Origin of the sequence: Streptomyces sp. NRRL WC-3618 (assembly GCF_001280005.1) — a bacterium.
Classification (GTDB): domain Bacteria; phylum Actinomycetota; class Actinomycetes; order Streptomycetales; family Streptomycetaceae; genus Streptomyces.
In genome coordinates this window covers 1-47,685 of the sequence record NZ_LGDW01000453.1, presented here as the reverse complement: position 1 = coordinate 47,685, position 47,685 = coordinate 1, and the positions used below count along the sequence as shown (strand labels likewise).

Here is a 47,685-nt window from a genome sequence, read left to right as displayed (position 1 = left end):
ATTGCGGTAGAGCGGATACGCGTAGAAGAGGGCGAGGTAGAGGACCACCGGGGCGAGGAACGCCCAGGCCGTCCACTGCTGGGATCTGGGGCGGCGGCGCGGCACTTGCGTCGTGTTGCTCATCAACAGGCCTTGACTGCCGTCACTTGACGGCGGACTGAGCCGAAGTCAGCGCGTCCTTGGGGGACTTGGAGCCGCTGAGGGCGGACTGCACGGCCTTCCACAACTGCTCGGAGATCTTGGGGTACTTGGTGCCCAGGTCGTCACTGGTACGGCCCTTCGCCGCCTTCACGGCGTCCACCCACGGCTTGAGCTTCGGGTTGGTCGCGGCCTGCTTGTCCTGGACCTCGGTGGTGGGGGCGACGTAGGACAGGGTGGTGTCGGTGTCGTACAGGTTCTGGGTGCTGGTCAGGCAGGTCGCGATCTTCTGCGTGGTGGCGTAGCGGCCGGTGTCGTCCTGGACCGGGATCGTGACGAACTCGCCGCCGGTCGGGGCCGCCGCGTTGCCTCCCGAGGCGCCGGGGACGGGGATGACGCCGTAGTCGAAGCCGGCCTTGTCGGCGTTCGCGAGCTGCCAGGTGCCGTTCTCGCTGAACGCGTAGTCGCCGGTCGCGAACTCCTGCCAGCTGGTGGTCTGGGTGTTGTTGAGCACCGAGTTGGGGGCGTAGCCCTTGGCCAGCCACTCCTTCCAGAGGGTCAGCGCGGAGACGCCCGCCGCCGAGTCGAGTTCGGTCAGTTTGGCGCCCGAGCCCCAGAACCAGGGCAGGAACTGGAAGCTGCCCTCCTCCGTGCCGATCGCGGAGAACGTGATGCCCTTCTTGCCCGCCGCCTTGACCTTCCCGAGCGCCGCCGTCAGCGACGTCCAGTCCTTGATCGAGGAGATGTCCACCCCGGCCCCCGTCAGGACCTTCTTGTTGTAGTAGAGGGCGAGGGTGTTGGCGCCGATCGGCGTGCCGTACGTCTTGCCGCCCGACTGGCCGGCGGCGAGGAGGTTGGGGTCGGCCTTGGACGTGTCGAGCTTGTTGTCGTCGGTGGTGGTGAGCACGCCCGCCTCGGCCAGCGTCGACACCACCGGGTTGTCGACGATGAGGACGTCCGGGGAGTTGCCCTGCTGCGCGGCCAGCAGCGTCTTGTTCGCCAGGTCGCCGGTGTCGAAGGCGGTCCGCTTGATCTTCACCCCGGCGCTCGTGCCGCAGGCGTCGAGCAGCTTCGTCCAGGCCGAGCCCTTGGCGAACTGCGGGTAGGGGTCCCAGACGGTGAAGGTGCCGCCGCCAGAGCCCTTGGAGTCGGTGCTGCCCGAGCCGGAGGAGCAGGCGGTGGCGCCGACGGCGAGGGCCAGGGCGGTCACGGCGGCGGCGGCGGTCAGACGACGCTGTCTGAAGGTGCTGTTCATCGCGGGGTTCCTTTGTTCTGGGCATACGGGTGCCGAGGCAAGGGGTGGCAAAGGAAAGCGGTCAGGTTGTCGTAGCGGGTCCGGCGTCCGTGGTGGGCGTGGCTCGGGCGGGGCCGGTGCTGGCCCGTAGGGAGATGGGCGGGGTGAGGAGATGGTGGCGGGGCGGCGCGTCGGGGTGGTTGAGCCGCTCCACGAGCAGGTCGACGGCGAGTTGGCCCATCTGCTCCGCCGGTACGTCGGCCGCGGTGAGCTGCGGGGTCACCGTCTCCGCCCAGCGGCCGGCCACGACTCCGGTGAGGGAGAAGTCGCGCGGCACATGGCGGCCGGCCTCGGCGAGGCCCCGGTAGAGGCCGCCGAGCGCTGCCTCGTTCAGGGTGACCAGCGCCGTGGTGTCCGGGTCGTCGTGCAGGATCCGCTCCAGACAGGTCTGGCCCGAGGCCGCGTCGTCGCCACAGCAGTACGTGCGGACCGTCAGCCCGCGCTCGGCGGCGGCCTTCGTGAAGCCGTCCAGGCCTCGGTGCGCGGACTCGTACCCGGTGCGCAGCAGTTGCTCGGGACGGTTGACGAAGGCGACCCGGCGGTGGCCCAGATCCGCGAGGTGATGGACGCAGCGCTCCACGAGGGTGGTGTGGTCGAGCCCGACCCACCAGCCACCCTCGGGGCGAGCGGTACGGCCGATGGCGACGGAGGGGAAGCCGAGGGCCGCCAGGTGGTCGACCCGGTCGTCCGCCAGCCTGATCTCCATCAGGATCGCGCCGTCGACCCGCCGCTCCCCGAGCAGCCGTTGGAAGGACCGGTCGCTGTCCACGCCGCTCGGCGACAGCAGTACGTCGTAGTCGTGGGCCGCGGCGGCCTCCACCACGCTGCCGATGAAATCCAGCTGCATGCCGGTGTAGTGGTTCCCGGCCGGCGGGAAGACCAGGCCGAGGGTGCTGGTCCGTCCGTTGGCCAGGGCGCGGGCACTGGCGCTGGGCTGGTACCCCAGCTCGTCGACCACCTGCTGGATCTTGCGGCGCGTGTCGTCCGAGACCGGGCGCTTGCCGCTCAGCGCATAGGACACGGTGCTCCGCGAGACACCGGCCCGCCGGGCGATCTCACCGATGTTCACGGCGACTCCTTGGTCTAACCGGTTGGATACCTCGGAGAGGAAACCGTCTCCCGGTCGCGTGGCGCTGGGAAGGGTGGAGCGGCGACTGTCGGCTGTCGAACCGGTTCGCGTGAAGTGAAACTAGAAACTGGCCAGTCACCTGTCAACACTTCGGACAGCGCTTTCCGCGAAGACCATGAATCCGTCGCGAATGGCACGGATTTCGTGCGTCGGGGGGATTGCTGGCCGCTTTTCCCGGTGCTAGCTTCGCCGAACCGGTTCGACCGCTCTCCCCCATCGCCCGGGCGCCACCGCGCTCGCCCCACCGGCCCGGCCGGGCTGAAAGAGATGGCCCGGCGCCGGTCGTCCGAAGTGAGCGGGCCGGACCCTCCCCCCAAGGATTAAGGACGCGAATCCATGCCCCCTGCTGACAGATCCGCCCGGCGCCGAGGTCCGGCCGCTGTGGCCCTGACTCTCGGTGCGGGCCTGCTGGCCGCGCCGGCGTTCCCCGCGCAGGCGGCCACCCCCCAGCCCGCCGCCCGCTACACCTTCGACCAGGACGACCTCGCGTCGGGCAGGATCACGGACAGTTCCGGAAACGGTCTGACGGCGAGTCTGGTGAACGGTGACACAGCCAGGTCCGTCGCGGGCGCCGACGGCGGCAAGGCACTCGCCCTGCCCGGCGGGGCGCCCACCTCGAACGGCGCGTACGTCCGACTTCCCCGCGAAGTGGTCGGCGACGCGACGGACTTGACGGTCTCGGCCCGGGTGAAGTGGGACGGCGACAAGAACCCCTGGCAGCGGATCTTCGATCTCGGCACCAACACCACCCAGTATTTCTTCAGCACCCCGTACAACGGCGACGGACTGTTCCAGACCTCGGTGACCACCGGCGGAGGCGGCGGGGAGGCGCAGGCGCTCGGCTATGCGACGCTGCCCGCGAACGTCTGGCGGACCGTCACCGTCACCCTCGACTCCGGCGCGGGACGCCTCACCACCTACCTCGACGGCGCGGCGGTGTCGTCGACCCCGACCGCCATCAAGGCCAAGGAACTGCTGGACCGTTCGGCCACGGCCGCCGGGTACATCGGCAAGTCCTTCTATCCGGACCCCCTGCTCAAGGGCTCGATCGACGACTTCGCCGTGTGGCACTCGGCGCTCAGCGCCGAACAGGTGGCCGGCCTGGTCGGGGCCGCGCCGACCATCCAGGATCTGTCGAAGACGTCCTTCGAGGTCCGCACCTCCACCGGGACCGCCCCGTCCCTGCCCGTGTCCGTCCGCGCGTCGTTCTCCGACGGCTACGACCGGAACGTGCCGGTCACCTGGGACTCCGTGCCGTCCGACAAGTATGCCCGGCCCGGGACCTTCACCGTCGCCGGAACCGGCGCCGGGCGAGCGGTCCAGGCGAGCGTCACCGTCGTCCGCGAGGGGCAGCTGACCGTCGGCCTCGGCTCGGACACCGGCGCGTTCCACGGCGGCGCCTCCGGCACCCTCTACGGGGTGTACGGGCCGGACGTCCCCACCAACAACCTCATCGAGGGCATGGGCCTGCGCACGGTCTCCACCAAGGCGCAGGACGGCCCGCAACACCCCGGCGCCGACGCGCTGGAGGTGGTCAAACCGCTGGCCGACTCCACCAACGGTGATGTGTACATCTACATGACCGACATCCACCGCGGCTTCCCGTACGAGTGGCCGGGCAGCACCCCGCAGGAGAAGGTCAAGCTCTACAAGGAGAAGGTCGCGAAGCAGGTCGACCAGGTTCTGAAACTGCCGGAGCGGTACCAGGACAACATCGTCTTCGTACCGTTCAACGAGCCCGAGGGCAACATGTTCGGCACCGGCGAGTGGAGCTACGACAAGGTCAGCTGGCTGAGCGATCCCGACGACTACTTCGCGGCCTGGGACGACACGTACAGGCTCATCAAGGGCAGGATGCCGGGCGCCCGGATCGCCGGCCCCAACACCAGCGTGCTCTACGACCAGGTGAAGGGGTTCCTCACTCACGCCCTGGCCGCCGGCACCCTCCCGGAGGTGATCACCTGGCACGAGCTGAGCCACCCGGAGGCGGTGCGTGCGAGCGTCGCCAAGTACCGGGTGTGGGAGAAGGAACTGTTCAGGGGCACCGCCCGGGAGGGCACTCAACTGCCGGTCAACATCAATGAGTACGCCTTCAATTACCACACCTCGGTGCCGGGCCAGATGATCCAGTGGGTGTCCGCGATCGAGGAGTCCAAGGTCGACGCCGACATGGCCTACTGGAACATCGACGGGAACCTGTCCGACTCCGCGGTGCAGTCCAACCGGGGCAACGGCCAGTGGTGGCTGCTGCACTCGTACGCCTCGATGAGCGGGCACACCGTGGAGGTGACCCCGCCGTTCCCCGGCGAGAACTACCGTATGCAGGGCGTCGCCACGCTGGACGAGAAGAAGAAGCAGGCGCGGCTGATCTTCGGCGGGTCCACCGGGAAGGGCCACATCACCTTCGCGGACGTACCGAAGAAGCTCTTCGGCAAGCGTGTGCACGCCTGGGTGCGGGAGATCGCGTGGAGCGGACAGATCGGCGACAGCTCCGGTCCGAAGCTGCTCGCCGAGCAGAACCTGAAGGTCGGTGAGGACGGCACGGTCGTCGTCGACTTCGGCGACGGCGCGCTGCCGACGCTGAAGGAGTCCTCGGCGTACGAGATCGTCCTCAGTCCGGCGGGGAAGGCGAAGGGCACGCAGTCGCCGCCGGTGCGCTGGCAGGCTTCGTACGAGGCGGAGGACGCCGCCCACACCGGGGCCGGCTACTCCAGGAACGGCCCGGAGGGCTCGACGAGCAACGTGTCGAAGTTCTACACCTCCGGCGGCTACGACGTGGGGGGACTGCGTACCGGCTCGGACGTCACGCTCGACCTGACCGTGGAGGTTCCGCAGGACGGCACCTACGACCTGAGCGTCTTCGCCAACTCCCTGAACACCTTCGACAAGGTGAAGGAGCAGGGCCCCACCAACGTGTTCCTCCGGGTGGACGGCAAGGCCGACAGCGAGCAGGAGCTGTACCTGCCGCTGGGCTACAAGTGGGTGGTCTGGGACCACACCGACACCAAGGTCCGGCTCACCAAGGGCACGCACACCCTGACGCTCGCCGCGAAGAGCCTCGACGGCAGGCGCGCCACCAAGGGGGACGCCATCGTCGACCGCCTCACCCTCTCCCTCCCCGAGGCGTCGGCCGCGCGCCAGGTGTACGAGGGCGAGCTGGCCTGGCTGGGCGGCGGGGCGCGGCCCGTCTACGACCTGCCGAAGGGGGCCCGCGTCCCCGCCACCGGCTCTGGCGCGGTCCAGCTCGGCAAGGACCGGACCGCCACGTTCTGGGTCTACTCCCCCGCCGACCGCGAGGCCACCCTCACGGTCGACACCCTCGAGGGCACCGGCGCCCGGCTCTCCGTCAACGGGCACGACGTCCTGCGTCTGGCCAAGGGCAGGAGCACGGTCGCGGTCTCCCTCTCGGGCGGCGTCAACAAGGTGACGGTGACCGGAGGTTCACCGACCACCCTCGTCGACCGCCTCACCGTCACTGCCACCGAGGGCACGCTCCCGACGCGTACGTACGAGGCGGGCGACGCCACTCTCGCGGGCTCGGCCACCCTCACCCCGCTCTCCCTGGCCACCGCCGGCACGGCGATCACCGGGATCGGCGGCGCGCCGGGCAACGGCAACACCGCGACGTTCACCGTGGCCGCCGACCGGACCGGCCTGTACGCGCTGCGCGTCCGCTACTCCAACCCCGAGCAGGCCGAGGCCACGCACTACAACCCGGATCCGCTCGCCCGCCACGCGGACATCAGCGTCAACGGAGGCGGGACACACCGCGTCGGCTTCCCGCACAGCTTCCATGAGAACAACTTCTGGGAGCTGACCGTCCCCGTCCAGCTGAAGAAGGGTCAGAACACGGTCACCTTCCGCTCCGAGGAGCTGCCCAACTTCGACGGCACCACCTACGCATCGGACACCTTCCCCGGCGTACCGCTCCGCTCGCGCTACGCCCCGCTGATCGACCGGATCACCGTGGCGCCGTACGCACGGGAAACACGATGAGGTAAACGCCGCTGAGGCGGCGAACGCCCGGGCCCGGCAAGACCGCCGGTCCCGGGCACCGCGTTGCCCGCAGGACCGGGATCCCGCCGGAGTGAGCCTGGAGGGCCACTCAGTGTTCGGTCTTCTGGAGGGTGGGCCCGGGGGTGCGGTCGGCCACCTGGTCGGCCGTGTCGCCGCTGTGGTGTTTCGCCCGCTGGATCTGTTCGTAGACGTGGGCGCGCAGTTCGGCGAAGCGGGGGCTGGAGCGGGTGTGCAGCTGGTCGCGTTCGTCGGGGAGGTCGATGGTGACGTCCTCCTGTACGACGGTCGGTGAGGTGGACAGGATGATGGTGCGCTGGCCGAGGTACACGGCCTCGTCGATGTCGTGGGTGACGAACAGGACGGTGACGCCGAGTTCGCGCCACAGGCGCCGGATGAGGTCCTCGAGTTCGGCGCGGGTCTGGGCGTCGACGGCCGCGAAGGGCTCGTCCATGAGCAGGACCTTCGGTTCGAAGGCGACGGCGCGGGCGATGGCGACGCGCTGCTGCATACCGCCCGACAGCTGCCAGGGGTAGGCCTGGTGGGCGTCGGCCAGGCCGACCACCTCCAGCGCGTGGTCCACGAGATCCCGGGTCCGGGCCTTGCCGAGCTTCTTGCGGCGCAGGGGCAGGGCGACATTGTCGCGGACGTTCATCCAGGCGAACAGCGAGCGGCCGTACTCCTGGAAGACGACCGCCATCCCGGGCGGGGGCCCGGCGACCGGGCATCCGTCCAGGAGCACTTCGCCGTCGGTGGGGTCGAGCAGTCCCGCCATGCACTTCAGCAGCGTGGTCTTCCCGCATCCCGAGGGGCCGACGAGGCAGACGAGTTCACCGGCACCGATGTGGAACGTCAGGTTCCGCAGGGCTTCGACGTTGCGGTTCCGTCCGGTGTAGATCTTCCGCAGGTTGCGTACGTCGAGCATCGGGTCTCCGTTTCAGGGGGCGCGCCGGGCGCGGCGCTGGCCGTGGTACCAGGCCAGGGCCCGGTTCTCGGCGAACCGGAAGAGCAGGGCCAGGAGGAAGCCGAGGATGCCGAGCAGCAGGACTCCGCTCCACATCTCGGGGATGGCGAACGAGCGTTGGAACTGCACGATCGTGAAGCCCAGGCCGTTGCTGGCGGCGAACATCTCGCTGATGACCATGAGGATGATCCCGATCGACAGCGACTGGCGCATGCCGGTGACGATCTGCGGGCTCGCCGCGCGCAGTACGAGATGCCGCAGCCGGGCGGTGCCGGTGATGCCGTAGGACCGGCAGGTGTCGCTGAGCACCTCGTCCACGGCGCGGACGCCTTCGACGGTGTTGAGCAGGATCGGCCACACGCAGCCGCTGACGATGACGATCACCTTCATGGTGTCGCCGATGCCCGCGAACAGCATGATCACCGGCACGAGGACGGGTGGCGGGATGGCGCGGAAGAGTTCGAGGACCGGTTCGAGGACGTCCCGTACGGCCCGTCGCAGCCCGACCAGCAGGCCGAGGCCCACTCCGGCCACCACGGCGAGGAGGTAGCCGGCGGCGAGGCGCAGGAGGCTCGGGACCACGTCGGACAGCAGCCGCTCCCCCGTCCAGACCTTCCCGAAGGCTTCCAGGATGGTGGACAGCGGCGGGACGTAGAAGTCGGTGCTGTCGGCGGTGGCGTACCACCACACGGCGAAGAGGACGGCGGGCAGGCCCAGGGCCAGCAGGACGCGTCGCAGGACGGCGAGGACGGTCATGAGGCAGCCGCATCTGTGCGTACGGACTGGTGCCAGTGCAGTGCCCGTCGCTCGACCGCGCGCGCCACCAGGTTGACGGCGACGCCGAGCAGCCCGGTGACCAGGACCAGGGCGTAGACCTGCGGTACGGCTCCGGACGTCTGTGCGACGGCGATCTCGTGGCCGACACCGGGTGCGCCGATGACGAGTTCGGTGGTGACGGCGAGGATGAGCGCGACGGTGGCGGCCAGCCGTACGCCCGTCATCACGTACGGCAGGGCGGTGGGCCACATGACGTGGCGCAGCCGTCCCCAGGTGCCGAGCCGGTAGCTGCGGGCGGTGTCGTCCGCGACCGGGTCGACGTCCTGGATGCCGGCCAGGACCTGGACGAGGACCTGCCAGAAGGCGGCGTACACCACGAGCAGCAGCTTCGACCTGAGGTCGGCGCCGTAGAGCAGGACGGCGACGGGGATCAGGGCGACGGACGGGATGGGGCGCAGGAACTCGATGGTGGAGGCGGTGACCGCGCGCAGGAGCGGTACCGAGCCGATGACCAGTCCGACGGCCACGCCCGCCACGACGGAGATGCCCAGGCCCAGGCCCCAGCCGGTGAGGGTGTCGCCGAGCGCGGTCCAGAAGGTGTTTTCGGCGAGCAGTTGCCACAGCGCGCGGAGAGTCTTCGAGGCCGGCGGCAGGTAGTCGGCCGACACCAGGCCGGTGTGCGGCAGCACTTCGAGTACGGCGACGAGGCCGGCGAGTCCGGCCAGGCCGCGCAGTGGGGTGACGGCCCGCTCCGGCAGCCGCCGGACGGGGGCCTCTCCGGTACCGGCCGGGCCCGCCTCCTCGGTGGTGAGCGCGGCGGGGGTCACGAGAACAGGGCGTTCAGGTCGGGCTTCTTGCCGTCGAAGAGGCCGTCCGCCTCACCGAGTGAGGCGAGCTTCCGCAGCGAGGCCATGTCGATCTCCGCGGGCCAGTTGGGCAGCGTGAGCTTGTTCAGGACATCGCCGCCGATCTTCGTGTAGGTCGTGAGGGTCTGGCGGGCCTCGTCGGGGTGATCGGTGGCGTACTGGAGCGACTCGCTCATGGCCGCGGCGAACTTCTTCACCAGGTCGGGCTTCTGCTTCACGAGCTTGGTGGAGGTGAAGTAGGTAGCCACGGTGAGCTTGGGGTCCGTCTCGGCGAACGGCGAGGCGACCACGCGGGCACCCTGCGCCTTGGCGATCGTCATCGCGGGATCACCCATCCAGGCGGCGTCCACCCGTCCGCCGTCCAGTGCGGCCGGCATCTGGTCGAACGGCATCTCGACGAACTTGACCTTCGACGGGTCGCCGCCGGCCAGCCGCACCGACTCGCGCACCGTGGTGGACCCGATGTTCTGCAAGGTGTTGACGGCGACCGTGCGCCCGGCGAGGTCCTTGGCCGACTTGATCGAGCTGTCCTTCTTGACGGCCACCCCGGTGACGTCCGCCCCGACCTTGCCGTTGGAGGCCGCGCCGTTGACCACGGACTTGATCGGTACGCCCTTGACCTGGGCGATCATCAGTGACGTGGTGTTGCTGAACCCGAACTGGAACTGGTCGCTCACCACACCGGGGATGATCGCCGCGCCGCCCTGGGCGCTGACCATCTCCAGTTCGATGCCTCTGCTGCTGAAGAACCCCTTCTTCTGGCCCAGATAGAGGGGGGCGACATCGATGATGGGGATGATGCCGATCTTGACCTGCGTGGTCCTGCCCCCGTCGGAGGACGACGGGCCACTGTCCGCCGGGTCCGACGACCCGCATCCGGCCACGCCGACGACCGTGATCACTGCTGCGGCAACCCCGAGAACACGCCTTTGCATGGGCCCCTCCTGGCGGAAGCAACGCTGAATGTGTGTACGCCCCAAGGTCACGGAGCGAGTAGAGCGGACCTGCGACCCTGATGTTGTGCACTTTCTTGACGGCCGCAATGTACACACCTACATTCACGCTGTCAGTACTCCGGACAAGACCGGCTCCGAGAACTTCGACGAGCCCGGCCATGGCCCAACGAGGCCCAGCCACAAGGGAGTTACGTCCATGCAGCTCCGCATGAGAATCCGTGGCCCCGTCCGCCCGACGTCCCGGTGACCTCGCCCGCCCCCTCTGACGCCGGGGGCCCGCTGGGCGGCAGCCGTACCCTTTCCGACGTGCACGACGAGAACCAGCGGGCCGCCGAAGAAACCTCCGCCGCACCCCAGCTGCGCCCCCAGTCGCTCCTGTTCGCCTTCTTCGGCAGCTACGTACTGGAGGAGGGGCTCGAGCACGTGTACTCGGGCAGCATCATCGAGGTCCTCGCCCGCGCCGGAGTGGGGGAACACGCCGTCCGGTCCACCCTCACCCGCATGGTCAACCGGGGCCTGCTGCGGCGTCAGCGTCAGGGACGCAGGATGCACTTCGGGCTGACCGCGCAGACGGAACAGATCCTCTGGGACGGCAAGCGGCGCCTGTGGCAGACCAGCGCCGTCAACGACGACTGGGACGGCACCTGGACGCTCCTCGGCTTCTCGCTGCCCGAGTCCTGGCAGCGCCAGCGTCACGATCTGCGCTCGCGGCTCACCTGGTCGGGCTTCGGCGCCCTGTACAGCGGGCTGTGGATCGCGCCCGGCGACGTCGACGCCTCCGCACTCGTCTCCGAGCTCGGCCTCGCCGCCCACGTCAAGATCTTCCACGCCACGGCCGACGACGCCACCGACATCGGCCTGATGATCCGTGACACCTGGGACCTGGGCGGCGTCGGCGCCCGGTACGCCGACTTCGACAAGCGCTGGTCCGCCTGGTCCGGCACCGATTCCGGCGACCCGCTCGGCATCCGGCTGCGGGTGATCAGCGAATGGCTGGACACGATCCGCGCGGACCCCCGGCTGCCCGCCCGCCACCTGCCCCCCGACTGGCCGGCCCGCGCGGCCCATGAGACCTTCCACCGCGTCGCGCGCCAGACCGAGGCCCCCGCCCACCGGATGGTCACCGACCTCCTGTCGACGCAAACCTGACACTCACCGGACGGGAGGCCCTCTCCCCGCACCGCACAATGGTCACGTGTCGGCAAAATCGCCCACCTGTCACCCATATGAAGTCACGATGACCCATTCGGTCGAATCACGATCAGGGGAGTCATCAAGTGCCCATCAGACAGGTCAAGTTGGCGGCGTTCCTCTTCACAGCGGTGCTCGTGGCCGGATGCGGTGGCGGCGGCAGCGACGGAGGTTCCGACGCGTCGGCCTCTCCGTCCGCGTCACCGTCCCCGTCCGTTTCGGCATCCGACTCGACGCCGTCCTCCGCGCCGACGTCCGAGGCACCGGCCGACCCGCTGGACTCCGCTCAGTTGAAGTCGGCGGCGCTGTCCAGCACCGAGGTGAGCGGCTTCCAGATCGCCGACTTCCCCGCGAAGCCGGCTGGCGGCGGCACCGCCCGCCCCGCGGCCTGCCAGCCCCTCGAGAACATGCGCACCGCCTCTCCGAAGCCGGCACCCAAGCAGTTCCTCGGCCTTCTCGCCTACGCCACCTCCGGCTCGCAGGCCGGCTCCGCCACCACCATCGGCCTGATGGCCTACGACCAGCCTGCCGCAGAGGGCGTCCTCGACGGCCTGCGCGCCGCTCTGAAGAAGTGCACCGCCTACGAGGGCGGCGTCCCCGCCCGCACCACCGCCAAGGCGGCCACCGCACCAGACACGGGCGACGACGCCGTCGCCTTCGACCTGCAGACCCGGGGCGACTCCTCGGACGCCTTCGTGGTCGTGCGCTGCGGCGCCACGGTCGTCCTGTTCTACACGGCGAACGGCACCGGATCGTCCGCCGAGGTACCGGGTGAACTGGTTTCCGCGCAGATCACGAAGCTTGCGCAGTCCTAGCGCTCCCTCACGCGCTGTCCGGGTCGCGGGCCGCAACCAGTGGGTGCGGCTCGTGCCGTCCGGGTTGGCGTCGACGGCGGCCGGCGTGACAGGGTCGCCCAAGTCGTGAATGTGCTGTTGGTGAGAGGAAGTTCGTGGACACGCAGACCTGGGACGCACTGGCCGCCTCGATGAAGAACGCGTACACCGCGGGGCTGGCCGAAGGGGCGGTGCCCCGTCCGGTCATCATGCCGCTGGTCCGTGGGGAACTGGTCGGCCTGATCTGGCTGCGTGACGTCGAGACCGGCGAGGACGCGCTCACCGGCATCGCCCAGCTGTCGAACATCGCCGCCGCGGCCGGAGCCGACGAGGTCGTCCTCGCCTGGGAGACACGGGACGTCTCCGCCGTCTGCGAGGTGCCGTCAGCCGACCCGGCGCCGTGTCTGAACATGGTGCACGCCACGCGGGACGGCCACACCCTGCACCGGTTCCCCTACGCCGAGCAGGCCGCCGGCGACTCCCCCGAGGGCCCGACCGCCGTCGTACCGCAGTGGCTCCCCGCGCCCGAACCGCAGCCGGGCGGCGAACTGATCCCCCCGGTCCGGGCCGCCGTCGACTACTCCTTCGTGCCGCTCGACATCGACCACCCCTCCCCCTTCGGCGTCACCGTCGTCCTCATGGAGGAGGACGGCTACAACGTGCGCCTGACCGAGGCCTTCGCCCTCTGACGAGCGGCGTCGGTCGTCGGCGCTTCGCGACGCGCCCGGCGGTACCGGCGTGCCAGGCCTTCGGATCCGCGCCGGTTTCAATACACCCGGCGCGATCTGCCGCCCGAGCCGCTCACACCCCCCGACCCGACCGGAAGTGATGTCAGCCATGACCGAACTGCCCACCGAACCGTCGACATCCACGGTCGTGGTCACCGGAGCCACGGGCCGCCTCGGCGGACGCGTCGCCCGCCGTCTGGCCCAACGGGGCGTCGCCCAGCGGCTGCTGGTGCGCGACCTCGACCGGGCGCCCGACCTGCCCGGCGCCACGGCGGTCCGCGGCGGTTTCCGCGACCACGACGCCGTCGTCCGTGGCATCGGCGGCGCGAAGACCGTGTTCATGGTGTCCGCCTCCGAGAGCGCCGACCGGCTCGACCAGCACAAGGCGTTCGTGGACAGCGTGGCCGCGGCGGGTGTCGAGCACCTGGTGTACCTGTCCTTCTTCGGCGCCGCGCCCTACGCGACCTTCACGCTGGCCCGCGACCACTTCCACACCGAGGAACACATCCGCACCAGCGGGATGGCGTACACCTTCCTGCGCGACAACATGTACGCGGAGTTCGTCCCGTTGCTGGCCGGTGCGGACGGTGTCATCCGTGGTCCGGCCGGGCAGGGGCGGGCCGCCTTCGTCTCCCAGGAGGACATCGCCGACGCGGCGACCGCGGTCCTGACCCGTCCCGGCGACCACACCGGTGCCGTCTACGACCTGACCGGTCCCGAGTCCCTGACGCTGGACGACGCCGCGGCCATCGTGTCCGAGGTGCTCGGCCGCAGCGTCACCTACCGGCCCGAGACCGTCGAGGAGGCCTACGCCTCTCGCGCCTCCTACGGCGCGCCGCCATGGCAGCTCGACGCCTGGGTGTCCACCTACACGGCCATCGCGGCCGGCCAACTCGACGGTGTCAGCGACGCGGTGCCCTTCCTCACCGGCCGCCCCGCGACGCCGCTGGCGGACGCCATTCGCGCGTCTGCCTCGTAGCGCCGGCGTCGGACACCGCGAGACGTCCTCGACGTCCGCGACGTCCGCGAGGGACGAGAGAGGCGACCGGCCTCCCGCGCAGGGGCCTCAGCGGCCCTTGCGGACCCGGGCCGCCGCACGGGCTTCCGCGGTCTTGCGGGCCTCGGCCGCTTTACGGGACTCCTTGGCGGGGCGCCCCGGACGGGTGCCGATGCCACGGAAGGGGGCGTTGCCGGTGGCGGCCTTCGTCTCGGTCGGCGGGCGCTTCGCACCGGTGATGGCGGTCAGCTTCTCCTCGCCGGAGCGCACCTGGGCGACCGTCGGCCGGATCCCGGCGTCGGACATCATCCGGTTCACGTCGCGCCGCTGGTTGGGGGTGACCAGGGTGACGACCTTGCCGGACTCCCCCGCACGCGCCGTGCGCCCGCCACGGTGCAGGTAGTCCTTGGCGTCGGCCGGCGGGTCGACGTTGACGACGAGGTCGAGGGCGTCGATGTGGATACCCCGGGCGGCGACGTTGGTGGCCACCAGCACGGTGATCTCACCGTCCTTGAACTGGCCGAGCGTGTGCGTGCGTTGGGGCTGCGACTTCCCGCTGTGCAGGGCGCCGGCCCGCACACCGCTGGCCCGCAGGTGCCGGGTGAACTGGTCCACGCCGGTCTTGGTGTCCAGGAACATCAGCACCCGGCCGTCCCGTGCCGCGATCTCGGTCGCGGTCGCGTACTTGTCGGCGGCGTGGATGTTCAGCACGTGATGCTCCATCGTGGCGACCGAGCCCGCCAGCCGGTCGACCGTGGCGAGCACCGGGTCGTGCAGGTAGTCGCGTACCAGCTGGTCGACGTTGCGGTCGAGGGTGGCCGAGAACAGCAGCCGCTGTCCGTCGGCGGGGAGCTGGTCCATGAGCTCCGACACCTGGGGCAGGAACCCCAGGTCGCACATCTGGTCCGCCTCGTCCAGCACCGTGATCCGCACGTGGTTCAGGACGCAGTCCCGGCGCGACACCAGGTCGGTCAGCCGCCCCGGGGTCGCGATGAGCACCTCCGCGCCGGCCCGCAGCTCCGCCTGCTGCCGGTTGATCGACAGCCCGCCGACCACCGTCGCCAGTCGTACGTCGAGTTTCCGCGCGTACGGTGCCAGGGCGTCACCCACCTGCTGGGCGAGTTCCCGGGTCGGCACCAGCACCAGTGCGAGCGGCCGCTTGGAGTCCGCGCGCTTGCCCGCCGTCCGGACGAGCAGCGCGAGTCCGAAGGCGAGCGTCTTTCCGGAGCCGGTTCGCGCGCGGCCCAGGACGTCCCGGCCGGCCAGTGCGTCGGGCAGGGTCGCGGCCTGGATCGGGAAGGGCTCCGTCACCCCGAGGCCCGCCATGGTCTCCATGAGCGCCGACGGCAGCCCGAGGGCGTCGAAGGACTCGGCCGGCGGCAGGCCCGGGACAACCGTCTGCGGGATGGCGAACTCGCCCTGCGGCACTGCGGAAGCCGGCGGTCTGGCGTTCATGAGGAACCTTCCTGGTCTGACGCCCGCAACGCGCCGGGGCCCGTACCCCTTGGTACGGGCCCCGGCGGCGTCGAAGCGTGACCCCATTTTATCAGCGGCGGGATTCAGCTGCCCGGGTGCTGAATGCGTTCGTATTCCTCTATTGGACCTCTGCGCGTCGGCAGGCAAGGCTGGACCTTGATCCTTGCTGCGATTCCTGCTTCGCGAACTCCGAAAGAGGCCACGAGCACATGCACACTCGACGCATCGGCGATGTTGAGGTCAGCGCGATCGGTCTGGGCGGGATGCCCATGTCGATCGAGGGACGGCCGGACGAGGCCCGGTCCCTCGCCACCATCCACGCCGCACTCGACGCGGGCCTGACACTGATCGACACGGCCGACGCCTACCATCTGCACGCCGACGAGGTCGGTCACAACGAGGCCCTCATCGCCAAGGCGCTCGCCTCCCACGAAGGCGGTGCGGACGTCTTGGTGGCCACCAAGGGCGGTCACCTGCGTCCCGGTGACGGCAGTTGGACCCTGGACGGCTCCCCCGCCCACATCAAGGAGGCCTGCGAGTCCTCGCTCCGCCGCCTGGGCGTGGAGGCCATCGGGCTGTACCAGTTCCACCGCCCCGACCCCAAGGTCCCGTACGCGGAGTCGGTCGGCGCGGTCCGCGACCTGCTGGACGAGGGCAAGATCCGCATGGCGGGAATCTCCAACGCCGACCCGGCGCAGATCCGGCTGGCGAACGAGATCCTGGGCGGGCGTCTGGTCTCCGTGCAGAACCAGTTTTCCCCGGCGTTCCGCTCCAGCGAACCGGAACTTCGGCTGTGCGACGAGCTGGGCGTCGCGTTCCTGCCCTGGAGTCCGCTCGGCGGCATCTCCCGGGCCGGCGGGCTCGGTTCGGCGTACGCGCCCTTCGCCCGTATCGCGGAAGCGCACGGCGTCAGTCCGCAGCGGGTGTGCCTGGCCTGGATGCTCGCCAAGTCACCCGTGGTCGTCCCGATCCCCGGCTCCAGCCGCCCGGAGACCATCCGCGACTCCGCGGCCGCCGTGGACCTGGTGCTCTCCGCCGAGGAGTCGGCCGAGCTGGACGCCGCCTGAGCCCCTGGACGCCCGGCCCGGACCGGGCGTCCAGGACGCGGCCACCGCACAAGCCCAGCCGTGCGCTACGCCGACGAGGAGGCCGCGCGGCTCGGGGTCAGCATGCCGGTACTACGGAAGCAGGGCCGCCCGGCGGGCGGCGGTGACGGCTTCGAGCCGGGTTCTGGTGCCGAGTTTGCGCATCGCCGAGCGCAGGTGGCCCTTCACGGTCTCCAGGCCGATGCCGAGCCGATCGCAGATGTCCAGGTTGGTGCAGCCTGCGGCGACCGCGGCCAGGACGTCCAGTTCGCGCGGTGACAGCCGCGTCGCCGACTCGGGCTTCGTCCGCCCGGAGCAGCAGCCCGACTCCAGCAGGGAACACACTTCACCGAAGTGTTCCTTGAGGCGGGTCTCGCCGAGCGTCGCCGCCAGCGCCAGCAGCTCCAGGTGGATTGCGTGCACCTGTTCCAGGGCCGCCGTGTCGTGGGGCGAGGCGGTGTTCCGTCCGCACCTGGCCTCGGTCAGGAGCCGGTGCGCGTGCTCGCGGGACGCGAGGAACTGCTCCAGGTCGCGTGCCGCCTCCGCCACCGCGGTCAGTACACGGTCGCCCAGCCGTACCGCGTCGCGCGACCCCACGAAGAGCGCGGCCCGCACCGTGGTTCCCACGATCACGGGCGCCGCCGCCATCGCCCGCACTTCCTCCGCCGCGATGAAGGCGTCGTACTCATGGGTGATCTGCTGGGACGACCCGTAGTCGCTCACCGCTGTCAGCCGGCGGGTCGTCAGCACCTCGCCGATCAGTCCAGTGCCCGCCGGCACGGGGAACCCCCGGCGTCGCTGCGACTTCGCACCGCTGGTCTCACCGATCCGCAGCAACTGCGGGTCGACGACCCAGGCCACACCCGCGACGGGCAGACCGCTGTCCCTGCGCAGCGCCAGCACCGCGGCCCGGGCGGCGGCGGCCTCTTCGCTGTCTTCCGCCGGCAACATGACGGGGCTGACTCCCTACGTGGCCGAACCCGGCCGACACTTGGCTGCCCCCGTCGCCAGGAAAACAGTTCTGCAAACTCTTCATGGCGTCAAGAAGCTTGCACACAAAGGTAATTGACGGGTCGTCACAGTCCGGCGACACGCTCGCGATCGGGTCGAGCAGGCATCATCCTTGCAGGGAAGCCGCTCTCCGCTCCACCCCTCATCCGGGGGTAGCTGGGGCGGCACGGTTTACCTCATGGTGGTGCCAACAGAAGGCCGCTTCCAGGCCCGGAAAACGGGATGTACGACCGTATTACCGCCGAACCGACGGGCACTGAAGGCTCATGACCCGCCTCTTGCGACGCCCTCGGGCTCACCTCACAACGGACAGCGGGAGCGGACTGAGCCCCGCGCAAACCGAGGAAGCATATGACAGTGAAACCACCCCCCACTTCGGACGACGACCGCCAACTCAAACGCGCTATCGATGTGCTACGCCACACAACGGGCGTGGATCTCACTTTCGGCGGCGTCGTCGCCAGAGGGCGACACGCCCAGCTCACCGAGTTCGTCGGCAACTCGACGAGAGCCCTCATCGGGTTGACTCTCGGATTCGGCATGGGACTCGGCGGCAAGGCGGTGGCTCTGCACCGGCCCATCGCGGTCAACGACTACGCGAACTCCCGGCGGATCAGCCATCACTACGATCTTATGGTCGCCGAGGAGGGCATTCGCGCCATGGTGGCGGCCCCCGTCGTGGTGAACCGGACGGTGCGGGCGGTGATGTACGGCGCCGTCCGCCAGTCCGTCGGGCTGGGTGACCGGACGGTCGACGCCGTCATGGACTCTGCCCGCGCCCTGGAACAGAACCTGGCGGTGCGCGACGAGGTGCGGCGCCGCCTCGCCGAACTCGACGGACCCCCGGCGGGGGACGACCGGCCGCCGGGGGCGGCGTCCCCCCGATGGGAGACAGTCCGCGAGGCATACGCCGAACTGCGGGTCCTCGCCCAGCACCTCACCGACACCGACCTGCGGGACCGGGTCGCCGCGCTGAGCGACAGACTGGCCGACGCGGGCGCCCCCACGGCCCGCCGCTCCTCGGCCCCGGTCCTGTCGGCGCGAGAACTCGACGTGCTGTCGTGCGTCGCGCTGGGGCGGACCAACTCTGACGTGGCGGATGAACTCGGCCTTCGGACCGAGACGGTGAAGAGCTATCTGCGCAGCGCGATGCGCAGGCTCGGATGCCACTCCCGGCTGGAGACGGTCATGACGGCCCGCCGCCTGGGCCTGCTGCCCTGAGACCGGCCAAGGCCGGGTCGAGCGTTCGTCACCGGCGCGCTCTGAAGCCGCCCAGCAGTCGCTGGGCGGCTTCAGAGCGCGCCGGTGACCTCAGTGGTCCGCGGCAGGCACCGTTCAAGAGGTGAGGGCCTCCTTGCGGAGACGCTCGAGGACGACCAGCCGGTCCTCCTGCTCGATCCGCGCGGTGGTGGAACGCTCGGGGTAGCAGCGCATGAACATATTGGTGAAGTGAGTCCCGTAGTGGATGAACTCGTCCGTCTCGGGGGCGTCCAGGGGTCGGGCCACGGCCTGGAACGACGGCTCGTGGAAGTACGCCATGGTGAACCGCTCACGGTCGGCCAGACGCACCTTGTGCGGGGTGGAGAGGAGCGCCCCGCCGGTGATGAACTGCATGATGTCGCCGGGGAAGACGGTGAAGACGGAGGGGGCCGGGGTGACGAAGGTCCAGGGGTCCTCGTTCTCGTAGCGGCCCGCCATGGACTCCTCGGGCAGCCAGTTGCGTCCGCGGGTCTCGCCCGGGACGGGTGGCCGTATGTAGAGGCCGCCGACGTCGTCCTGGGCCGCGATGACGAGGAGACCGTAGTCGGTGTGGGAGCCGATTCCGCGCTCTGAAGTGGCGTCCGCCGCCGGGAAGCGCAGCACCCTCATGTGGTGCCAGCCGTCTTCGGTGAGCCGCGTGAAGTACTCCATGTCGTCCAGGCCGAGGCCCAGCGCGGTCAGTTGGAGCAGACGGTGGCCGATGTCGCCGACGATGGCCATGTAGCTCTTCATGGCCGCCGCGTAGTCCTCGGACGGCCAGGGCGCGGGGCCGTGGCAGGGCCACCTGTCGAGGACGCGGGGGTCGTCGCCGGGGATGTCGGGGCAGACGGTGAAGATCTCCGAGCCGTCCTTCTCCCCGGCCGTCTCCTCCTCACCGGAGGCGACGTATCCGCTGTAGGTGAGGTCGGAGACGTGCTGGGCCTTCTCCTTCAGCGGGCGGCCGACGAAGGCCCGGGACGCGTCGAGGGCTCGTCCGGTGGCGGCGTCCTGTTCAGGAGTGGCCTGGATCTGGAAGATGCCGTCGGCCTGCCAGGCGGCGACGAGTGCCTGGCCGAGTACGCGGTCGGCGTCGCTGCCCTCGACGGCCTGGGGCAGTTGGAAGGTCTGCAGTTCGGTCATGCCACCAAGATGAACCGGACGCACACGATCCACTACCCCCTTCTGAGGGGCCCGGCACGGCGGGCGGCCCGCGGATCCGCGCTCACGAGGGCATCTTGACCCGCTCAGTATCATCAGCAGCCCCGCGCCGGCGGGGCTGACCTGGGAGGAACCTGAACATGATCGTCTTCGGCACCAAGGGATACCTGTTCCAGCTCGCGATACTCACGCTGGTGTGCGGGCAGTGCGCGAACCCCTCCGCGCACGCGCTCAGGAAGCGCGTCACGAAGTTCACCCTGTTCTTCGTGCCCCTGTTCCCCTTCTCCACGAAGTACACGACGCAGTGCACGTTCTGCGGTGCCGAGCAGAAGGTGACCAAGGAGCAGGCGGAGCACCTGCGGAGCGGCGAGGCCGGGGGCCGGACCCACCCGCAGCAGCAGTCCTACCGGCCCTGAACAGGTGCCCCCGGTGCCCTACGCGGATCGCACGGATCGCCCGTGCACACATAAGTCCGCTTTATGAGCTCATAACCCCGACCCCCGTACCAGCTTAGGCTTGCCTTAACTTAGGCTTCGCTTCGAAGATCTTGTCATCGCTCGAAGGGAACCTGATCATGCCTCGCCCACTGCGGGTGGCCATTGTCGGAGCCGGCCCCGCCGGGATCTACGCCGCCGACGCGTTGCTCAAATCCGCAGTGGCCGCGGAACCCGGCGTTTCCATCGACCTGTTCGAGCGGATGCCGGCCCCGTTCGGGCTGATCCGGTACGGCGTCGCCCCCGACCACCCCCGCATCAAGGGCATCATCACGGCCCTGCACCAGGTGCTCGACAAGCCGCAGATCCGCCTCTTCGGCAACGTCGACTACCCGGCCGACATCAACCTGGACGATCTGCGCGCCTTCTACGACGCGGTGATCTTCTCCACGGGAGCCACCGCCGACCGGGCGCTCGACATACCCGGCATCGAGCTGGACGGCTCCTACGGCGCCGCGGACTTCGTCTCCTGGTACGACGGACACCCGGACGTGCCGCGCACCTGGCCGCTCGGCGCGGAGAAGGTCGCGGTCCTCGGAGTCGGCAACGTCGCACTCGACGTGGCGCGCGTTCTGGCCAAGACGGCGGACGAGCTGCTGCCCACCGAGATCCCGCCGAACGTCCACGAGGGGCTCAAGGCCAACAAGGCGCTCGAGGTCCACGTCTTCGGCCGCCGCGGCCCGGCGCAGGCCAAGTTCAGCCCGATGGAGCTGCGCGAGCTGGACCACTCCCCCAACATCGAGGTCATCGTCGACCCCGAGGACATCGACTACGACGACGGCTCGATCGCGACCCGGCGCGGCAACAAGCAGGCCGACATGGTCGCGAAGACGCTGGAGAACTGGGCGATCCGCGACATCGGCGACCGCCCGCACAAGCTGTTCCTGCACTTCTTCGAGTCACCGACCGAGATCCTCGGCGAGGACGGAAAGGTCGTCGGCCTGCGGACGGAACGCACCGCTCTCGACGGCACCGGCAACGTCAAGGGCACCGGCGAGTTCAAGGACTGGGACCTCGGAGCGGTCTACCGCGCGGTGGGCTACCTCTCCGACAAGCTGCCCAAGCTGCCCTGGGACGTCGAGTCCGGCACCGTCCCCGACAAGGGCGGCCGGGTGATCGACGACACCGGCACCCACCTCCCCTCGATGTACGTCACCGGCTGGATCCGGCGCGGCCCCGTCGGGCTGATCGGGCACACCAAGGGCGACGCCAACGAGACCGTCGCCAATCTGCTGGACGACTACACGAACGGCCGTCTGCCCGCGCCCCCTTCGCCCGCGCCGGAGGCCGTCGACGCGTTCCTCGGCGAGCGGAACGTCCGCTTCACCACCTGGGAGGGCTGGCACCGGCTGGACGCCGCGGAGAAGGCTCTGGGTGAGCCCCAGGGTCGCGAGCGCGTGAAGATCGTGGAGCGCGAGGACATGCTCCGGGCCAGCGAGGCGTAAGCAGCACCGCAGTAAACAGCACGAGCGACGATTTGGCTCGGCTCGCGGGAGACCGCGGGCCGAGCCTTCGCCGTTCCTCAGAGATATCAGAGATATCAGAGATATTTGTCGCGGTATTTGTCGCGGTATTCGTCGCCGTATTCCTTCGGGCGGCCGGCCGGAGCGGGTTCGGGCGGTCCTCCGGCGCCGAGCTCCCGGCTCTGCGCGCGCAGGCTGCGCAGAGCGAGCAGGAGGACGCCGATGTCGTCCAGATAGACGGGGTCGGGCACGAGGTCGGTCGGAAGCACCAGGTAGATGACCGCGCCCCAGAAGACCCAACGCCCGCTCGTCGGCAGGCCCGCGCGCCGCAGATCCCGGCGGGCGCGCACCAGCCGTATCAGCAGCACGGCGGCCACGGCCAGCGCGGCCACCGCCAGGACCGCGACGATCACAATCACTGTCGTGGTGGAATCCATCACCCCTCCGCCGTTGCGCACTTCTCCTTCCCCAGCTTCCCCTTCACCATGTCTCCACACCCACTCCCGGGACGCCTGCTCAACGCCGTGGCAGCGGGCGGCTCCTGGCCCAGTGCAGCAGGACCAGGGAGCAGAGCGAGGCGAGGGCGCACCAGGTCGACACGAACTCCAGTCGCCACAGGACCCAGCACACCGGCGCGCCCACACCGGCCAGGATCCCGAACAGCAGCAGCCGCCGGTCTCCGGAGAGGAGGAGGGAGCCGACCGTGGCGAGCAGATAGCCGACGAGGACCAGTCCGGAGTGGGACAGGTGGACGGCGTACCCGACGGTGTGGCCCCGGATGTCCGCTGCCACCTGGTGAGTCGCCAGGTTGTACGCGAGTGCCGTGCTCGTCGCGACGCCCGCGGCCAGCGGCAGCAGGAGGCGGCCTCGCGCGGTCCTGGGTGCCGCGCACAGGACGGCCGCCGGCACCCACAGGGCCAGCAGCGGAAGGGCGATGGCGGCCCAGGCCACGGTCGCCGGACCGGTTCCGCCGTCCGCCCGCCAGACCAGCGACTCGACGATCTGGTGGGCCCCCAGGAGCAGGGGCAGCGCGGCCAGCGGCAGATCACGGCTGCGGCCGGCTCGGAGCACCGTGCTCACGGCGGCCATGCCCACGGCGGCGACACCCACGCCCGCCACCAGATCCGCCGTCGCACTCCAGCACATCGCGCCGCCACCGGGTCAGTCGTCGGATGCCTCGGCCACCCAGCGGATCACGGCGTGCCCCCGGCCGCACGCCGGAGACGTCGACGCCTCGGGGGCAGGTCAGGCGGGGCGGTGCGCCACGACGGCGAACATCGTCACCGACATGTGCAGTGCGCCCCGCTGCGCGGCGTCGGCCAGTTCCTCGTAGAGGCGCTCGCGCTGTGCCTCGGTCAGTCGGCCGCGCCGCACGGCGGACTCGCCCATCATCCGGACCAGCGGCCACTGCACCGTCGAGTTGTCCTGGAGCAGGGCCTGCGATCCCTGGTCGTCGATCACCAGCCCCGCCGCGGACAACTGGCCGAGGAGCCGGCGTCCGGAGTACGGGTTGGCCGCCGCGGTCAGGGCGCCGGACATGAGCGCGGCCACCGCTTCGGGGTCGCCGGGGTGCAGCAGGGCGGTCGCCCAGTCCGAGTCGATGAGCGCCACCCGTCCGCCGGGGCGCAGGACCCGCGCCATTTCGCCGACGGCCCTGTCCGGTTCGGAGAGGTGCTGCAGGACCCGCTCGCACCAGACCACGTCCGCGGTGGCGTCCGGGAGCGGGAGGGCGAGCGCGTCGCCGTCCCGGAAGCGGGCCGGGCTGCCGGCCGCCTCCGCCCGCTGCTCGGCGACCTCGCGCAGCGCCGGGCTCGCCTCGATGCCCAGCGCGTCGCCGGACGGTTCGACGGCCGCCGCCAGGACCTGCGTCTGCGATCCCGTGCCGCATCCCACGTCGATCACGCGTTCGCCCGGCCGGAGGGCCAGTGCGCTCTGGGTCCAGGCGCGCAGCCGACGCACCCCGTCGGCCTGGTCCTGCGCGTCCAGGGCCGCCACGCGCCGTCCGACGTCCGGCGAGAAGTTGCGCGCGTGGAACTCCGAAGTGGGCCGTGTGTCCTGTGTTTCCCCCATACGGCCCACCCTATGAGTCACTTACGGCCCGAGCCACCACTACCGAAGGATCCGCTGTTGCCCGGCGACCAGCGTGGTCGGGTCTGGTCGTCGCCGCGTTTGGTGCCGGCGGAATGGAGGTTGTGCGGGGTGAGCCGCTCGCTCTCGTCCACGGTGTGCGGCACCTCGTTGGGGGCACGCTGCTCCCGCTCCTCGTGCACGGGCCCCGTCTCCGGCAGCCTGGGATGCTCCTCTGGCCCGGGCGGGGGCGACTCCGCCTCCTTGGTCCTCACTCCCAGGCGGACGGCCCAGATCAGCAGGGCCACCACGATCAGGCCACCGGCAAAGGCGGCGATCACGTTGAGTACGTTGCTCGATGCGGCGAGTACCTGTCCCGCGTCTGCTGCTTCAGCCGTTGTCATGGCTGCCGAGTGCCCCGAACGGGGTGGGCTACTCGCGGGTGCCCTCTCTCGCGCGCGCCGAGGACTCACTAGTGCACCGTCACGTCCGCATCTCGGTCCGGAACCTACCTCACGGAGGGCATAGGCTCGACGGATGGCAAGGTACTTCGACGTCCATCCCGACAACCCGCAGCCCCGCACGATCAGTCAGGTCGCCGACAGCATCCGCTCGGGTGCGCTGATCGCGTATCCGACGGACTCCTGCTTCGCGCTGGGGTGCCAGCTCGGCAGCCGTGACGGTATCGACCGCATCCGGTCGATCCGGCAGCTCGACGACCGTCACCACTTCACTCTCGTGTGCCAGAACTTCGCGCAGCTCGGCCAGTTCGTACAGGTCGACAACGACGTGTTCCGGGCCGTGAAGGCGTCCACGCCGGGCAGTTACACGTTCATCCTCCCCGCGACCCGCGAGGTGCCGCGCAAGCTGCTGCACCCGAAGAAGAAGACCGTGGGTGTGCGCATCCCCGATCACACGGTCGTGCAGGCCCTGCTGGCCGAGCTGGGCGAGCCGCTGCTGTCCAGCACGCTGCTGCTGCCCGACGAGAAGGAGCCGCTGACGCAGGGCTGGGAGATCAAGGAGCGGCTCGACCATGTCGTGGACGCGGTCGTCGACTCCGGGGACTGCGGTACGGAGCCGACGACGGTCATCGACTTCTCCAGCGGCGAGGCCGAGATCGTGCGCCGGGGCGCGGGAGACACGTCACGGTTCGAGTGACGGCTCCCTGACCTCGTACGGACCTGGTACGCCGGAACCGTGCGGGGTGCGCTCGGGGCGTGGGCTGTGCATGGTGGAAGGAGGTCCGGTCGAGCAAGGAGACGTCATGCCGATCCAGCACTCCGATTCGCCCTCTCCGTCCGACGACACCACGACCCCCGACGCCCTGCTGCACACCGGTGCGGAGCATGGCGCGTCGGCGGAGGATCTGGTGTTGGCCACGGGCCGTGACCTCACTCCGCGCACCCTTGCTTGGGCGGAGCGGAAGCTGGCGAAGGAGGGGCCTGCGGCGCTGGACAAGTTGTTGCCGTGAGGTCGCTTGTCGGGTGCGGGCCGGTGGGGGCTTGTCGCGCAGTTCCCCGCGCCCCGGTCGGGGCGCTGCCGAACCGCGCGACATCGCCGGCACCCTCAGTCCTGCGAGCCGTGCTGAACCGCAACCGGCTCGAAGGTGATCCGGGTACATGCTCCGTCCTCGGCCCACCGCACCTCGACCGCCGTGTCCGTCGCCTCGACACCGGAGATGACGCTCTCGGGCACGAAGGGTTGCGGGTCTGCCGTGAGGGTCGCCAGGGCAACGTGGAGTGAGGTGCCGGAGGTCTCGCCGGCCAGGCGGGGGACCACGGCCCAGCGGGTGTAGGCGGTGCCCTGCGGGGCCCGCGCCTCCTCCGCTTCCGGGTTCCAGCCGTACAGGCCGTACAACGCCGACGTCACCTCCTGCTCGGGGCCCGTCGCCCAGCCCGTGTGGGTGACGCGGGCGCCCGCCGGAGCGCCGGTCACGCGGTGGACGCGCAGTTCGTGGCGGCCTCGAACCACCGTCACGCTCTCCACCCGCAGTCCCGGCACCATGGGCGGCCCGGCGGTGAAGACGGGCCGGTGCCAGGACGCGGCCCAGCCCCAGCCGTCCCCGTGGCCCGCGCCCAGCGGGTGGATACGGCGGCGCACACTGCCCCGGCCGCCGACCTCCACGCAGAGGTGGTTGTCCGCGAGGTTGGCGGGGGCGGTCGGGCCGGAGTGCGTCGAATAGGCCTGACGGCCGTAGTGCGGGTCGTCCTGCGCCCCCGTCTCGCCCTCGTGCGGGCGGACGTGGTCGCTGCCGTGGTTGTGCAGCCGTACGATGCCGTCCGCGCGGGTCGACTGCACCAGCAGCCCCGGCGCGGGCAGCGCGAGCACCCGGTCGCCCTCCTCGACCGGCGCGGGCTCCTCCCGGGCCGTCCACAGCGGGGCGTCGGCGGGGGCGAGCAGGGAGACGAACGCCTTGGAGGCCCAGTACGGGGACGCGGGACCCGAGTAGTTCTGGAGGGTCGCCGGGTGGGGGCCGTGCCAGCCGAGGGTCAGCAGGCCGTCGTCGGTCAGGGCGCCCCGGTCCAGGAAGTGGCGGAGGCTGCCGCTGATCAGACGGCGGCTCGTCCCCGGGGTGAGCGGGGTGTGGCCGGTGAGGGCGCCCAGGCCGACGGCGGAGGAGGCGGCGAAGCGGTACGACAGGGAGCGGCCGAAGTGGATCGGCGCGCCGTCCCCGGCGAACATCAGCGCGAAGCCGGCGAGGTGTTCGCGCAGGCGGGGGCCGTAGTGGGCGGACAGTTCCCGGTCGTCGCCCAGGTGGGCGTCGAGGACCGGATACAGGTGCAGGGCCCAGCCGTTGTAGTGGTCGAAGGCCCGGCCGTCGCCGTCCGCGTACCAGCCGTCGCCCCGGTACCAGGTCTCCATCAGCTCCAGGGCCCGCTCGCGTGCCCTGGCCGTCTCCGCGTCGCCGCGCCCGACGGACTCCAGGAAACCGGCGACCGTGTAGGGGAACAGGTACCAGTTGTTGGGCGCCGGCGAGTGCCGCAGCGAGCCGCGCAGCCATTCCTCCGCACGGTCCTGCACGGCGGAGTCGAGCCGTTTCCACAGCCAGGGCGCCGTCAGCCTGAGGCCGAGGGCCACGGAGGCCGACTCGACCATCGGCTGGCCCTGCACGTCATGGTCGAGGATGAGCGGCCACGACTCGGTGTCGTCGCGGCCCGGGGTGCGGGTGCCCGCCGCGAGCCCCTGGGCGTACCGGTCGAGCCAGCCGTGCGGGTCGTCGCCGCCCGCGCCCGCGACGCGGAAGGCCGCGGCGAGGAAGGTGCGGGCGTAGCCTTCGAGCCCGTCGGAGCGCACGCCCGAGTACGAGGGGGCGCCGGGCAGGTCGAGCAGAGCGCCGCCGGGGGTGCTCCAGCGCCACGCGGCAGCCAGCAGCCCGTCCGCCACGGCCTCCCAGTGAGCCCGCGTGTACCCGGTGTACGGGCTCGACTCGCGGTCCTCGGGCGGGAATTCGAAGGGGATGCCCCTGCTGCTGGTAGGAGTTGTGCTGCTCATACGTGGAAGGCCGGCCTTTCGCGTCGTACGGGATGACGGAATCCCGCGCCGGATGCCCAGTGTTCCGTCTCGACCACGGCGTGAGAAGCGCGTCGGGACAAGTTCCACAACGGGTGCTCGGGGCTCTTCGGGCTGCGGTATCACAATCGGAATGAGGGACTCCGGCCGAATCCCGCCCCTTTTCGACCGATCTTGACCTTAGTTCAAACACAATTCACCGAGTACTCGCGGTAACCGCTTGCTTTACTCGCATTTGAGGCGAGAATTCACCCCTCAACATGTTGCGCCTCGGGGGGATTTGTCATATGCAAGGAACGATCGACGGATTCAGTTACGGGTTCGTCACCCCGGTGTCGGCCTACGTCATGGCCTGTCTGGGAAGCGCCCTGGGGTTGCGCTGCGTGGTCAGGACGCTGCTCAACAAGGACTCGTGGAAGCCGGGTTGGCTGGCGCTGGGGGCGGCGGCCATCGGGTGCGGAATCTGGACCATGCACTTCATCGCGATGATCGGATTCCAGGTCGAGGAGACGGCGGTCCGCTACAACACCGGGCTGACAGTCATCAGCCTCGCCGTGGCGATCGTCGTCGTCGGTGTCGGAGTGTTCGTCGTGGGGTATCGCGGCGCCACGCCAGCGGCGCTCTCCGTCGCGGGCATCGTGACCGGCCTCGGTGTCGCCGCGATGCACTACCTCGGTATGGCGGCGCTCCATCTGAACGGCACGATCGACTACGACGCCGTGACCGTGGCGCTCTCCGTGGTGATCGCCATCGTCGCCGCGACCGCCGCCCTGTGGGCGGTCGTCTCCATCCGGGGGTTCCTGACCAGCCTCGGCGCCAGCCTGGTGATGGGCGTGGCCGTCACCGGAATGCACTACACGGGCATGGCCGCCGTCAGCGTGCATGTGCACGAATCGGGAGACACCACCTGGACCGGCGACTCACCGACCTCGCTCCTACTGCCGATGCTGATCGGCCCGGTCATCTTCCTGCTGCTGGCCGGGGTCGTCGTGATGTTCGACCCGCTGCTCGGGCTGGGCGACAGCGAGAAGGGCGGCAAGACCTCCCGTCAGCAGCCCGCGCCGCACCAGTTGCCGCACATACCGAAGCAGCCGTCGGCGGGAAACACCGGACAGCCCTCCTCCCGTCGGCAGCGAACCCCGACCCGGAGTGATCTTCGGCTTTAGGACATTGCTACGGTGCCCCGATGGTCGACTCCGCACGGTCCCCCTCCTCCCGCGACACCCCGGAGGGCGCCGGCTGGGGCCTCGAAACCCCGGGCGCCTACCAGGAGTTGATGCCGCGTCGGGTCGAGAAGCTCTCGTGGGTGAACCCCCGGACCCTGTGGCCCGCCCGCAACGGCGTGCTGGCCTCCTGGCTCGGGGACCCGACGGGCCGCACCCGCAGCCGTCTGGCAGCACAAGTGACGGCTGCGGGCGCACCCGAGGACAAGGTGGTCCGGCGCAGCGATCCGGACCGCTTCTCCTTCATGGTCATCGGCGACACCGGCGAGGGCGCCGCACCCCAATACGCCGTCCTCCCGGGCTTCCTGAAGGTCGGTCAGGACACGGCGTTCACCGTGCTCGCCAGTGACGTGATCTACCCGGTCGGGGCGACCGACGACTACGGCACCAAGTTCTTCCGTCCCTACCAGGACTACCAGGCGCCCATATACGCGATACCGGGCAACCACGACTGGTACGAGGACCTGCACGGATTCATGCGCGTGTTCTGCGACGCCCCGCCCCTCCCCGCAGACCCCGAGCCCCGTTCCCTCACCCGGGCCTGGCTGCGCTCGCTCCTGTGGCACAGGCCGAGCGCCGTCGACGAGCAACGCCTCGCCGAGGGGGCCAAGTTGCGTTCGGCGCCCGCCCAACAGGCCCTCCAGCCGGGCCCGTACTGGGCGATCGACGCCGGACCCGTGCGTGTCATCGGCATCGACACCGGACTGCTGGGCACGCTCGACGCCGAACAGGGCCGCTGGCTTCGGGAGGTGTCCCAGGGACCGGTCCCGAAGATCCTCATCACCGGGTCGCCCCTGTACGTCGACGGCGAGCACCATCCGTGCCCCATCGAGGGCGGCGGCACGGTCGACGACCTCGTCCGCGACCCGAAGCGCAACTTCGTGGCCGCGATCGGCGGCGACATCCACAACTACCAGCGCTATCCGGTGAACGTGCACGGCCGCACCGTCCACTATGTGGTGTCGGGCGGGGGCGGTGCGTTCACGCACGCCACCCACACCATCAAGCGCGTCTCGGTCGCCGGCGTCACGGAGGACGACTTCCGCTGCTATCCGCTGCGCGGCGACTCGCTGGCCTTCTACAGCGGCGTCTACGGCCGACGGCTGCGGCTGCGCCGCTTCTTCGCCCTCTCCGAGGCAGAGGCGACAGCGGTGATCGCCGAGCGCCTCGGCATCCGTCCGGCGCGCGCACCGGGCGGGCCCGTCCGGCTGACCTGGCGCATCCGGCTTGTCGCGGGGCTGCTGGGCACGGCCCGCCGTCCCGACCGCACCCGGCGCCTGCGGCTCCCGGTCCGGGAGGCGTTCACGCCGTTGCTCTCGCCCGGCTCGGCGACGTACAGCCCGCCGTTCTTCAAGAGCTTCCTGCGTCTCGACGTTTCACCGGAGGCGATCCGGCTGCGGTGTTTCTCCGCGACCGGCATGCTCAGGCAGGAACTGGATCCGCCGGTCGAGGACGAAGTGGTGATCCCGTTGACCCGGCCGCCTGGCACAATTGACGCATTCTGAACGTCCGTACGACGATCGTTGGAGGAGTCCGTGCCTCTCCCCACTCAGCCGCTGCGCAAACTGGGCTTTCTCACCATCGGGCTGTTCGACGGGGACGATCCGCGAGCAGGGCACGAGTCGACGCTGGAGATCATCGAGCTGGGTGAGCGGCTCGGCTTCGACAGCGCGTGGCTGCGCCACCGCCATCTCCAGTACGGGATCTCCTCCCCCGTGGCCGTCCTCGCGGCGGCCTCCCAGCGCACCCGCCGGATCGAACTGGGCACCGCGGTCACCCCGTTGGGCTGGGAGAACCCGCTGCGCCTGGCGGAGGACTGGGCGACCGTCGACATCCTGTCCGGGGGCCGGCTGAACCCGGGGCTGAGTGTGGGCCCGCCGATGCACTACGACCAGATCAAGGACGCCCTGTACCCCGACACCGGGGACGCCGAGGACTTCAGCTATCGGCGGGTCGAACGGCTGCTGGACCACGTGCGCGGGAAGGCGGCCAGCGACTTCAGCGGGGTCGAGGGGTTCGAGGTGTTCTCGGACCGGGTGCAGCCCCATTCCCCGGGGCTCGCAAGCCGGTTGTGGTACGGCGGCGGGAGTCTGCGGTCGGCGCGGTGGGCCGGTGAGCACGGTATGAACTTCCTGACCAGCAGTGTCGTCAAGGCCGAGGAGAACGAGGAGGCGCCGGACTTCGCCGAGATCCAGCTCGCGGGCGTCCGGGCCTTCCGGGCCCACCACCCGGACGGCGACCGGGCCCGGGTCTCCCAGGGCCTCGTCGTCATCCCCACCGACAGCGCTTCGCCCGGGCAGCGCGCGAAGTACGAGGAGTACGCGGCGAAGCGGCTGCCCCGGACCGCGACCCCGCAGGGTCCGGCGCGGCTGATGTTCGCGCCGGACCTCGTCGGTACGTCGGCGGAGATCGCCGAACGCCTGTACGCGCACGTCGCGTTCCGGGAGATCGACGAGGTGGCCTTCGCGCTGCCCTTCACCTTCGCGCACGAGGACTACGTCCAGATCCTCACGGACATCGCGACCAAGCTCGGCCCCGCCCTGGGCTGGCACCCGGTCACCGGCTGAAGGCCGGCGGCACCCTCACCACCGCCCGGGTTCGGTGCCGGTGACGGGCTCCGACGGCCTGCCGTCCACGCCGGCCGGGATGTCACCGGCCAGCATCACGCGGTGCATGACCCGGGGGTGGCCAAGGTGGGCGTTGTCGCTGGGGGCCAGGTGAATGGTGGCCCGGTTGTCCCAGAAGGCGACGCTGCCGGGGTCCCAGCGGAAACGGACCGTGTACTCGGGCCTGGTCGCCTGTTCGAGGAGCAGCTCCAGGAGCAGTCGGCTCTCCGCGCGGGAGACGTCCACGATCTGCTCCAGGTAGTAGCCGTTGACGAACAGCACCCGCTCCCCCGTCTCCGGGTGGACCCGCACCAACGGGTGCACTGAGGCGACCTGGTGGTCCAGCAGGTGGCGGAGGTACGCGTCGTCGCCGGGCCGCGCCTGGTAGCCGACGCCGAGCCGGTGCTCGGCCCTGAGTCCGTCCACGAACTCACGTACGGGCGCGGAGAGTCCGGCGTAGGCGGCGGCCAGGTTGGACCAGGTGGTGTCGCCGCCGTACGGCGGTACGGTCTCGGCGCGCAGGATCGTCGCGGCGGGCGGGTCGATGCGGGCGCCGTGGTCGCAGTGCCAGCCGCGCAGCAGCGAGTGGCGGCGCCGCTCCAGCCATTCGGCGTGCTCCATGCCGTAGCGTCCGCCCAGCTCCAGCCGGTCGGCGGTCGTCTCGATCTCGGGGAAGCCTGGCGGTGAGGCGCCGCCGCGTCGGCCGAGGACGACGGGCTCGCCGAACCGGCGCGCGAAGGCGATGTGCCGTGCGTGGTCCAGCCGTTGACCGCGGAAGAACACGACCTTCCAGCGGAGTACTGCGGCCCTGATCGCGTCGACCACGGTGTCGTCGAGGGGCTCGGTCAGATCGACTCCCGAGATCTCGGCGCCGATGTGCCCGGCCACCGGGTCCACCGCCAACTCCTGGGCGGTAGACGGTAGTTCACCGTTCGTGGCCCCGTCCGTCCTCATTCGCGCTCCGATCGTGATTCCTGTGCCGCCTGCCGGCCTCGCCTGTGATCGTGGCAGCTCAACGCCGTTGTGGAAACGGCAGTTCGCACGGGTGCGTGCCGATGGTGGCCGGTCGCGCCCACGCGACGGGGCCGCATGGCGGCACCGCGCCGCTCCCCTTCCAGGCGGGGAGTGTCGGTGCGACACTGCGGCGACAACGTCCGGACGTGGCGCCATCGTTCGGCGCCTGCCGGTGGGCGAGCGGCTGCCGACGCCCGCTGCCCCTGTGACCCAATGGGAGACGTTCCCCTTCGAAGTCCTCGACGGGGCACGGCGAGTCACACCGTTACTGCCTCCGGTACTGCCCAGCCGGAGCGGGACCGGGAGCCCGGGCCCGAGGACTGCGTGGTCTGCCGCAAGCCCGTTGCGGCCGCGCTCTGGGCGGGCGAGCGCCGTCGGCTGGATGCGGCCATCACGACCTGGCCGACCTGACCGACCCGCCCGCCGCCCGCGCGGCCGTGGGGGCCCGCTGCTACGACGCGCCGAGCGTGCCGCTCTGGCCGTGGACGGCGTCGTACGGGTGTACGTCAACCGGTGGGGCGAAGGCGGCGCCCCTCTCCGTTACGGGCCCATCGGCGGATCGCGGAGACACTCGCCGCCAAGGCGGTGGCGCCCGTACGGAGTGGCCCGCGTGCCTGTCTACGCGCCCGCCCCCGCCATCCACCGCCCCTCTGTCCGGTCGGGCGGGGAGAGCGCCTCGGCCGTGGCCAGGACCAGTGGGGCCAGTCGGGACGGCTGGAGCATGTCCAGCGGGCCCACGACCCCCACCGCCGCCACCACCGTGCCGCGTGCGTTGCGCACGGGGGCCGCGATCGCACCCCGGCCCTCACGGAGAGTGCCGGCGACCATCGCGTACCCCTCCCGTCGTACCTTGCTCAGGGCGTTTCGCAGACTGGTGCCGTCGGTGATCGTGGCGCCGGCGTAGGCGCGCAGGGGACCGGCGCACACCGCGTTCTGCAGCACGACATCCGCGTTCGCCAGCAGGACCAGGCCCGCCGCGGTGACGTGCAACGGCAGCCTGCGGCCGGGGTCACCCCAACGCGCCTTGAGGCCCAGGTCGTTGGTGAGGAAGGACAGGCAGACGCTTTCCGTTCCGTCCCGGATGGCGAGGACCGCCGCGCCGCCGGTCTGGCTGTGGAGATCCAGGAGGTGGGGCTCCGCGATCTCGGCCAGGCTCGAGTAGCGGGGAGCCAGCGTCGCCGTCTCCCACAGTCTCAGGCCGATGCCGTACCCGCCTTCCTCCCCTCGTTCCAGAGCGCCCCAGGCATGGAGCTTGTTGACGATGCGGTGGACCGTGGTGACCGGAAGGCCGGCGCGCCGGCTGATGTCGCTCAGCGTCAGGGTGCGGTTGTCGCGGTCGAAAACGCCCAGGATGCTGAGCGTCCGGTCGACAACCGAGCGCTCGGGGGCGCCGGGTGGGGTGGTCATCCCGTTTACTTCCCTTCACCTGCGCATCGTGCGAAACCTGACTCATGGATGGGCCGGACATGATCCAACGACAGGCGGCCACGCCTATCATTGAGACTTGAAGCAGATCGAGAAAGGTCGATTCCGGAACGTTCATGGTCGATTTCGCTACGTTACCGATCCCTGTGGTCCCTTTCACGCCCGCTCGCAGGCCCTGCATCGGCATGGCGATGACCTCTCTCAGCGAGGTGCGCAGGAAGCACTGCCTGACCATGGCCACCGCTCCGCACCGGCTCGCCTTCCACCAGGTCATGCTGATCGGCGAGGGCACCGGCGACTGCACGATCGACTCCACGCGCTACCCGTGCCGGGCGGGCTCCCTGCTGTGGATCCGGCCGAACCAGGTGATCCAGTTCGTACCCGCGCCGGACATGGAAGCCCGCATCGTCAGGTTCACCGAAACGTTTCCCCTGCGGCTTCGCGCCCACATGGGGTTACTCGACGACGCCCTGCGCCCCTCCCACTGGCAGCTCCGCGACGACGCCCTGGCTGCCTTCCGACGGGTACTGGACATGCTGCAGGAGGAGTTCGACCGGCCCGACCAGGGGCTCGGCGAGGACATCCTCAAGCATCTGCTGACCGTCACCTTGCTGCACATCATCCAGATATGCCGCACCCATGACCGGGACCTCGCACTCAGCGACAGCCCCGCGCCCGAGAACGGCGAGCTCTTCCTGCGCTTCCGGCGCGAGCTGGAGACCCGCTATCGCAGCACGCGCCTGGTCGAGGACTACGCCGCCGCGCTCAACTGCACGCCCCGCACCCTGTCCAGGGCCTGCCGCACCGTCGCCGGGACCTCCACCAAGGATCTGATCGACGCGCGCGTCGCTCTGGAGGCGAAGCGCCTGCTGGTCCACACGGATCTGCCCGTGGGCACCATCGCCCGCCAGCTCGGGTTCACCGAAGTCACGAACTTCGGCAAGTTCTTCGTACGACGGGTGAAGACGACGCCGGGCGCGTTCAGGCGCGGCGCCGGTTCGGAGAATTAGCGGCGACGCGGAAGCAAACCAAACTTCCTTTCCACTCTCCGGAAGAGTGGTTGTCCAGTTTTCACCGGGGTGACAAGACTGTGACCTCAGTGCTTCGGGCGGCCACCTCCGAACGCGACCCCTGAGGGGGGGGCGGCCCCGACCTGGAACAACTGGCGCCGCACAGCGCACCCGAACAGGCCGCTGATCACCGACTGTTGGGAGACCCCGTGCCGAAGGCGGACCTCACCGAGCTGGCCGGACGGCTGGAACGCGACCTGGGTGATCCGCACGACCCCACCAGCCGCATGCCGTACACCCGTGTCCTCGAACACGACGAACACGAGGACCATCCCTACGAGTTCGTGCACCTTCTCCAGCGCTGGGGCGCGCTGGACTACTCGCTCCCGCGCGCTCAGGGCGGCAAGGCGGGCGACATGGAGATCGCCTTCAACCTGACGCGGCTGATCGCCCGCCGGGACCCGACCACCGCGACCGCGTTCATCATCACCAGCCTCAGTTTCCTGCCGGCCTGGGTGGCCGGCACCGATGCGCAGAAGCGGACGCTGGTGGACTCCATCCGGCGCGGCAACCGTTACGCCTGGGGCCTGTCCGAGCCGCAGTACGACAGTGATCTGGCGGCCAACGAGGTGACTGCCGAGAAGACGGACGGCGGCTATCTCCTCACCGGAAAGAAGTGGTTGGTCGGCAACGGCAGTGTCGCCGACGGGCTCGGTGTCTACGCCCGTACCGATCCCCGGGGCGGACCGGGCGGCTACTCCGTCTTCGTCCTCGACAAACGGCAGACCCCCGCCGGGGCCGTGAACGACCTGCCGCGCGAACGCATGCACGGACTGCGCGGGCTCGACGTGAGCGGCTTCCGGCTCGACCGCGTCTTCGTGCCGGACTCCGCCCTGCTCGGCCACGAGGGCCAGGGTCTGGAGATCGCGCTGAAGACCTCGCAGACGGCCGGCACCCTCATCAGCGGCATCGCGCTCTCGGCCGTGGACACCGGACTGCGGGTCACGCTCGACTTCACCGAGGGACGAACGGCCCTCGGCCGCACCGTCAGTGACGCCCCGTACTGCCGCCGCCAGTTGACGGAGTGCTTCGCGGATCTGATGGTCGCCGACGCGGTCAGTCTGGGCGCGGTGCGAGCGCTACAGGTCGTGCCGGAGCAGACCGGCGTGTGGTCGTCCGTCGTCAAGTACTTCGTGCCGACCCTCCTGGAGCGCACGTTCACCCAGCTCAACGTCGTCCTCGGGGCGCGCTTCTATCTCCGTGACCATCCGCACTACGCGATCCACCAGAAGATGCTGCGCGATCTGCCGGTCGCCACCTTCGCCGACGGCAACGCCGTCGGGAACCTCAGGAACATCGCGCTCCGGCTCGAAGGTCTCCTCACCACGGCCGCGACAGCGGACCAGGGGCTGCTCGACGAGGCGGGCGAGCGGGCGGCCGTGCTCTTCGGCATCGACCGTCGGCTGCCGCTCTACCGGCCCTGGGACCAGCAGTTGAACAACCTGGGCCGGGACGACGCCCTCCTTGCCGCGCCCGCCGCGCTCGTGCAACTGCGCCGGCTGGCCGCGGACGCGAAGCCCGACGAACGCGACCGGCTGACCCGGGCGGCGGCCACGGCGGAGCAACTCCTCGCCGGGGCCGACTCGTTGCGCGAGCGCGTCACCTCGCTCAAGGACTCGCTGGGCTCCGAGTACGGTCAGTCAGCCGAGCTCTTCGACCTGGCCAAGGAGTACTGCCTCCTGCACGCCGCCGCGGCCTGCGTGCACACGCACGTCCACTCCGCCGCCGCGCTGGAGGAGCCGCTGCCGAGCGGCGCGCTGCTCCTGCTCCAGATGGAGCGCATACGACGGCACTTGCGCCCTCACGAGGCTGTCACCGACGCCGGCGTGGTCAACGACGTGATGCGGGTGCTGCGGTATCTGTACCGAAAGAACCGGCTGTTCTCGTACTGGCAGTTCCCGCTCGCCGAGCGCGGCGACCTGCGCGCCGCCGGACTCTGACGCCCGCTCGGGGCGGGCACCAACTTGGCCGCCAGGCTTGTCAGTTGTCCGTCGTGTCGGCATGCCGCCGGGCCGACTCGTGCTGCTGGGCCATGCGCCGCAGCGCCAGAAGCGCGGGTTCCAGCAGGACCGTGAGCAGCAGTGCACGCTCGGCGAGCTCCAACGGGTCCTGGATTCCTTCCAGTTGATCGAGATCGAGGACAGCGGTCTCCTCCGCCAGCCGGGCGTACGGCAGGAGCACCCGCCACTCCAGCGGTGAGCCGAGGCCGCGCAGCGAGGCGAGCGTGTCGGCCAGGGCGGATCGGGCGGGGGCCGACGTGTGCACGTTCCAGCCCAACTCCTCGATCAGCGCGTCGACTTCGGCCGCTTCCGGGGAGTCCGCCTCGCCCTCGCCGGTCAGCCGGATCGCCCCGAGTGCGAGCCCCAGGACGCGGTGGGCGTCGGCCGACTCTTCGGCCAGTGCGCCCAGCACCTCCCGGGTGGTGCTGACGGACAGTCCGCGTACCCCGATCAGTGCCCGGATCAGCCGTAGGGCGCGCAGATGGCTCTCGTCGTACTCGGCCCGCGTCGCCGACAGTTGACGGCCGACCGGGAGGAGACCTTCGCGGAGGTAGTACTTGATCGTCGGGACGGAGACACCGCTACGGCGGCTCAGCTCGGACATACGCATCGGGTCGGGCTCCGCTCTGGTCATTGGATACCGTTACTGTCTAACATGGATAGTAGAGGTATCCAATTTCCGGATCGAGCCTCCGTTCCGCCCTGTTCTCTCAACAGAAGGCCGCAGCCATGCCCACCCTGCCCTGGACCACCGTCGACAAGCCGGCTCAGGACGCCACGGCGTTCGTCATGGCCTCCCGGATGGAAGTCCGCTCCCTGAAGGACGTACCCCGCGTCTTCCTGCGGTCCCTCGCCACGTGGAAGCAGGTACGGAGCGCGCCCGGCGCGTACGGCGCCTCCCTGATCGCCCAGCCGCTGAAGCGCACGTTCTGGACGCTGTCGGCCTGGGAGAACAAGGAGGCCCTCTACACCTACGCGCGGACCGAGCCCCACAAGTCGGTCATGACCGGCCTGCGTTCCTCGCTGAGCCACTCGGTGTTCACCTTCTGGGAGACACCGGCATCGGCCCTGCCCGTGAACTGGCCGGACGCGCGCGAGCGGCTCGCCGCCCAGGAGCGCGCCGACGCCGACGGCGCCTCGTCCGGCGCGTGACCCCACCTGTCCGCGCGCCCACCGTGCCCTCTAAGATCGCGTCGACCCGCTTGTCAAGCACTCACGCTCTCGGGGACCCCCACCATGCGCAACCTGCTTCGCACCGCCACCGCCGGGGCCGTCGCGGTCACCGCTGTCCTCGCCTGCGGCACGGCGCACGCCACGCCGCCCGGGCCCGGAGTCTCGGGCCGCATACTCGCCCAGACCACCATCGGCGACACCGACTACACCCTGCGGGAGATCACGATCCCCGCAGGTCAGGCCACCGGCTGGCACTACCACGACGGCCCGCTGTACGGCTTCGTCAAGCAGGGCACCCTCAGCCACTTCGACTCCACCTGCGAATCCGACGGCGTGTATGAGCAGGGCAGCTCCATCAGCGAGCCGGCCGGCGCCGAGTACGTCCACATCGGCCGGAACCTCGGCAGCACACCCCTCGTACTCGACGTCCTGTACGTACTGCCGCACGGCTCACCCTTCGCGGAGGACGCGCCGAACCCGGGGTGCGACTTCCAGTGACCGGCCGCTGAGCGGACCCCCGGCCGGACGACCGACCGGCGCCCGGCCGGGGTCGGCCCTACTCCGCCGGCAGCGGCTGCTCCGCCCAGATCGTCTTGCCGGTACCCGTCTGGCGGCTGCCCCAGCGCTGGGTGAGCTGGGCGACGAGCAGCAGGCCACGGCCGCCCTCGTCGTAGGCGTGCGCCCGGCGCAGGTGCGGTGACGTCGAACTGCCGTCGGAGACCTCGACGATGAGGGCCCGGTCGCGGATCAGCCGGAGCTGGATGGGCGGCTCGCCGTACCGGATGGCGTTGGTGACCAGCTCGCTGACGACGAGTTCGATGACGAAGGCCTCCTCGTCCAGCCCCCAGGCGGCCAGTTGTTCGGTGGCCGCCTGACGGGCGACCGCCACGTGCGCGGGGTCCGGCGGGACGTCCCAGGTGGCCACCTGGCCGACCCCGAGCGCGTGCGTACGGGCGAGCAGCAGCGCCACGTCGTCGCCGGGCTGTTCGGGCAGTACAGCCTTGAGGACGGCGTCGCACACGGCGTCGAGCGAGGCGCCGGGCAGGTTCAGCGCGCGGCACAGCTCGGAGGTGGCGTGGTCGATGTCCCGGTCGCGGTCCTCGATCAGCCCGTCCGTGTAGAGGGCGAGGAGCGAGCCCTCGGGCAGTTTCCGCTCGGTCGCCTCGAAGGGCAGGCCACCGACGCCGAGCGGCGGTCCCGCCGACACCTCGATCAGCTCGGCGACACCGCCGGGCGGTACGACGGCCGGCGGCGGGTGTCCGGCGGAGGCGAGGGTCAGCAGGCGCGAGACCGGGTCGTAGACGGCGTAGAGGCAGGTGGCACCCAGTTCGGCGACATCCGCGCCGTCCTCCTCGTCGGCCAGATGGGTGACCAGGTCGTCGAGGTGTGTGAGGAGCTCGTCCGGCGGCAGATCGACGTCCGCGAGGGTGCGTACGGCCGTACGGAGCCGGCCCATGGTCGCGGAGGACTGGATTCCGTGGCCCACGACGTCGCCGACGCAGAGAGCGACCCGGCTGCCGGACAGCGGGATGACGTCGAACCAGTCGCCGCCGATGCCGGCCACCGATCCGCAGGGCAGATAGCGGTGGGCGACCTCGACGGCCGCCTGACCGGGCAGCCCCCGGGGCAGCAGGCTGTGCTGGAGGGCCAGCGCGGTCGTGCGCTCACGGGCGAAGCGGCGGGCGTTGTCGACACAGACGGCGGCGCGGCTGGCCAGTTCCTCGGCGAGGGCGACGTCGTCCTCGGTGTAGGGGTCCGGGCGTGTGATGCGCAGGAAGACCGCGACGCCCAGGATGGTGCCGCGCGCCCGCAGCGGCACGGTGACCATGGAGTGGACACCCTTGCGATACGGGCGGCCGACGGGCTCGCGGGCGTTGCGCTCCGCCACCCACTCGTCGAACGCCCGCTCGCCGACCCGCCCCATCAGCGCCCGGCCCTCCACCATCGCCCGCACGGGCGCGGTGAACGGCAGGTAGGTGTCCTTCGCCCCCAGCGGAACGACAGCCTCCGGCGTGCCCTCGGTGACGGAGCCGTGGGCCACGCGGTGCAGGACGACCTCCTCGGCCGGGGTCGCCTGGGGTTCGTCCGAACCGAGCACCCAGTCGAGCAGGTCGACGCTGACGAAATCGGCGAACCGGGGCACGACCAGTTCGACGAGTTCCTCGGCGGTGCGCACGACGTCGAGGGTGGTCCCGATGGCGGCCGCCGCCTCGTTGAGCAGGGCGAGCCTGCGTCGCGACCAGTGCTGGTCGCTGCTGTCGAACCCGGCGATACCCACCGAGGTGACGGCGCCCAGATCGTCACGCACCGGCCACATATCGAAGCTCCACGCGTAGGCGCGGCCGTCGGTCGCGTCCTTGCCGAAGATCTCGTAGCGCACGGCCGTGCCGGTACGGGCGACCTCCCGCAGGTGAAGCAGGAGTCCCTCGCTGATCCGGTCGTCGGGCACGACGTTCGTATCCCCGTAGAACTGCCCGAGCAGGGCCTGTTCCGTCGCGCCCATCAGGTCACAGACGGCTTCGTTCAGCCAGGTGTAGCGCTGGTTCAGGTCGAAGGCCGACATCGGTACGGAGGCCTGCCGGATGGCCCGTTCCAGCGAGGTGGGCCCCTGCGCGGCGGCCTGCGGCTCCGGTACCGGCGGGTCGGGGAGGGAGGTGACGACGAATCCCCGGGAGGCGCCGTCCTCGCCCAGGACGGGGCACGCGCTGACGGCGAGTTCGACGCGGTGGCCGTCCCGGTGGCGCAGGGCGACCACTCCGGTCAGCTCGGTCATCGCCGCCGGTGGCAGATCCTCGGCGAGGAGTCCGGCGGCCGGGCGGCCCACGATGTCCTCGGCCGTGTGTCCTGTCAGCCGCCGGGCGCCCTCGCTCCATCCCGTCACCATGCCTCGGGCATCGATGATCACCGCGGCGGCGACTTGTTTCATACGCCCCAGGATGGTCCCTGGACCCCGGGGCATCAACCCCGACGACGCGCCTCGGGACGGCGACCCCGCCGAGCCGCCCCGTGTGGGACGGCTGGGCATGCTCCGGGGCCGTCAGCCCTGATGCGCGCGGAGTGCGGCGAGGGCACGGTCCGCGTGGGTGTTCATCCGCAGCTCGCTCGTCACCACCTCCAGGACGGTCCGGTCCTCGGCAATGACGAAGGTGACCCGCTTGGTGGGCATCATCGAGAATCCGCGCTTCACACCGAACAGCTCACGGACCGTCCCGTCGGCGTCCGACAGCAGCGGCATACCGAGGGTGTGGCTCTGCGCGAACTCCTGCTGGCGGCTGACGGAGTCCCCGCTGATCCCGACCGGCCGCGCGCCGACGGCGGCGAACTCGGCGGCCAGGTCCCGGAAGTGGCAGGCCTCTGCCGTGCAGCCGGGCGTCAGGGCCGCAGGGTAGAAGAAGAGGACGATCGGCCCCTCGGCGAGCAGCTCGGAGAGCCGGCGGGGCGTTCCGCTCTCGTCGGGCAGCTCGAAGTCCTCGATCTTGTCGCCGACGTTCACCTTGCTTGTCATGACCGGCCCTCTCCGTTCTTCGCGACGCTGCGTGCCCACAGCACGAGCGGTATCTGGAGCGGCAGCCGCCCCATGGCGCCGGCCCGCAGGGCGGCGGGCCGGTTGCGCCAGTCGACGGCCATCTTCACGTTGGCCGGGAACACCCCGACGAAGAACCCTGCCGTGGCGAGCGCGGCGACCCGCCGGGTACGCGGCAGCGCCACCCCGGCCGCCAGCACGAGCTCGGCGGCGCCACTGGCGTACGTCCAGGTCCTGGGCGCGCCGGGCAGGGCGCGCGGCACGATCGCGTCGAACGTGCGGGGTGCGACGAAGTGGGTGACGCCGGCGGCGGCCAACAGACCGGCGAGCAGCAGGGGCGAGCGTTGGGACCGGGGCACGCTTCCTCCTCGGATGGTGTGCCGGGCGATCCTACTGGACGGTAAATACGGGTCGAGACGTGGGTGTTCGACTGCCTGACGAGCCCGGGTGACGTGGGAGCCTCGACCGCGAGCCGGTTGGCGAGTTCGCCGGGGCACATTTGTTCGGAGGCGGCGATCTGCCGACGGAGCGCGGTGGCGGCCCGGTCCATCAGCCGGCCGGTCGGGCCGGTGGGCACGGCTGAGCTGATGGCCGAATTCCCCTCCGCGCCGGGGCCGGGCCCCTCGGGCGGACCGACCGGTTCTTGAGTAGGAGGGGGGTCCGGAGGGTCTATCGTGTCGGCATGTCCGTCCCTGAACTGATCCGTATCGTCTCCCGCGACTCGCCCATGGCGCTGGCACAGGTGGAGCGGGTGCGCGCCGAACTCGCCGTCGTCCATCCCCGGACGCGCACCGAGGTCGTCCCCGTGAAGACCACCGGCGACAAGTGGATGGGCGACCTGTCGCAGGTCGAGGGCAAGGGCGCGTTCACCAAGGAGGTCGACGCCGCACTGCTGGCCGGTGAGGCCGATCTCGCGGTGCACTGTGTCAAGGACGTGCCGGCCGACCGGCCGCTGCCCGCGGGCACGATGTTCGCCGCGTTCCTCAAGCGGGACGACATCCGCGACGCCCTGATCGACCCCGGCGGCCGCACCCTCGACGAGCTGGCGGACGGCACCCGGATCGGTACGTCCTCGGTGCGCCGGATCGCCCAGCTGGCCGCCTCCCACCCGCACCTGGAGTGCGTGCCGTTCCGCGGCAACGCCAACCGCCGACTGGAGAAGCTCGCGGCCGGGGAGGCGGACGCGCTGCTCCTCGCCGTGGCCGGTCTGGAGCGCATCGGCCGGACGGACGTGGTCAGCGAGGTCCTCTCCCCGGAGACGATGATGCCGCCGATCGGTGCGGGCATCCTCGCCCTGCAGTGCCGCGAGGGCGACACCGATCTGATCGACGCGGTCAGCGGCCTCGGCGACCCGGACACGCATCGCGAGGCGACGGCCGAGCGCATGTTCCTGCACGTTCTCCAGGGGCACTGCAACAGCCCGATCGCCGGGTACGCGAAGGTGGCCCGCAACGGCGAACTCTCCTTGCGTGCCTGCGTGTTCACCCCGGACGGCAAGGTCCAGCTGCACGCCCACGAGTGGGCGGGGCGCCTCGACCCGGCCACGCTCGGCACGTCCGTGGCGGTGGCACTGCTGCGGCAGGGCGCGCGCGAGCTGATCGACGACATCGCGCACTGAGGAACGGGACCTCCGGGGAGCGGCCGGTGAGGCCGCTCAGGTGGGTTCCGTCTGGCCCTTCTGGTCTTGCTGTTCCCTGAGGTCCCGCTGCTCCTTGAGGAACGCGCTCGCCTGGAGGGCCACCCCGTCCCGCGCCGGGCCGTGGGGGACGCCGGCGCCGGTGAAGTCCTCGGGCAGGCCGATCCCGCCGACCCAGAGGTGCCGGTCGGTCCACTCCTCCTCGACGCGCAGCTGAATCTGTACGTCCACCTGTGCCAGGGACGCTTCCGGGCCGGCCGCGTACAGGACGGCCGTGGCGCGACGCAGCGGGTGGACGTCGAAGCCCTCGATGAACTGCGAGTTCCGCCAGTCGATGAAGGCACCCTCGCCGTCGGGGCCGAGCCGGATGTCGATCTGGCCGTCCTCCAGGTGGACGCCGAAATGCCGGTCGCCGCGGTTCTCGACCGTCACCCGCAGACTGAAGTAGGCCAGCCCCTCGGCGCCGTCGTCGCGCCCGCGTGGCGGATCCGCCGCCAGCAGACGGTGGACGCGGACACGCAGGCCGGCATGCTCGTCGTACTCGTGCCAGTCCCCGACCACGTTCGGCTCGCGCACAGTCCACCTCTCGACCTCGGATGGCTGCTTCCTATCCTTGCGCCCGGCACACAGTCAAATGAGCGGAATGCGCTGTGGCCAGCGAATTCGCCCCCTTGATCACTGATCAAGCGGTGTGCAGCGGAAATCCACCACCGGGCCGTTCCACACCAGGTGAGCGCGTGCCGCACATCACGTTCCGGGTCGTGAATTCACCCGGCGACCAATCGAAAGCAGCGAGTCACCATTCATGGCGAATTGTCGAATTGTTTCCTTATCGCCCGTAATGGGAATCAGTAGGTCAGTGCTTCGGACTGGAGGCACGTCCGTGGGAGCCGGTTTCCGCCGGATGTCGGGCGACCTCCGTCCGGTCCGTGCGCGCCCTCCCCCGGTGTCTGTCCATCCAGCACCAGCTGAGGAAGGTGCGCACCATGCGTGTCGCCACCCGAACGAAGCAGCATCCGCACGACGACGCCCCCGATACCGCCGCCGACTTCGAGCGCCTGGTCCGGCTGCCCGAGGGGCCCGAGCGCGACGCCCTCCGGGACGAGCTCGTACGGGCCTGGCTGCCCATGTCGGAGCGGATCGCCATCCGCTTCCGGGGGCGCGGGGAGGCCCTGGAGGACCTCTACCAGGTCGCGGCCGTCGGACTCGTCAAGGCCGTCGACCACTACGACCCAGAGCGGGGCGCCGCCTTCGAGGCCTACGCCGTTCCGACCGTCACCGGCGAGATCAAGCGCCACTTCCGCGACCACCTGTGGGCCCTGCATGTGCCGCGCCGGGTCCAGGACCTGCGCAACCGGGTGCGCAGCGCCACGAAGGAACTGTCCGCCACCGTCCCCGGTCGGCCACCGACCGTCGCCGAGATCGCCACGTACGCGGAGTTGAGCGAGAGCGAGGTGCGTACGGGCATGGAGGCATTGGAGTGCTTCTCCGTGCTGTCGCTGGAGGCCGAGCTGCCGCGCACCGACGGGTACGCGCTCGCGGACACCGTCGGCGGAACCGACCCCGGCTTCGACCTGATCGTCGACCGCACGGCCGTCGGTCCCTGTCTGCGGGCCCTGCCCGAACGTGAGCGGACCATCCTCTATCTGCGGTACTTCCGCGGGATGACCCAGAGCCGGATCGCGTCGCAGCTCGGTATCTCGCAGATGCACGTCTCCCGGCTGCTGAGCACCTGCTGCGCCCGCATCCGGGAGGAGCTCTGCGAGGAAGAGCCGAACCCCGAGGAACTGTTGGCCGACGCGTGTTGAGGGCGGCTGCCGACCCCCTGCCCACCGCAGTCGCCCGGGCGAGTCTTTCGCGGCCGGGCGACTGGGGGACGGGCTCACTGCCGAACCCTCCCGGGAATGGCTCCTCAGCGTGCCCTTCACTGCCGGAGTCACCGGAGAGACGGAGTTGAAACCCGCTCCCGGGCCGAACAGGCCCCAGGCGTTCGGGAGCCCGATCGGGGTACTCGACAGGCACATGGACGGGGTCCGGCCGGAGACTGGTGTCCGGACCGGTGACCGCCGGCCGACCGACCAGAACGCGAGTGCCATGAACCACGACCCGACACCTCCCAGCGGCGCGACGGACGTCGTGTCGACCACCCATTCCGTGTTCGGCGCCCCCTGCTGGGTGAGTCTCACCAGCCGCGATCTGCGGGCCACCGAGGCGTTCTACAGCGCTGTACTGGGCTGGCGGTGGCGTTCGGCCCGGCTGGGCGACCGCTTCCGGGTCGCCCTGGTGGACGGCACACCCGTCGCGGGGATCGCCGGCGTGGCCTCCGTATGGCAGATGGTGGTCGCCTGGACCCCTTACTTCGCGGTACCGAGCGCGGACGACGCGGTGGCCCGGGCCCGCGAACGCGGGGGCACGGCGGCGGTCGGGCCGATCTCCTTCCCGCCCGGCCGGGCGGCCCTGCTCGCCGACCGTGACGGGGCGATCTTCGGGATCTGGGAGGGCGAGCTGCTCGCCGGCTGGGAGGCGTGGCGGCGGGCGGCACCGACGTTCGTCCGGCTGCAGACCCGCGACGCGTTCGACGCGGCCATCTTCTACGGCGAGATCCTGGAGTGGGCCTCCGAGCGCCCCGGGTGCTGCCAGGTCCAGTACGAGGGCGACGAGGTCGTGCTGCGCAGCAGGGGCGATGTCGTGGCCCGCATCGTCTCGGGCGCGCTGGAGGCGGCGCCCGATCCCACGATCAGGCCGCACTGGCAGGTCCACTTCGCGGTCGAGGACGTGGCGGCCTGCGTCAAGGCCGCGCAGGACAGCGGCGGCAGCGTCCTGCGCTACGACGATGTCGCGACGCCGTTCGAGGCGGTGCTGCGCGATCCGGACGGGGCGCAGTTCACGGTGACCTCACGCATCCCGCGCTGAGCCGGCCCGATACCGGACCGATGAGTACAGGTTCCGGTCGCCGCCCTCCGGAAGCCGGGGGCGGCCCCGGTGGTGCCAGAGCAGCAGGCCGTTGCAGCGTTCCCAGCGGGCGACCCGCCAGCCGCGGGCCAGCCACGCCGACGCCAGGACCAGCGGCCAGAGCGCGAGGTCGCGCTCCCAGAGCAGTCCGCCGCCCAGCGCGGACGCCATCAGGCAGAGGAAGAAAGGGACATTGACGCAGTCGCGGTACTGCATGCCCGGCGCCGCCAGGACCGCGCCGGTCTCCTCCAGCGGAACCGCCTCGGCGAAGTCCCGACCTTCACCGAACCACTTCAGCCGGGAGACGGTGAGCACCCCGAGCCCCGCGGCGCCCGCGAGGGCGAGCAGGCCGAGGGCGATCGCCGGGCCGACACCTCGCGGCGCCTCGGGCACGCCCTCCACCCCGAACACCACCCCCGCGCTCACCGCTGTCGCGCAGACCGCGAGGATCGCGCACGTCACCTCGTAGTGGACGTATCTGACCACGGTGCTCCCCCTGTACTCCGCGCCACCCCGCCCCCGTAGCAGGGTGTCAACTGCTCTATGCCCGGGGAGAGTCGGCAGTACCGCAGTACCGCTGCTAGGCGTTCACGAGAACGCCCGGTGGCCGCTGCCTCTGCTGCGTACCGGCGAAGGCCGGCACGTCTCGAGGCGCCCGACGTCCCTCCCGCAGGGTCGGCGCGGGCGGGGCCGGGATCAGCGGGACGCCCTCGCAGGCGCGGGCACGCCGCGAGAACCAGATGACCTTGGCACCGGTGTCCGTGGCGCAGCAGCCCCAGCCGTCGCTCGCCGCGGCGATCCACGCCAGGCAACTGCCCAGTTCCTGGTCGAGTCGCGGGCCGGGGTCGTGCTCGGCGAGGGCGGTGATGATGTGCTGGCCGTTCCACCACATCTCGATCACGGCGCGCTTGTCGGTCGCGTGCTCGTCGATGGCACGCAACAGCGCCTCGGTGCCGTGGCAGACAGGCCCGACGAGGTGCTCCAGGTCCCAGAGCCGGAGGTGGGCGGCCAGAATGCGGCCGACCTGCCCGACCCGTTCGGGACAGACCTCCATGTCGAGGTGGTAGTAGCGGGAGTCTGCGGTCTTCATTGTCGTTGGCTCCTCACGGCGGACTCACGGTTTCTCAGAGCTCCGCAGGACCTGGGCCCTGCCGTTTGGATCATCTTGGCGTCGCGGAGCGTGAGCACTGTTCGCTTCTGAGTCAGCTCCAGAGTGAGAGGGTTAGTCCATTCGTGCAACACGAACGGCCCCCGCAAGTCGTTGAAGATCCAACAGGACGCTGGGTCTTCCCCCATGCACCATGAGTGAAGGTCTCGCCGTAGGAATCGTCAGTCACGAGGAAGGGGACCAGCGCCATGCTGTTGCCCGCCAAGGCCGAGGTCGCCCGACAGCTCAACCGGTACCGGGCGTGGGAGCGTGTCACGCTCGCGGCCCCGTCCGACCGTTCGGCTCGGGACAGTTTCGAGGACTCGGGCTACACCCTGTGCGTACTGATGGGGAAACGGTGCGCACGCGAGGCGGTCCACGCCGCCGAGCGTTATCTCCGCACGAGTCTGGTCGCCTACCTCCGGGAACAGGCCGGATGGGGCCACGCGGACCGTTTCACCGGCCATGCCCCCTCAGCTGTCCAGCGCTCCACGGCGGGGGGATAGCGCCGCCCGCCCCCCCCTTC

The 47,685-nt window shown here is 70.5% G+C and carries 45 protein-coding genes and 1 pseudogene; 22 read left to right on the top strand and 24 right to left on the bottom strand.

Features of this window, described 5'->3' with window-relative positions:
• The 3 genes and pseudogenes from ADL01_RS44120 to ADL01_RS31425 form a co-directional block, all read right to left on the bottom strand.
• Positions 1-123, bottom strand: a pseudogene (locus tag ADL01_RS44120) (sugar ABC transporter permease); the annotation flags it as partial.
• Between the two features lie 19 nt (positions 124-142).
• The gene (locus tag ADL01_RS31430; protein ID WP_053745410.1) at positions 143-1,393 is read right to left on the bottom strand and encodes a sugar ABC transporter substrate-binding protein; all 1,251 of its coding nucleotides are present in this window, start codon (positions 1,391-1,393) and stop codon (positions 143-145) included.
• Positions 1,394-1,454: 61 nt separating this feature from the next.
• Entirely contained in the window at positions 1,455-2,501 is a 1,047-nt protein-coding gene (locus ADL01_RS31425; RefSeq protein WP_053745409.1) for a LacI family DNA-binding transcriptional regulator, read from the bottom strand.
• A 441-nt stretch (positions 2,502-2,942) separates the two neighbouring features.
• On the opposite strand from ADL01_RS31425, the gene ADL01_RS31420 reads away from it, so the two are divergent.
• A complete protein-coding gene (locus tag ADL01_RS31420; protein ID WP_199834980.1) occupies positions 2,943-6,557 on the top strand; it encodes a LamG-like jellyroll fold domain-containing protein in 3,615 nt (1,204 codons plus the stop codon).
• A 109-nt stretch (positions 6,558-6,666) separates the two neighbouring features.
• Here ADL01_RS31420 and ADL01_RS31415 read toward each other — a convergent pair whose 3' ends face one another.
• The 4 genes from ADL01_RS31415 to ADL01_RS31400 all read right to left on the bottom strand — a co-directional run bounded on the left by ADL01_RS31415 (position 6,667) and on the right by ADL01_RS31400 (position 10,117).
• Complete coding sequence (locus ADL01_RS31415; RefSeq protein ID WP_053745407.1) at positions 6,667-7,500, bottom strand: ABC transporter ATP-binding protein; 834 nt, start codon at positions 7,498-7,500, stop codon at positions 6,667-6,669.
• A gap of 12 nt (positions 7,501-7,512) precedes the next feature.
• Complete coding sequence (locus ADL01_RS31410; RefSeq protein WP_053745406.1) at positions 7,513-8,295, bottom strand: ABC transporter permease; 783 nt, start codon at positions 8,293-8,295, stop codon at positions 7,513-7,515.
• Positions 8,292-9,050 (bottom strand): ABC transporter permease, encoded by a 759-nt coding sequence (locus ADL01_RS31405; protein ID WP_053745413.1) that lies wholly within the window; start codon positions 9,048-9,050, stop codon positions 8,292-8,294. Before ADL01_RS31405 ends, ADL01_RS31410 begins: the two co-directional genes overlap by 4 nt.
• An 89-nt stretch (positions 9,051-9,139) precedes the next feature.
• Entirely contained in the window at positions 9,140-10,117 is a 978-nt protein-coding gene (locus ADL01_RS31400) for an ABC transporter substrate-binding protein (RefSeq protein WP_053745405.1), read from the bottom strand.
• Between the two features lie 327 nt (positions 10,118-10,444).
• Here ADL01_RS31400 and ADL01_RS31395 point away from each other — a divergent pair, with 327 nt between their 5' ends.
• From ADL01_RS31395 to ADL01_RS31380, 4 genes are all read left to right on the top strand, one after another.
• Positions 10,445-11,287 carry a PaaX family transcriptional regulator C-terminal domain-containing protein gene (locus ADL01_RS31395; protein WP_053745412.1) on the top strand — a complete coding sequence of 281 codons (843 nt, stop codon included), beginning with the start codon at positions 10,445-10,447 and terminating at the stop codon, positions 11,285-11,287.
• Positions 11,288-11,415: 128 nt separating this feature from the next.
• Positions 11,416-12,144, top strand: a complete 729-nt coding sequence (locus tag ADL01_RS31390; RefSeq protein ID WP_053745404.1) for a hypothetical protein — start codon at positions 11,416-11,418, stop codon at positions 12,142-12,144.
• 134 nt (positions 12,145-12,278) lie between these two features.
• Positions 12,279-12,851, top strand: coding sequence for a hypothetical protein (locus ADL01_RS31385; protein WP_053745403.1), 573 nt, complete (start codon positions 12,279-12,281; stop codon positions 12,849-12,851).
• Between the two features lie 139 nt (positions 12,852-12,990).
• Positions 12,991-13,869: an SDR family oxidoreductase gene (locus ADL01_RS31380; RefSeq protein ID WP_053745402.1), complete on the top strand. Its 879-nt coding sequence runs from the start codon at positions 12,991-12,993 to the stop codon at positions 13,867-13,869.
• An 87-nt stretch (positions 13,870-13,956) separates the two neighbouring features.
• On the opposite strand, the gene ADL01_RS31375 is transcribed toward ADL01_RS31380, so the two are convergent.
• Complete coding sequence (locus tag ADL01_RS31375) at positions 13,957-15,342, bottom strand: DEAD/DEAH box helicase (RefSeq protein WP_053745401.1); 1,386 nt, start codon at positions 15,340-15,342, stop codon at positions 13,957-13,959.
• Positions 15,343-15,572: 230 nt separating this feature from the next.
• On the opposite strand from ADL01_RS31375, the gene ADL01_RS31370 reads away from it, so the two are divergent.
• The gene (locus ADL01_RS31370; protein WP_053745400.1) at positions 15,573-16,430 is read left to right on the top strand and encodes an aldo/keto reductase; all 858 of its coding nucleotides are present in this window, start codon (positions 15,573-15,575) and stop codon (positions 16,428-16,430) included.
• A gap of 111 nt (positions 16,431-16,541) precedes the next feature.
• On the opposite strand, the gene ADL01_RS31365 is transcribed toward ADL01_RS31370, so the two are convergent.
• Entirely contained in the window at positions 16,542-17,399 is an 858-nt protein-coding gene (locus ADL01_RS31365) for a helix-turn-helix transcriptional regulator (protein WP_053745399.1), read from the bottom strand.
• Between the two features lie 411 nt (positions 17,400-17,810).
• Between ADL01_RS31365 and ADL01_RS31360 the strand changes: the two genes are divergently transcribed.
• The gene (locus ADL01_RS31360) at positions 17,811-18,680 is read left to right on the top strand and encodes a helix-turn-helix transcriptional regulator (RefSeq protein WP_199834979.1); all 870 of its coding nucleotides are present in this window, start codon (positions 17,811-17,813) and stop codon (positions 18,678-18,680) included.
• 114 nt (positions 18,681-18,794) lie between these two features.
• Here the strand turns inward: ADL01_RS31360 and ADL01_RS31355 are convergent, their stop codons facing one another.
• Positions 18,795-19,838 (bottom strand): 2-oxoglutarate and iron-dependent oxygenase domain-containing protein, encoded by a 1,044-nt coding sequence (locus ADL01_RS31355; RefSeq protein WP_053745397.1) that lies wholly within the window; start codon positions 19,836-19,838, stop codon positions 18,795-18,797.
• Positions 19,839-19,996: 158 nt separating this feature from the next.
• Between ADL01_RS31355 and ADL01_RS31350 the strand changes: the two genes are divergently transcribed.
• Both ADL01_RS31350 and ADL01_RS31345 read left to right on the top strand, forming a co-directional pair.
• The gene (locus ADL01_RS31350) at positions 19,997-20,272 is read left to right on the top strand and encodes a zinc-ribbon domain-containing protein (protein ID WP_053745396.1); all 276 of its coding nucleotides are present in this window, start codon (positions 19,997-19,999) and stop codon (positions 20,270-20,272) included.
• Positions 20,273-20,430: 158 nt separating this feature from the next.
• Positions 20,431-21,795 carry an FAD-dependent oxidoreductase gene (locus ADL01_RS31345; RefSeq protein ID WP_053745395.1) on the top strand — a complete coding sequence of 455 codons (1,365 nt, stop codon included), beginning with the start codon at positions 20,431-20,433 and terminating at the stop codon, positions 21,793-21,795.
• Between the two features lie 95 nt (positions 21,796-21,890).
• Here the strand turns inward: ADL01_RS31345 and ADL01_RS31340 are convergent, their stop codons facing one another.
• The 4 genes from ADL01_RS31340 to ADL01_RS31325 form a co-directional block, all read right to left on the bottom strand.
• Positions 21,891-22,250: a DUF1232 domain-containing protein gene (locus ADL01_RS31340; protein ID WP_053745394.1), complete on the bottom strand. Its 360-nt coding sequence runs from the start codon at positions 22,248-22,250 to the stop codon at positions 21,891-21,893.
• Positions 22,251-22,329: 79 nt separating this feature from the next.
• Positions 22,330-22,959, bottom strand: a complete 630-nt coding sequence (locus ADL01_RS31335) for a DUF6629 family protein (RefSeq protein WP_053745393.1) — start codon at positions 22,957-22,959, stop codon at positions 22,330-22,332.
• 99 nt (positions 22,960-23,058) lie between these two features.
• The gene (locus tag ADL01_RS31330) at positions 23,059-23,883 is read right to left on the bottom strand and encodes a methyltransferase domain-containing protein (protein WP_053745392.1); all 825 of its coding nucleotides are present in this window, start codon (positions 23,881-23,883) and stop codon (positions 23,059-23,061) included.
• Positions 23,884-23,900: 17 nt separating this feature from the next.
• Positions 23,901-24,284 (bottom strand): DUF6479 family protein, encoded by a 384-nt coding sequence (locus ADL01_RS31325; RefSeq protein WP_053745391.1) that lies wholly within the window; start codon positions 24,282-24,284, stop codon positions 23,901-23,903.
• Between the two features lie 133 nt (positions 24,285-24,417).
• Here ADL01_RS31325 and ADL01_RS31320 point away from each other — a divergent pair, with 133 nt between their 5' ends.
• Both ADL01_RS31320 and ADL01_RS31315 read left to right on the top strand, forming a co-directional pair.
• The gene (locus ADL01_RS31320) at positions 24,418-25,038 is read left to right on the top strand and encodes an L-threonylcarbamoyladenylate synthase (protein ID WP_006376425.1); all 621 of its coding nucleotides are present in this window, start codon (positions 24,418-24,420) and stop codon (positions 25,036-25,038) included.
• Positions 25,039-25,144: 106 nt separating this feature from the next.
• Positions 25,145-25,351 carry a hypothetical protein gene (locus ADL01_RS31315; RefSeq protein ID WP_053745390.1) on the top strand — a complete coding sequence of 69 codons (207 nt, stop codon included), beginning with the start codon at positions 25,145-25,147 and terminating at the stop codon, positions 25,349-25,351.
• Between the two features lie 95 nt (positions 25,352-25,446).
• On the opposite strand, the gene ADL01_RS31310 is transcribed toward ADL01_RS31315, so the two are convergent.
• A complete protein-coding gene (locus ADL01_RS31310) occupies positions 25,447-27,372 on the bottom strand; it encodes a DUF2264 domain-containing protein (RefSeq protein WP_053745389.1) in 1,926 nt (641 codons plus the stop codon).
• Positions 27,373-27,677: 305 nt separating this feature from the next.
• Here ADL01_RS31310 and ADL01_RS31305 point away from each other — a divergent pair, with 305 nt between their 5' ends.
• The 3 genes from ADL01_RS31305 to ADL01_RS31295 are packed head-to-tail and all read left to right on the top strand — an operon-like array spanning position 27,678 to position 31,180.
• Positions 27,678-28,556 carry an MHYT domain-containing protein gene (locus ADL01_RS31305; RefSeq protein ID WP_053745388.1) on the top strand — a complete coding sequence of 293 codons (879 nt, stop codon included), beginning with the start codon at positions 27,678-27,680 and terminating at the stop codon, positions 28,554-28,556.
• 20 nt (positions 28,557-28,576) lie between these two features.
• Complete coding sequence (locus ADL01_RS31300; RefSeq protein WP_053745387.1) at positions 28,577-30,118, top strand: metallophosphoesterase family protein; 1,542 nt, start codon at positions 28,577-28,579, stop codon at positions 30,116-30,118.
• Positions 30,119-30,148: 30 nt separating this feature from the next.
• Entirely contained in the window at positions 30,149-31,180 is a 1,032-nt protein-coding gene (locus ADL01_RS31295; protein ID WP_053745386.1) for an LLM class flavin-dependent oxidoreductase, read from the top strand.
• A gap of 15 nt (positions 31,181-31,195) precedes the next feature.
• Here ADL01_RS31295 and ADL01_RS31290 read toward each other — a convergent pair whose 3' ends face one another.
• Positions 31,196-32,173: a TauD/TfdA dioxygenase family protein gene (locus tag ADL01_RS31290; protein ID WP_053745385.1), complete on the bottom strand. Its 978-nt coding sequence runs from the start codon at positions 32,171-32,173 to the stop codon at positions 31,196-31,198.
• Between the two features lie 678 nt (positions 32,174-32,851).
• Entirely contained in the window at positions 32,852-33,640 is a 789-nt protein-coding gene (locus ADL01_RS31285; RefSeq protein WP_053745384.1) for an IclR family transcriptional regulator, read from the bottom strand.
• Between the two features lie 203 nt (positions 33,641-33,843).
• Here ADL01_RS31285 and ADL01_RS31280 point away from each other — a divergent pair, with 203 nt between their 5' ends.
• Positions 33,844-34,668: a helix-turn-helix domain-containing protein gene (locus tag ADL01_RS31280; RefSeq protein ID WP_234354856.1), complete on the top strand. Its 825-nt coding sequence runs from the start codon at positions 33,844-33,846 to the stop codon at positions 34,666-34,668.
• 209 nt (positions 34,669-34,877) lie between these two features.
• Complete coding sequence (locus ADL01_RS31275; RefSeq protein WP_053745382.1) at positions 34,878-36,668, top strand: acyl-CoA dehydrogenase; 1,791 nt, start codon at positions 34,878-34,880, stop codon at positions 36,666-36,668.
• Positions 36,669-36,708: 40 nt separating this feature from the next.
• On the opposite strand, the gene ADL01_RS31270 is transcribed toward ADL01_RS31275, so the two are convergent.
• The gene (locus tag ADL01_RS31270) at positions 36,709-37,338 is read right to left on the bottom strand and encodes a MerR family transcriptional regulator (RefSeq protein WP_053745381.1); all 630 of its coding nucleotides are present in this window, start codon (positions 37,336-37,338) and stop codon (positions 36,709-36,711) included.
• Between the two features lie 119 nt (positions 37,339-37,457).
• On the opposite strand from ADL01_RS31270, the gene ADL01_RS31265 reads away from it, so the two are divergent.
• Together ADL01_RS31265 and ADL01_RS31260 are read left to right on the top strand one after the other, a co-directional pair.
• Positions 37,458-37,880 carry a hypothetical protein gene (locus tag ADL01_RS31265; RefSeq protein WP_053745380.1) on the top strand — a complete coding sequence of 141 codons (423 nt, stop codon included), beginning with the start codon at positions 37,458-37,460 and terminating at the stop codon, positions 37,878-37,880.
• Between the two features lie 84 nt (positions 37,881-37,964).
• Positions 37,965-38,399, top strand: a complete 435-nt coding sequence (locus tag ADL01_RS31260) for a cupin domain-containing protein (RefSeq protein ID WP_053745379.1) — start codon at positions 37,965-37,967, stop codon at positions 38,397-38,399.
• Positions 38,400-38,457: 58 nt separating this feature from the next.
• Here the strand turns inward: ADL01_RS31260 and ADL01_RS31255 are convergent, their stop codons facing one another.
• From ADL01_RS31255 to ADL01_RS31245, 3 genes are all read right to left on the bottom strand, one after another.
• Complete coding sequence (locus tag ADL01_RS31255) at positions 38,458-40,827, bottom strand: ATP-binding SpoIIE family protein phosphatase (RefSeq protein ID WP_053745378.1); 2,370 nt, start codon at positions 40,825-40,827, stop codon at positions 38,458-38,460.
• Positions 40,828-40,938: 111 nt separating this feature from the next.
• A complete protein-coding gene (locus tag ADL01_RS31250; protein ID WP_053745377.1) occupies positions 40,939-41,406 on the bottom strand; it encodes a peroxiredoxin in 468 nt (155 codons plus the stop codon).
• Positions 41,403-41,783, bottom strand: a complete 381-nt coding sequence (locus ADL01_RS31245) for a DoxX family membrane protein (RefSeq protein ID WP_053745376.1) — start codon at positions 41,781-41,783, stop codon at positions 41,403-41,405. The genes ADL01_RS31250 and ADL01_RS31245 overlap by 4 nt, the downstream gene beginning before the upstream one ends.
• A gap of 323 nt (positions 41,784-42,106) precedes the next feature.
• Here ADL01_RS31245 and hemC point away from each other — a divergent pair, with 323 nt between their 5' ends.
• Positions 42,107-43,042 carry a hydroxymethylbilane synthase gene (hemC, locus tag ADL01_RS31240; RefSeq protein ID WP_053745375.1) on the top strand — a complete coding sequence of 312 codons (936 nt, stop codon included), beginning with the start codon at positions 42,107-42,109 and terminating at the stop codon, positions 43,040-43,042.
• 36 nt (positions 43,043-43,078) lie between these two features.
• Here the strand turns inward: hemC and ADL01_RS31235 are convergent, their stop codons facing one another.
• On the bottom strand, positions 43,079-43,636 hold the full coding sequence (locus ADL01_RS31235) for a hypothetical protein (RefSeq protein ID WP_053745374.1): 558 nt from the start codon (positions 43,634-43,636) through the stop codon (positions 43,079-43,081).
• A gap of 410 nt (positions 43,637-44,046) precedes the next feature.
• Between ADL01_RS31235 and ADL01_RS31230 the strand changes: the two genes are divergently transcribed.
• Positions 44,047-44,868 (top strand): SigB/SigF/SigG family RNA polymerase sigma factor, encoded by an 822-nt coding sequence (locus tag ADL01_RS31230; protein ID WP_053745373.1) that lies wholly within the window; start codon positions 44,047-44,049, stop codon positions 44,866-44,868.
• 286 nt (positions 44,869-45,154) lie between these two features.
• On the top strand, positions 45,155-45,973 hold the full coding sequence (locus ADL01_RS31225; RefSeq protein WP_053745411.1) for a VOC family protein: 819 nt from the start codon (positions 45,155-45,157) through the stop codon (positions 45,971-45,973).
• Here ADL01_RS31225 and ADL01_RS31220 read toward each other — a convergent pair.
• Positions 45,956-46,498 (bottom strand): hypothetical protein, encoded by a 543-nt coding sequence (locus ADL01_RS31220; RefSeq protein WP_053745372.1) that lies wholly within the window; start codon positions 46,496-46,498, stop codon positions 45,956-45,958. The two genes, ADL01_RS31225 and ADL01_RS31220, sit on opposite strands and share 18 nt — an antisense overlap.
• A 94-nt stretch (positions 46,499-46,592) precedes the next feature.
• A complete protein-coding gene (locus ADL01_RS31215) occupies positions 46,593-47,102 on the bottom strand; it encodes a hypothetical protein (RefSeq protein WP_053745371.1) in 510 nt (169 codons plus the stop codon).
• Positions 47,103-47,368: 266 nt separating this feature from the next.
• Here ADL01_RS31215 and ADL01_RS31210 point away from each other — a divergent pair, with 266 nt between their 5' ends.
• Positions 47,369-47,665, top strand: coding sequence for a DUF5133 domain-containing protein (locus ADL01_RS31210; RefSeq protein WP_053745370.1), 297 nt, complete (start codon positions 47,369-47,371; stop codon positions 47,663-47,665).
• The last annotated feature ends 20 nt before the right edge of the window (positions 47,666-47,685 follow it).

What these genes read in the sequence shown, in the direction of transcription:
- ADL01_RS31430 (WP_053745410.1), bottom strand. Translation starts at nt 1,393, where the DNA reads ATGAACAGCACCTTCAGACAGCGTCGTCTGACCGCCGCCGCCGCCGTG.
- ADL01_RS31415 (WP_053745407.1), bottom strand. Translation starts at nt 7,500, where the DNA reads ATGCTCGACGTACGCAACCTGCGGAAGATCTACACCGGACGGAACCGC.
- ADL01_RS31410 (WP_053745406.1), bottom strand. Translation starts at nt 8,295, where the DNA reads ATGACCGTCCTCGCCGTCCTGCGACGCGTCCTGCTGGCCCTGGGCCTG.
- ADL01_RS31400 (WP_053745405.1), bottom strand. Translation starts at nt 10,117, where the DNA reads ATGCAAAGGCGTGTTCTCGGGGTTGCCGCAGCAGTGATCACGGTCGTC.
- ADL01_RS31380 (WP_053745402.1), top strand. Translation starts at nt 12,991, where the DNA reads ATGTCAGCCATGACCGAACTGCCCACCGAACCGTCGACATCCACGGTC.
- ADL01_RS31375 (WP_053745401.1), bottom strand. Translation starts at nt 15,342, where the DNA reads ATGAACGCCAGACCGCCGGCTTCCGCAGTGCCGCAGGGCGAGTTCGCC.
- ADL01_RS31370 (WP_053745400.1), top strand. Translation starts at nt 15,573, where the DNA reads ATGCACACTCGACGCATCGGCGATGTTGAGGTCAGCGCGATCGGTCTG.
- ADL01_RS31365 (WP_053745399.1), bottom strand. Translation starts at nt 17,399, where the DNA reads ATGTTGCCGGCGGAAGACAGCGAAGAGGCCGCCGCCGCCCGGGCCGCG.
- ADL01_RS31360 (WP_199834979.1), top strand. Translation starts at nt 17,811, where the DNA reads ATGACAGTGAAACCACCCCCCACTTCGGACGACGACCGCCAACTCAAA.
- ADL01_RS31355 (WP_053745397.1), bottom strand. Translation starts at nt 19,838, where the DNA reads ATGACCGAACTGCAGACCTTCCAACTGCCCCAGGCCGTCGAGGGCAGC.
- ADL01_RS31350 (WP_053745396.1), top strand. Translation starts at nt 19,997, where the DNA reads ATGATCGTCTTCGGCACCAAGGGATACCTGTTCCAGCTCGCGATACTC.
- ADL01_RS31345 (WP_053745395.1), top strand. Translation starts at nt 20,431, where the DNA reads ATGCCTCGCCCACTGCGGGTGGCCATTGTCGGAGCCGGCCCCGCCGGG.
- ADL01_RS31340 (WP_053745394.1), bottom strand. Translation starts at nt 22,250, where the DNA reads ATGGATTCCACCACGACAGTGATTGTGATCGTCGCGGTCCTGGCGGTG.
- ADL01_RS31335 (WP_053745393.1), bottom strand. Translation starts at nt 22,959, where the DNA reads ATGTGCTGGAGTGCGACGGCGGATCTGGTGGCGGGCGTGGGTGTCGCC.
- ADL01_RS31330 (WP_053745392.1), bottom strand. Translation starts at nt 23,883, where the DNA reads ATGGGGGAAACACAGGACACACGGCCCACTTCGGAGTTCCACGCGCGC.
- ADL01_RS31325 (WP_053745391.1), bottom strand. Translation starts at nt 24,284, where the DNA reads ATGACAACGGCTGAAGCAGCAGACGCGGGACAGGTACTCGCCGCATCG.
- ADL01_RS31320 (WP_006376425.1), top strand. Translation starts at nt 24,418, where the DNA reads ATGGCAAGGTACTTCGACGTCCATCCCGACAACCCGCAGCCCCGCACG.
- ADL01_RS31315 (WP_053745390.1), top strand. Translation starts at nt 25,145, where the DNA reads ATGCCGATCCAGCACTCCGATTCGCCCTCTCCGTCCGACGACACCACG.
- ADL01_RS31310 (WP_053745389.1), bottom strand. Translation starts at nt 27,372, where the DNA reads ATGAGCAGCACAACTCCTACCAGCAGCAGGGGCATCCCCTTCGAATTC.
- ADL01_RS31305 (WP_053745388.1), top strand. Translation starts at nt 27,678, where the DNA reads ATGCAAGGAACGATCGACGGATTCAGTTACGGGTTCGTCACCCCGGTG.
- ADL01_RS31300 (WP_053745387.1), top strand. Translation starts at nt 28,577, where the DNA reads ATGGTCGACTCCGCACGGTCCCCCTCCTCCCGCGACACCCCGGAGGGC.
- ADL01_RS31290 (WP_053745385.1), bottom strand. Translation starts at nt 32,173, where the DNA reads ATGAGGACGGACGGGGCCACGAACGGTGAACTACCGTCTACCGCCCAG.
- ADL01_RS31285 (WP_053745384.1), bottom strand. Translation starts at nt 33,640, where the DNA reads ATGACCACCCCACCCGGCGCCCCCGAGCGCTCGGTTGTCGACCGGACG.
- ADL01_RS31280 (WP_234354856.1), top strand. Translation starts at nt 33,844, where the DNA reads ATGGCGATGACCTCTCTCAGCGAGGTGCGCAGGAAGCACTGCCTGACC.
- ADL01_RS31270 (WP_053745381.1), bottom strand. Translation starts at nt 37,338, where the DNA reads ATGCGTATGTCCGAGCTGAGCCGCCGTAGCGGTGTCTCCGTCCCGACG.
- ADL01_RS31265 (WP_053745380.1), top strand. Translation starts at nt 37,458, where the DNA reads ATGCCCACCCTGCCCTGGACCACCGTCGACAAGCCGGCTCAGGACGCC.
- ADL01_RS31260 (WP_053745379.1), top strand. Translation starts at nt 37,965, where the DNA reads ATGCGCAACCTGCTTCGCACCGCCACCGCCGGGGCCGTCGCGGTCACC.
- ADL01_RS31255 (WP_053745378.1), bottom strand. Translation starts at nt 40,827, where the DNA reads ATGAAACAAGTCGCCGCCGCGGTGATCATCGATGCCCGAGGCATGGTG.
- ADL01_RS31250 (WP_053745377.1), bottom strand. Translation starts at nt 41,406, where the DNA reads ATGACAAGCAAGGTGAACGTCGGCGACAAGATCGAGGACTTCGAGCTG.
- hemC (WP_053745375.1), top strand. Translation starts at nt 42,107, where the DNA reads ATGTCCGTCCCTGAACTGATCCGTATCGTCTCCCGCGACTCGCCCATG.
- ADL01_RS31230 (WP_053745373.1), top strand. Translation starts at nt 44,047, where the DNA reads ATGCGTGTCGCCACCCGAACGAAGCAGCATCCGCACGACGACGCCCCC.
- ADL01_RS31225 (WP_053745411.1), top strand. Translation starts at nt 45,155, where the DNA reads ATGAACCACGACCCGACACCTCCCAGCGGCGCGACGGACGTCGTGTCG.
- ADL01_RS31215 (WP_053745371.1), bottom strand. Translation starts at nt 47,102, where the DNA reads ATGAAGACCGCAGACTCCCGCTACTACCACCTCGACATGGAGGTCTGT.
- ADL01_RS31210 (WP_053745370.1), top strand. Translation starts at nt 47,369, where the DNA reads ATGCTGTTGCCCGCCAAGGCCGAGGTCGCCCGACAGCTCAACCGGTAC.